Origin of the sequence: Streptomyces tibetensis (assembly GCF_007655005.1) — a bacterium.
Taxonomy (GTDB): domain Bacteria; phylum Actinomycetota; class Actinomycetes; order Streptomycetales; family Streptomycetaceae; genus Streptomyces; species Streptomyces tibetensis.
Genome location: NZ_SZVW01000023.1, coordinates 1 through 55,853 on the forward strand (window position 1 = coordinate 1; position 55,853 = coordinate 55,853).

The window sequence follows — 55,853 nt, forward strand, 5'->3', positions numbered from 1 at the left end:
TCTGCTTCAGACGCGGGCTGGTGGTGGTCGTCATCAGATGTCCTCACCCGTCCGCTTGGCAACGCGGATCTTGTTGCCTTCGTCGTCGAAGCGGTAACCGACGCGGGTCACGACCTTGTTGCCGTCCTTCTCCACGACCAGCTGGACGTTGGAGACGTGGATCGGCGCCTCGGTGGTGACGATGCCGCCGGCCTGCGAACCGCGAGCCGTCGGACCGGCCTTGGTGTGCTTCTTGACCCGGTTGACACCCTCGACCAGGACACGGTCCTCGCGGGGGAAGGCCGCGATGACCTTGCCCTGCTTGCCCTTGTCCTTACCCGTGATGACCTGGACCAGGTCGCCCTTCTTGATCTTCATGCTCACAGCACCTCCGGCGCGAGGGAGATGATCTTCATGAACTTCTTCTCGCGCAGCTCTCGGCCCACCGGGCCGAAGATACGGGTGCCACGAGGGTCGCCGTCGTTCTTGAGAATGACGGCGGCGTTCTCGTCGAAGCGGATGTACGAGCCGTCCGGACGGCGGCGCTCCTTGACGGTGCGAACGATGACCGCCTTGACGACGTCACCCTTCTTCACGTTGCCACCGGGGATCGCGTCCTTGACGGTGGCGACGATGACGTCACCGACACCCGCGTAGCGGCGACCGGAGCCACCGAGCACACGGATGCAAAGGATTTCCTTCGCACCAGTGTTGTCGGCGACACGCAGTCGCGACTCCTGCTGGATCACGTCTATCTCCTGATTGTCTGCCGGTTCCCGGGGCGGGCTGCGAAACCCGCACACCCGCCCCGAGCCTGGCGGAACGATTCCTAGGGAATCCCCCTAGGAGGGATTACTTGGCCTTCTCGAGGATCTCGACGACGCGCCAGCGCTTCGTCGCGGACAGCGGCCGGGTCTCCATGAGGAGGACGCGGTCGCCGACACCCGCGGCGTTCTGCTCGTCGTGGGCCTTGAGCTTGCTCGTACGGCGGATGACCTTGCCGTACAGCGCGTGCTTGACGCGGTCCTCGACGGCGACGACGACGGTCTTGTCCATCTTGTCGCTGACGACCAGACCCTCACGGGTCTTGCGGAAGCCGCGGTCCGTCTTGGTCTCTTCAGTCACGTTGCTCTCGCTCATCAGGCGCTCTCCACCGTCTCGATGCCCAGCTCGCGCTCACGCATCAGGGTGTAGATCCGCGCGATGTCCTTACGGACGGCCTTGAGCCGGCCGTGGTTCTCGAGCTGGCCCGTCGCCGCCTGGAAGCGGAGGTTGAACAGCTCTTCCTTGGCCTCGCGGAGCTTGTTGAGCAGCTCCTCGTTGCCCAGCTCGCGCAGCTCGGACGCCTTGGTACCGGCCGACATCACGCTTCACCTGCCTCGCGCTTGACGATCTTGCACTTCATCGGCAGCTTGTGAGCCGCACGGGTCAGGGCCTCGCGCGCGATCTTCTCGTTGGGGTACGACAGCTCGAACATCACACGTCCGGGCTTGACGTTGGCGATCCACCACTCAGGAGAACCCTTACCGGAACCCATGCGGGTCTCGGCGGGCTTCTTGGTGAGGGGGCGGTCCGGGTAGATGTTGATCCAGACCTTGCCGCCACGCTTGATGTGGCGGGTCATGGCGATACGAGCGGCCTCGATCTGGCGGTTCGTCACGTACGCCGGGGTCAGCGCCTGGATGCCGTACTCGCCGAACGCGACCTGCGTGCCACCCTTGGACATGCCGCTGCGCTTGGGGTGGTGCTGCTTGCGGTGCTTGACCCTACGGGGGATCAGCATGACGGTCAGGCCTCCGTTCCGGTGCTCTCAGCCGGAGCGGCGGACGCGGGAGCCTCGGCCTTGGGGGCCTCGGCGCCGGCAGCCTGCTGCGGCTTGCGACCGCGCCCGCCACGCTCGCCACCGCGGCCACCACGGGCCGGGCGGTCGGCGCCGCCACGGGCCGGGCGGTTACCCGCACGGGCAGCAGCGTTCTCGGCGCGGACCTCGGCGATGTTCTTGACGTCGCCCTTGTAGATCCAGACCTTCACGCCGATGCGGCCGAAGGTCGTCTTGGCCTCGAAGAAGCCGTAGTCCACGTTCGCGCGGAGCGTGTGCAGGGGCACGCGGCCCTCGCGGTAGAACTCCGAGCGGGACATCTCGGCGCCACCGAGGCGGCCACCGCACTGGATCTTGATGCCCTTGGCGCCGGCCTTCATCGTGCCCTGCATGCTCTTACGCATGGCGCGACGGAAGGAGACGCGGGAGGAGAGCTGCTCGGCGACGGCCTGGGCAACCAGCTGAGCGTCGGTCTCGGGGCTCTTGACCTCGAGGATGTTCAGCTGGACCTGCTTGCCCGTGAGCTTCTCGAGGTCACCGCGGATGCGGTCGGCCTCGGCGCCACGGCGGCCGATGACGATGCCCGGACGAGCGGTGTGGATGTCCACACGCACGCGGTCACGGGTGCGCTCGATCTCGACCTTGGAGATGCCGGCGCGCTCCATGCCGGACGTCATCATCCGACGGATGGCGACGTCTTCCTTGACGTAGTCCTTGTACAGCTTGTCGGCGTACCAACGCGACTTGAAGTCGGTCGTGACACCGAGCCGGAACCCGTGCGGGTTTACCTTCTGGCCCATTACCGGGTTCCTTCCTTGCTGCTGACGACCACGGTGATGTGGCTGGTCCGCTTGCGGATCCGGTAGGCACGGCCCTGGGCACGCGGACGGAACCGCTTCAGGGTCGGGCCCTCATCGACGTAGGCCTCGGAGACGAAGAGGCTGTCGACATCGGTGTGGTCGTAGTTGTGCGCGGCATTGGCGATGGCGCTGTCGAGCACCTTGCCGACCGGCTGGCTCGCGGCCTGCGGGGCGAAACGCAGGACCGCCTGAGCCTCCGTGGCGTTCATGCCACGGATGAGGTCCACCACGCGGCGGGCCTTCATGGGCGTGACGCGGATGTACCGCGCCTGGGCCCTGGCTTCCATGGTTGTCCTTCCAGTGTCTGTCATGGTCATTCCACCCCGCGCTTAGCGGCGCTTCGACTTCCGGTCGTCCTTGACGTGACCCCGGAAGGTGCGCGTCGGCGAGAACTCGCCGAGCTTGTGGCCGACCATCGACTCGGTGACGAACACCGGAATGTGGGTCTTGCCGTTGTGCACCGCGAGCGTGTGGCCGAGCATGGCCGGCACGATCATGGAGCGACGGGACCAGGTCTTGATGACGTTCTTGGTGCCGGCTTCGTTCTGTGCGTCCACCTTCTTGATCAGGTGGTCGTCGACGAAGGGCCCCTTCTTCAAGCTACGAGGCATCTCAACCCGTCCTTAGCGCTTCTTGTTCGTCTTGCGGCGGCGGACGATGTACTTGTTCGACGCCTTCTTGGGCGAACGAGTACGGCCTTCCTTCTTGCCCCAGGGGGACACCGGGTGGCGACCACCCGAGGTACGGCCTTCGCCACCACCGTGCGGGTGGTCCACCGGGTTCATGACCACACCACGCACGGTCGGGCGAACGCCCAGCCAGCGCTTACGGCCCGCCTTACCCCAGTTGATGTTGCTCTGCTCGGCGTTGCCCACCTCGCCGACCGTGGCGCGGCAGCGCTGGTCGACCAGGCGGATCTCACCGGACGGCATGCGGAGGTGGGCCATCGAGCCCTCCTTCGCGAGCAGCTGCACCGAGGCGCCGGCGGAGCGGGCGAACTTCGCGCCGCCGCCCGGACGCAGCTCGATGGCGTGCAGCGTGGTACCGACCGGGATGTTACGCAGGGCAAGGTTGTTGCCCGGCTTGATGTCGGCCCCGGGACCGTTCTCGACGCGGTCACCCTGCTGCAGGTTGCGCGGGGCGAGGATGTAGCGCTTCTCGCCGTCGGCGTAGTGCAGCAGCGCGATGCGCGCGGTGCGGTTGGGGTCGTACTCGATGTGCGCGACCTTCGCCGGCACGCCGTCCTTGTCGTGACGACGGAAGTCGATCACGCGGTAGGCGCGCTTGTGGCCACCACCCTGGTGGCGGACGGTCACACGACCGGAGTTGTTACGGCCACCCTTGCTGTGCAGGGGGCGGACCAACGACTTCTCCGGCGTGGACCGCGTGACCTCGACGAAGTCGGCGACGCTGGAGCCACGACGGCCCGGCGTAGTCGGCTTGTACTTGCGGATTCCCATTTCTCAGTCCTCGTCCGATATCGGACGATCCGGACCGCCCTTAGGCGGTCGGACCGCCGAAGATGTCGATACGGTCGCCCTCAGCGAGGGTCACGATCGCGCGCTTGGTGGACGCGCGCTGGCCGAAGCCGGTGCGGGTCCGCTTGCGCTTGCCCTGGCGGTTGATCGTGTTGACCCCGGTGACCTTGACCGAGAAGACCGCCTGGACGGCCTGCTTGATCTGGGTCTTGTTGGCGCTCGGGTCCACGACGAACGTGTACTTGCCCTCATCGAGAAGCGCGTAGCTCTTCTCGGAGACGACCGGCTTGAGCAGCACGTCACGGGGGTCCGTGAAGGACTTGCTCAGCGGGGTCTCGACGGTGTTCTTGCCCTCGGCGGCGTGGCGGCGCGCCTTGGCGACGCGCGCGGCCTTGGCCTTCTTCGCCGCCTTGGAGGCGATAGCGGGGTGACGGATAGCCATCAGACCTCGCTCCCTTCGGTGTCATTGGCCTTCGGGCCGGACACGAAGGACTCGAAGGCGGCCTGGGTGAAGACCACGTCGTCCGAGACGAGAACGTCGTACGTGTTCAGCTGGCCCGGCTCCAGGATGTGGATCTGGGGCAGGTTGCGGGCGGACAGCCACGCGGCCTCGTCGGCGCGGTCGACGACCAGGAGCAGGTTCTTGCGCTCCGAGATCTTGCCGAACAGCGACTTGGCGGCCTTCGTGGAGGGGGTCTCGCCCTCGACCACGCCGGAGACGACGTGGATGCGGTTGTGGCGGGCCCGGTCGGTGAGGGCGTGACGCAGCGCGGCAGCCTTCATCTTCTTCGGGGTCCGCTGCGAGTAGTCACGCGGCACGGGACCGTGCACGACGCCACCACCGGCGAACTGAGGCGCGCGGGTCGAACCCTGACGGGCGCGACCGGTGCCCTTCTGGCGGTACGGCTTCTTGCCGCCACCACGGACTTCACCGCGACGCTTGGTCTTGTGCGTGCCCTGACGGGCAGCGGCGTTCTGCGCGACGACGACCTGGTGGATCAGCGGGATGCTGATCTTCTCCACGCCGAAGATCTCCGCGGGGAGCTCGACGCTACCGGTCTTCTCGCCTGCAGGCGAAAGGATGTCAACAGTGCTCATCGGTACCTCAGGCCCCCTTGGCCGCGGTGCGGACCAGGACGAGGCCGCCGTTCGGACCGGGAACCGCGCCCTTGATGAGCAGGAGACCCTTCTCCGCGTCAACGGCGTGGACGGTCAGGTTCTGGGTGGTGACACGCTCGTTGCCCATGCGACCCGCCATGCGGAGGCCCTTGAACACGCGGCCCGGGGTGGCGCAGCCACCGATGGAACCGGGCGAGCGGTGCTTGCGCTGGGTGCCGTGTCCGGCGCCGAGGCCCTTGAAGTTGTGACGCTTCATGACACCGGCGAAGCCCTTGCCCTTGCTCTTGCCGGTCACGTCGACCTTGAGGCCGGCCTCGAACACCTCAGCGGTGATCTCCTGGCCGAGGGTGTACTCGCTGGCGTCAGCGGTACGGATCTCGACGAGGTGGCGGCGGGGAGTGACGTCGGCCTTGGCGAAGTGGCCCTTGAGGGGCTTGTTCACCTTGCGCGGGTCGATCTCGCCGAACGCGATCTGGACGGACTCGTAGCCGTCGACGTCGTTCGTACGGACCTGGGTGACGACGTTGGGGCCGGCCTTGACGACGGTGACCGGAACAACACGGTTGTTCGCGTCCCACACCTGCGTCATGCCGAGCTTCTCGCCCAGGATGCCCTTGATCTGCTTAGCCATTCTCAGATCACCGGCCTTCAGAGCTTGATCTCGATGTCGACACCGGCCGGGAGGTCGAGTCGCATCAGAGAGTCAACGGTCTTGGGGGTCGGGTCGAGGATGTCGATCAGGCGCTTGTGCGTGCGCATCTCGAAGTGCTCGCGCGAGTCCTTGTACTTGTGCGGCGACTTGATGACGCAGTACACGTTCTTCTCAGTGGGCAGCGGCACCGGGCCCGCGACCGACGCACCAGTGCGAGTCACCGTCTCGACGATCTTCTTCGCCGAAGAGTCGATGACCTCGTGGTCGTAGGCCTTGAGCCGGATGCGGATCTTCTGTCCCGCCATGGCTACTCAGTAGTCCTGTCTCTCAACGCTCTGGAACCCGGTGGATTCCTGTTGCTGCCTTTGCTCCTCCGACCCACGCGGTCGGGCGTGTCGCACTCTCGCTGACACAGATGTCCCTTGTTCGAACATCCCTGCGGGATTGCGCACGGCCCTGCCGGAACCGCGAGCCGGGGGCTGAAGGCCCACCGGGTGCCTGGCCGGTGCCGCACTGACACTTCCCGAAAGATTCCCGTACGTCCGCCCCAGTGCTGCCGTGTGGCAGTTAGGGCGACGAGTACTGTGGGACTCGCTTCCGGTCCCCCCGGCGGGAGGCGCGCAGCATCAACACTCGACCGAGCAACTCGGACAGTCTGCCATATGGGGCAGGGCCGACGCCAATCGAGCCGAGGAGAATACCCCGGGGGTGACGAAGGTCAAACCCGGGGGACACTCCGCGGCGTTCCGTGCACCAGCCTCTCCGGCAGGAGCCCCGAGACGCTCGATCAGATACCCCAGGGGTCTGGGTGGGGCTTGGCTGCCGGGTCCTGGGACCAGGTCAGACGCTTCTCGATCTGGTCCCCTGTGAGGTCGACGAGCCGGTCGGCCGCCCAGCCGTTCCACTGGACCGCACCGGGAAACTGCGGCAGCCGGAAGGCCGGAAGCTTCGTCGGCAGCGCCTCGACGTGGTACACGGGCTTCTTGACTTCCCCGTCCAGCCTCTTCGGTTTCGACGACCTGCGCAGGTCAAGACAGTCGACCACCTGTTCCACCAGATAGAGGAAGTACTCCTCGCGCTTGGCGCCCTTGATGTCAACCGGCACCAGACGACCGGCGGACAACAGCGCGTCCCCCAGGCCGTCGGCGAGGCGTCGGCTGAGGACGGGAGCGCCCGGCCTGCCGGAGGGGAACTCGCTCCTGGCCCAGCGCCGCTCGCCCATCCACTCCGCGCTCAAGAGGGCGGGCGGCTCCGCGCCGGCACCGGCACTCTGCCAGCGCATGAGCTGACGCACACCAACGCTGTCGAGGTGCAGCTGCTGGTACTCACCGAGGCTCGGCAGGAGCCGGTACACCGACAGCGTCTCACCAGGCAGGTCGGTCATCACGTCACCATCCTTGTCCGTCGTCGTATCGGCACGGTCCATCATGGTGCCGTCCACACGGCGTTCGCCGATGGTTGTCCGCTCGCCAGCTCCCGCTCGACCTGCTGGCCGATGGAGCGAAGTTCCGAGCGCAGAGCGCTGCGGATGGCACGAGCGCCGTATCCGGCCGCTGTCATCCGGTCCACCGTCGTCTCCAGATGCGTGTTCAGGCGCAGCAGGAACGGCTTGCGGTGCGTGAAGTTGTGCGGCCTCGGATGCCCCAGCGGGATCCCGTTCACCGCGTCGTTGATGTCGACGCCGTATCTCTCCAGCAGAGCCCGGCTCTCCGCCGCCCTGTTGCGCTTCATACCTGACGGCACGATGTGGGCGGCGGCTTCGCCCACCCCCTTGCCCCGTCCTTCCCGCGCCAGGTTCTTCGCCAGCAGGTCGGCGTTCTCGGCACAGGTCAGCAGCCCGAGGTAGTCGAGCCACGACAAGGGGTTGGGTACGTACGCCCGGGGGTTCGGGCCCGCGTCCAGCCCGAGCGGGTCCGAGCTGATGTAGGCCGCGTTGATCGGGTCGTAGTACCGGAAGAAGTTGTAATGGAGCTGCGACTCGGGGTCGAAGTACTGGCCGGGGAAGCGCAGCGGGGTGGAGGTGTCGTGCGCCCCGTCCGGCGCCGAGAGTCCCCAGAGCGTGGTGTCGGAGCGCCAGGCGATGTCACCGGCCTCCGAGACCAGCTCGGTCGGGGTGCCGACCAGATCGGTGACGATGGCGAAGAACCGCTCGTCGACGACTTCCTGGGGTTCGTCGGCGAGAGCGGTCCGCTCCGTCTGGGTGAGTGGGCGGGTGCCGTCTCGTTCCCAGGTCAGGGTCGACACCTCGGGCGAATCGGCGCGGACCGTGCTCTGCTCCACGAGATGTGGGCCGTCCCAGATGAAACGGGTCTCCTCGGCGACGCCCTGCCCGTCGGGGGTCAGGCGCTGCTTGGCGATCCGGCGTCCCAGCGGGTCGTGCAGATAGCGCCAGGCCGTTCCGTCGGGAGTGACGACCGAGGTGAGACGGTCGTCGGCGTCCCAGGTGTAGCGCCAGATGTCGGGCTTGCGCGACAGCCGTGTCCTGCGGCGCAGCACGACCCGCCCGGCGGCGTCGTACTCGTAGTGGACATCGCCCGCGCGCAGCGCGCGGTTGCCCTGGTAGAGGCGTTCACCGCGGCCCTCCGTGGCGCCGTAGCGGTCCGGCCAGGCTGCGCGTGTCAGGTTGCCCTGCCCGTCGTAGGCGTAGGACTCCGTCCACTCCCCCGCGCGAACGGCGAGAACGCGTCCCGCCGAGTCGAGGTCGAAAGTGCGGCGTCCGGTGGTGCGGTCTTCGCATGCGGTGACGTGACCGTCGGGGCGGTAGGTGAAGCTGCGCTGCGTGAGCGACGGCGTACTGCCCGTGGAGGTCAGCTGCTGTGCGCTGAGCCGGTCTCCCGCGTCCCAGACCTGGGTGAGTATGAGGGCCGAGTCAATGCTCCGGGTGGTCTCGCGGCCGAGGCCGTCGTGGGCGAAGGCCAAGGTGTGGCCGACGGTGGCGAGCCGGGTGCGGTGTCCAGCCGGGTCGTACGTGTATGTCGTGATGGCACCGCTCGGCGTGGTCCGGCGTGCCGGGCGGCCCACGGCGTCGTACGCCGTGGCGAGGACCTGCCCGTCGATGGTTTCGGCGGTGACCCGGCCCGCACGGTCGTAGTCGTACGCAAGCGCGGCGTGCGGCCCCTCGGCCCGCACGAGACGGCCGGAGCGGTCGTGGACGTACGTGGTCGCCCGGCCGTCCAGTACCGCCCGGATCCGGTTGCCGACCTCGTCGTAGAAAAACTCGGCTGTCTGCCCGACCGCATTGGTGCGGCTCAGCAGTTGGCGGGCGGGGTCGTAGGCGTACATGAGCGCGCGGCCGTCGAAATCCGTCTCCGCTATCAGGTTGCCGACCGCGTCGTAGCGGTAGTCCCAGGTCAGCCCCCGTGCGTCGGTGACGCGGAGGAGCCGCAGTTCCGTGTCGTGGGTGAACGTGTGACGGACACCGTCCGGCGTCGTACGCGAGGTGAGCAGATCGAATGCGCCATAGGTGCAGGAGGTGGTCCGGCCGAGTGCGTCCGTGTGGGTGAGCTGGTTGCCCTCGCCGTCGTATGTCCACCTCTGGACGCTGCCGTCGGGATCGGTCCGCGAGGTGAGAAGACCTTCCACCGACCACGTCCGCCGGGTCAGACCACCCAAGGGGTCGACGACGGTGGTGCACCGGCCGAACGGGTCGTACGTGTACGTGGAGACGGCACCGAGCGGGTCGGTGGCCGAAGTCGCCTGGCCGGCAGGGTTGTTGGTGAAGCGGTGGACCGCGCCCGTCGCATCCGTCAGGGAGGCCAGCGCTCCCGTCGGCTCGCGGGTGAACACGGTGGTGGCTCCGTCGGCGGTCGTCAGCGACGTGCAGTTGCCGCGTTCGTCCCACTCCTGACGGAGGACACCGCCGTCGTACTCGGTGATCTCCACCGGCAGCCCGAGCTCGTTGTAGCGGGTCGCCGAGGCGGAGCCGTCGGGCAACCTGACGGCCGTCAGGCGGCCCTGGCCGTCCCATTCCAAACGAAGCTCGCGGCCCAGTTGGTCGGTACGGCTGAGCAGCCGGTCCCGGTGGTCCCACTCCTGGGTGACCGTGTGGCCGAGCGCATCGGTCTCCGCGATCAGCTGGTAGGCGTCGTTGAACTGGTAGTGCGTGGCGTGTCCCAGCGAGTCGACGGCGACCGTGCGCCGGGACTCGTCGTCGTACGCGAAGGTGTAGGAGAGGAACCCGTCCTTGCCGTGACCGGCCACGCAGCGGCCCTGGTCGTCGTACTCGAAGCGGTACCCGATCGCGTTGCGGTCCTCCCATCCTGTGATGTGCCGGTTGTCGTCGTAGGCGAAGCGCAGGGGCAGACCGGAGGAGTTGCGGACGGCGGCGAGGTTGCCGCGTGTGTCGTAGCCATAGCGGACCAGGGTCGGCCGGTCGGGGTGGCTGCCCAGGGTCAGCTCCGTGATCCTGCCGTTCTCGCAGGTCACGCCGATGCGGTAGCCGCCGTGGTGGACGACCTCCTCGGGTGTGCCGTCCGACCGATAGGTCACGCCGATCGTGTTTCCGTTGCGGTCACGGATCTCGGCCAGCGGAAGTACGTCGGGCGACCGGTCGGGCAGCGGTCGGAACCGCAGGGTGTGATCGGTCTCGGGCCGGTGCACGACGAGCTCGCCCGCGGCGCTCCCGTCCCAGCTCAGCGGCCAGGCCGGGCCTGCCACCGGAAGTACCGGGGCATCCGCTTCGGGAACCGGATAGTGCAGCACCATGCCATCGGCCACGGTGAACCGCACCCCGCTCGCGTCGAGCAGGAGGCGCTGGTCGAGCGTGCAGGTCCAGCTCGGCCCCAGGAGCCGACCGCTGCGGACGCGGCTACGGTGATGCCGTTCCAGGACGAGCGGCAGCACCCCGTCCAGCGTCACGTCCGTGGCGGACATGACCATCTCTCCTGTCGCCAGATCGATGGGGTCGCCGCGGGTGATGAGCTTCTTCATCTGCCGGCCGAAGGCTCTTGCTCCCTTCCCCAGGCCCTTGACACCCATGGCCATGCCCTTGAGGCCGGTCTTACCGAGAGCCCTCATTCCCTTGGCGAGTCCGCCGAGGGTGGTGAGGCCCTTCATGCCGGGTATGCAATCCAGCGCTGCCAGCCCCACGTCCCATAGGGACGCTTGGCCTTTCGAGTATTTGTAGAGCGTGTCCGCGAGTACGACGGCAGCGGCGATCAGGACGATCGCGCCCAGGATCGGCCCGCCGATGATCATCGCCACGATGCCGACCACGGCGACGACGACCTTGCACACCGCGACGATGGTGTCCCAGTTGTCGGTGAACCAGTCGCCGACCTCCTCCCACCACGACCGGTTCTGGATACCCGCGTCCGAGGCCTCGTCGATCTTCGACTTCGCTTCCCGGGCGGCCTCCTCGCGCATCTTGCGCGCGTCCTCGGCCATCTTCTTCGCAGCGGCGAGGGCATCCTGCGCGTCGGAGACGTCCGACTGCGCCTTCGACTGAGCCGACTTGGCGTGCTGCACATCCCGGGTCGCGGCACGGACCTTGGCCTCGTCCGGCTTGTCCGCGTCGGACTTGCTGCCCGTCGGGTCGTCCTTGTACTTGTCCGCCTCCTTCGTCGCCCGCGTCATCCACGAGTCGGCCGAGGTGAGACGGGACTGGGCCGAGGAGAGGCTGTCCCGCGCCTCACGGCCCTTGACCAGGGCCTTGTCGGCCAGGGACTGCGCGCGCTCCAGCTTCGGCCAGAAGTCGGAGAGCGCGTCGCCGCACATCTCGTAGGACTTCTTCAGCTTCTTGAGGTTCTTCGGGACGTCGGCGAAGTCCTCCTTGAAGACGTCCGCGGACTTGCCCGCCCACTCCAGCAGGGTGCCCTCGCCTGCCATGCCCTTGACCAGACGCAGGGCGTCGGAGACGTCGTCGGCGAAGTCGTGCAGCTGCTTCGCGAGTGTGCGGACGCGTTGCGGGTCGCCCGGGGTCGGGTCCTTGTCCAAGTCCAGGACATGCCAATCAGCCGGCCTGTGCCCCGCCATACCGCAACCCCCGTCATGCGCACATCTGTCAACAACCGTATGCGCACGTGAACTTACAAGGCACAGTCGTTCGACGGGAAGACCGGGCTCGCAGCGTGAGCTGCGCGGACGCGTACCGCGTGGACATCATGAGCTGCGTCCGCGGACCGCCCGCCAGGCGTCCTCGACGGCGTACACCGACCGCAGCCACCAGGCTTCCACCTTGTTCCGCACCACCGCGTACACCCACCGTCGCTTGAACCATGGCGGCAGCTTCCGGAACGGTACGAAGGTGAGGGTGTCCCCGATGGCGTCCTCGGCCACGCCGCCGGAGCCTTCGGCGCGCAGGGCCGCGAACAGCTCCGGACTCAACTGCCCATGGAGCCGGGCCGCGTGACCCGCCGCCGTGACGGCGAATCCCCGCTGAGCGGGGTTCGGCAACTGCATCGCCCTGATGATCCGTGGAGACACGTCCGCCAGCGAGCAGTTGAGTGCCAAGCCGATCACTGCGGTCCCGAGATGCGCCTCTCCGCGCTCGAACGCGGCGTCCCACTCTTCGGGGTCATCGAGCCCCAGCAGGCCGTGGCCGCCCTCCCAGTCCCACCCCCGAGACACCGGCACATCAGTCCGTGAACCGGAACGTCGACGTGATCGCGTCGAAGATGTCGAAGAAGGAGTCCGCGAGGTCGAGGACCTGGCTGCTGCCGGCGACCAGGGCGACCTTGCCCTCCTGGCCCGGGACCGGGATGTAGGTCTGCATCAGGACGGCTCGGATGGTGCGGTTGAGCGCGTCACCGGGGACCTCGACGTCCTCGATGCCGTGGGTGCGGGCGGCCGGGCCGACTCCCGGGATGTCGACCGTCGTGACCTTGCGCCACGAGTCACCCTCACGCCTCGCTTCCTTCACGGCGAGCTGGCTCGCGATGACGGAAGGGTCGTTCGACAGCGGCTCGCCGCGCTCGTTGCGGCCGCCGACGAGGGAGACGGTCACCGAACCCGTGATCGGCGTGTCCCCGCCGAAGCTCTCCGCCATGCAGCCGCAGTACATCGCTCCCGACTTCCACGCGTCCGCGGCGGCCTTTTGGAGGAAGTCGACGTAGGTGTCCCGGTACTGCTCCAACTCCGGGCGCTGCCGCACCCGTTCGCTCACCATCCGGCGGATCGAGTCGACCCGCGACTCCGGCCGCACGTCGAACTCCCACCACGACTCCGGCACCTTGATCCGGAAACCGCCCCGCTCGACGGTGAGTGTCTCCATGTAGCGGGCCATGACGCCGGTCTCCCCGTTCGCTCGATCACCTGTGCGCACATCGTGCCACTACTCCTCCAGCGTCCAGAACGGTGAGTCCTTCGGAGGTGCCGGGCGGACGGGATGGGTGCCGAAGTCGATGTCCGCGTCGGCGGTCGGGTCTCCGATGGGAAGACGGTCCCGGTGGTCCGGGCTGTAGTAGGTCCCGTAGGCCCAGTACTCCGGGAGCTCGTGGCCCATCAGCCCCACACCGAAAGCAACCGACTCCCGCGTCCCGTACACCGCGTTGATCCTGGCGACCGCCTCGGCGCGGCAGATGCCGACGCGTTCCACCAGTACGTCCACCATCTCCCGGAAGTACCCGAGCATCTCGTCGTCGAGGGGCATCACAAACTCCGTGCCTGTCGTGCCGGCCGTGGGGCACGCCCCGAATTCCACGAGCCATCGCAGGCGCCTGACCTCTGCCACGAGCTGTGGTACCGCCTGCCTGGCCATGGCGATGAACGCGGTGTTCTGGTCCCAGAGTCCGTCGGCGCAGTCGACGTAGCGAGGGTGCTGGACGAGGGTGGCCGCGATCAGTTCCCGGTGGTCGAAGTCGGGCCATCGCTCGGCCCGGCCCGTGTCCGGCACCGTGCTGACCGCCACCAGGTTCATTGCGTGATCATCGTCGAGGTTCCTGACGTGCCAGGGCCCTGGGGTGGCGGACCCGCACAGTTCCTCGATCGCGTCCAGGTCGAGTTCGTCGCGCGCCGCATCTGAGGTCATGCTCCAGTGTTACGGCCCGGCAGTGGCGAACCTGCCGGGGGATGTCCCCACCCCCGCCCTCCGGCCCACCGGATGGCTCGCCCCCCGCTGCCCAAGGCACCGTAAGGGGACCGACCACACAGCAGGGGGAACCCATCCGTGCGCACCACCACCGTCACCGCCACCGCCCTCACCCTGGCCCTCGCCGCAGCCGCCACGGCGCCCGCCACGGCCGCCTCCATCTCCGGCAAGCCGGGCACCGACGGCCTCTGGCGCATGGACGGCTACGGCACCGTCCTCTCGCTCGACGGCGACACCCTTCAGGAGTTCCAGACGACATCCGTCAGCTGCCTCAAGGGTGACAGTGCCCGGCGGACCGGCCCCGGCACGTACGCGACGGCCGACGGCGCCACACTGACCGTCCGGCCCGGCCCCGGCGGGAACCGCGCCACCCTCGGCTACGACACCTCGGTCGGACACCGCTCGCTGCGGCGGATCCAGGAACTGCCGGCCGACTGCACCCGCCCCACCCCCAAGGACCCCCGCGCTGCCTTCGACGTCTTCTGGCGCTCCTTCGCCGAGAACTACCCCTTCTTCGCCGCGAAGGGCGTCGACTGGCAGGCGATGAGGGACCGATACCGGCCCGAGGTACACGCGGACACCACTCGCGAGGAACTCTTCGGCATCTTCAGCGACATGGTGCGGCCCCTCTACGACGCCCATGTCGCCGTTCGGGACGGGGATCAGGTCTTCGCCCAGGTCCGCCCGGGCACCCAACCACCCGGCGAGGCACTGGACACCAAGGTCAAGAAGTTCATCATCGAACGCGACCTCAAGAACGCCTCGTACCGCCAGGACTTCGCCAACGGCCGCATCACCTACGCCGACCTGGCCGGCCGCGGCGCCGGCCAGGGCTACCTCCGCATCTCCGGTTTCGGCGGATACGCCCGTGACGGCGCCCCCTATCCCGTCCACCTCGCCGAACTCGACAAGGCCTTGGACACGATCCTCACCACCGAGCGCACCCAGCGCCTCAAGGGCCTGATCATCGACCTGCGCATCAACGGCGGCGGGTCCGACGCCCTCGGCATCCACATCGCCGAGCGCCTCACGGACAAGCCCTACGTCGCCTACGCCAAGCGCGCCCGCAACCACCCCACCGACCCGGACCGGCACACCCGCCCCGAGCCCATACGGGTCGTACCGGCCGACGGGCCCCGCTACACCGGGCCCATCGCCGTACTGACCTCGGGCACGACCGTCAGCGCCGGTGAGACCTTCACGCAGGCCCTGATCGACCGTCCGGGCGGCACGGTCCGTGTCGGGCAGCCGACCCAGGGGGTGTTCTCCGACGTCATGCAGCGCAACCTGCCGAACGGGATGACGGCGATCCTCCCGAACGAGGAGTTCCTGAACCGGTCGGGCCGGACCTACGACGGCACCGGCATCCCGCCCCACCTGACCGAACCGGTGTTCACGAAGGAGGAGTTCGCCAAGAAGCGCGACTCGGCCTTCGACCGCGCGGTGAGCGCCCTTCGGAACGACAGCTAAACAGAGGCCACGAAGTCCGACCAGGCCTCCGGCGTGAGCGTGAGCCGGGGGCCCTGGGTGGCGTGCTTGGAGTCGCGGACGTGGATGGTGTGGGGTGCTATCGCGATCTCGACGCAGGAGTTGCCATCAGGGCCGTCGCTGTAACTGCTTTTGAACCAGCCCAGTTCAGAGACGTCCTCGGCGGAAGCCTTGCGGATCATGTTTCTCCCAGCACTTGCTCGATGAAGGCCAGCGACTCCCCCGGCGTAAGAGCCTGCGCCCGGATGGTGCCATATCGCAGCTCAAGGATCCGCAGGTGCTTCGGATCGGATGTGGGCCGCCCGCTGAACGCGCCGTCGGAGCGACCGACCGCAGCGCCGTCGGAGAACTTCAGCACCTCGATCCTGCCGTCCAGCCCAGGATGGGCTCCCGAGCTCATCCGCATCACCTGAAGCGTGACGTTACGCAAGCGGGCCACCCCCAGCAGGTGTTCGAGCTGCTGACGCCACACCATTGTGCCTCCAACCCGTCGGCGCAGCGTCGCCTCTTCCAGGACGAAGCTGAGCGCCGGAGCAGGAGAGCGCCCGAAGATCGCCTTCCTCGCCATGCGCGCGGCGACCAGGTGCTCCACCTCATCCTCCGAGTACGGCGGCTGCCACGCCTCGAACAACGCTCGGGCGTGCTCCGGCGTCTGCAACAGCCCATGGATGCTCAGCCCGACGTACACCCCCAGCTCAACTGCTTTGGCCTCCAACTGTGCGAGCGCCCGCACGCTCTTGGGGTACCGAACCCTCTTCACGTCCTCCCAAGCCGCCGCGATCAGCCCACCCGCCCCCAGCACCTCATCGGCCCTGACCAGATAGTCCTGCCGAGGGATCCGCTTCCCGCCCTCGATCTTGTAGACCATGTCCTCGCCGTACCCCACCGCCGCCCCGAACTCCGCGGCCCGCATCCCCACCGCCTCACGCCGCAGCTTCAACTGCCGCCCGACGGTCGCGATGACCGCGACACCCCACTCGTCGTCGGGATCGACCTCCCAACCCGGCTCGTCCGCCTCACCCTTGAGCCGCCCCGAGTCCGCCTCGACCGCCGTCATCCCGCACCCTTCCGCCGTCGTACGACCGTGCCCGGCGCCCTACCCGTACGCCCGGCCCCGACAGCCCGGACAACGCCGGACAAGCTCCGGACAGTCACCGTACGCACCCGCCGAGTCACTGTTCACGGTAAGCGCGGACAGCCACGCTGAGTGACGTGAAACAGAACTCCCCAGAACTCGGCACCTCCGTCCGCAACTTCGGCCTCCAGCTCTCCGCCACCCCGCGCGGCGCCCGGCTGGCCCGGCTCCTCGCCGCCGAACAACTGCGCTCGTGGGGACTGCCACTGGACCCGGCAAGGCAGGTCGTCGCGGAACTCTCGGCCAACGCGGCGACACACGGCCGAACCCCCGGCCGCGACTTTCGCCTGCTCCTTTACGTCGTCGCCGCCACCCTCCGCATCGAGGTGACGGACACCCGCGCAGACCGCCTGCCGACAGCCCGCCCCGGCCTGGGTCTCCTCCTGGTCGACGCTCTCGCCGATCGCTGGGGCGTCACCCGGGGACTGCCGCCCCGCAAGACCGTCTGGGCCGAAATCGACCTCGCGCCGGAACCCGAAAGTGCGTGCTCCGGCGGTACCGGCGCCTTCCCCCAAGGACCACAAGGGTGAAAGAACCCACCCAAACCCCACCCCTCCTCCCAGCCGCAGGGCTGCCTCACCCTCGCGGGTGAACATCAGCAACTCAGCTGGATTCGGGGGTCCTTGCCTGCCCTACGCTCAGCGCAACACGTCACGACACAACCGCAGACATGCGACGGCCCCCGCCGGGACGGGCAATCCCAAGGCGAGGGCCTGACCACCGAGGAAGAAGAGACCTTCCTGATGGATACGCAGAACCCTAACGTGCCCACGCACGCCCACACCCGGGTTGCCGGAAAGAAGCACCCGAACCGGCCCCCGCACGCCGGGGGCCTGACGCACGACAACACCCGCCACACCACCCGCTTCACGGTGATCGGCAACCACCTGGCCCAGCACCCGGAGCTGTCACTGCTCGCGATCGGGCTCTCGGTCCACATCCAGTCGCTCCCGGCAGGCTCCCGCATCGACATCAAGTCCCTGGCGGCCCGTTTCCCGGAGGGCACGACCCGCATCGCAGCCGCCCTACGGGAGCTGGAAGCCCACGGCTACCTGCGCCGCACGCGCGAACGCGTCCCGGACGGCCGGATCATCACCCGCACGACCTCCTGCAACCAGCCGGGCCACAGCCGTACGGACACCCCGCGCCCGGCCCCGGGAAAGCGGACGAGGCAGCCCGGCGGCAAACCCCTCCCCGCGGTACCGCGCCCGGCCTGCCCCGCCCCCGCCCTCCTTCAACAGGCCACGGACCTCCTCAGCCGGCTCCGCCGCGACGACCCCCGTCTCCTCCTCTCCACGAGCGACACCGCCCACCTCGCCCCGGGGGTCGCCGCCTGGCTCGAACGAGACGTCACCTCGGCCGCCGTACGGCACGCCCTGACGACGGACCTCCCGCCGGGGCCCCTGCACCGCCCGGCCGCCCTCCTCGCCCACCGCCTCACAGCCCAACTCCCGCCACCGCCGCCCTTCGGGGCACGGCAGGCGCCACCGCCGCCGACCCGGCACCCCCTCCAGACCTGCGACGGCTGCGACCGCGCCTTCCGCGCCCCGGAACCCGGCCACTGCCGCGACTGCCGCTCCGACCGTGCCAAGCTGCTGGAAACCGCATGAACGGAACAACTGCGCCCAGGTCTCCCCGCTCCTCTGCCGTCGGGGCGGGATAGCCTGGGTGGGGCACTTCCTGGAGGTGGACACGATGAGCACGCAGGCCGACCACGGACACGAGCTGATCCCCCGCCCCCAGCACACTCCTGATGCCCTGCGGACAGCTCTCGCTTCCGTGGATCCGGCTCGTCTGGAAGAGATGCAGGCCAGCAAGGACGACGCCTTCGCGAAGGCGGTCGAGTGGCAGTCCTTGAGCCCTGTGCAGAGTTGGGTGCTGGCCTGGGCCCGGGACATCGAGATCGCACGTCGTCCCGACCTGTCCACCCGGTACGCCCGCGCGAAGGACAACCTGGAACACGAGGACCCCGCCCTCGCCCAGGAGGCCTTGCGCGAGCTGAGCGCCGTCCTGGACGAAGCCATGAAGGCCGTCCGGGAGTGAGCTGGAAATGGGAGTACGCCTTCGGGGCCGAGCAAGCGGCCCGAACCGCTCCCATCAACTTCCTCGCTGAGGTGGAAAGCAAGGCGGAAGAGCTGGTCAGAGCAGCTGAAGCACTGCACATCCACGGACGCGCCTACGACGGCACCGACCCGAGCGGCGGCAACATCATCGTCCCCGGCGGCATGTTCACGTATCAGGTCGTCGTCCGCAGCGAGCGGATCTACGTCGTCCAGATCACGTACCTGGGCTTCTGACTCGCCACACGAAACGCAGCTCGCCGGCGCCCGTTGCAGGACAACGCAAAAGGGCCCGCACGACCGAAGTCGTGCGGGCCCCTTCGAGCCACTCAGGTCAGTGGACCCTCAAGCCAGTCCGAGGACTTACTTGTTGATCTTGGTGACCTGGCCGGCGCCCACGGTCCGGCCACCCTCACGGATGGCGAACTTCAGGCCCTCCTCCATGGCGACGGGCTGGATGAGCTCCACCTTCATCTCGGTGTTGTCACCCGGCATGACCATCTCGGTGCCCTCGGGGAGGGTCACCACGCCGGTCACGTCCGTCGTACGGAAGTAGAACTGCGGGCGGTAGTTGTTGAAGAACGGCGTGTGGCGGCCACCCTCGTCCTTGGACAGGATGTAGGCCTGCGCCTCGAACTCGGTGTGCGGGGTGACCGAGCCCGGCTTGATGATGACCTGGCCGCGCTCGACGTCCTCGCGCTTGATGCCACGGAGGAGCAGACCGACGTTCTCACCGGCCTGGCCCTCGTCGAGCAGCTTGCGGAACATCTCGATGCCGGTGACCGTGGTGGTGGTCTTCTCCTGCTTGATGCCCACGATGTCAACGGTCTCGTTGACCTTGAGGACACCACGCTCGATACGACCGGTGACGACGGTGCCACGACCGGTGATCGTGAAGACGTCCTCGATCGGCATCAGGAACGGCTTGTCGACGTCACGCTCGGGCTGCGGGATGTTCTCGTCGACGGCCTTCATCAGCTCGAGGACGGAGTTGCCCCACTCCTTGTCGCCCTCGAGGGCCTTGAGCGCCGAGACCTTGACGACCGGCAGGTCGTCGCCCGGGAACTCGTACTCGGAGAGGAGCTCACGGACCTCGAGCTCGACGAGCTCCAGGATCTCCTCGTCGTCCACCATGTCGGCCTTGTTCAGGGCGACGACGATGTACGGAACGCCGACCTGGCGGGCCAGGAGCACGTGCTCCTTGGTCTGCGGCATCGGGCCGTCGGTGGCGGCGACCACGAGGATGGCGCCGTCCATCTGCGCCGCACCCGTGATCATGTTCTTGATGTAGTCCGCGTGACCGGGGCAGTCGACGTGGGCGTAGTGACGCGTCTCGGTCTGGTACTCGACGTGCGCGATGGAGATGGTGATACCGCGCTGGCGCTCCTCAGGAGCCTTGTCGATCTGGTCGAAGGCCGAGGCCTCGTTCAGGTCCGGGTACGCGTCGTGCAGCACCTTGGTAATGGCGGCCGTGAGGGTCGTCTTACCGTGGTCGATGTGACCGATGGTGCCGATGTTGACGTGCGGCTTAGTCCGCTCGAACTTCGCCTTCGCCACGGGGTTCCTCCTGGGAGTGGTTCTGGTACGCCTTACTTCATCGGCGCCAGGTGATCTTTGCTGGAAAGCCCGGGCCTCGGGGCACTCTCACCACGATTGCGGCGGAATGCCCCTCGAGCACCGGAGTCAAGCCTACGGCGTGTAGACGCGGTGCGTTACTCGCCCTTGGCCTTCGCGATGATCTCCTCGGCGACGTTCCGGGGAACCTCGGCGTAGGAGTCGAACTGCATCGAGTAGCTTGCGCGACCCGACGTCTTGCTGCGGAGGTCTCCGACGTAGCCGAACATCTCCGAGAGGGGCACGAGGCCCTTCACGACGCGGGCACCGGCCCGCTCCTCCATGGCCTGGATCTGACCACGGCGGGAGTTGATGTCGCCGATGACCTCACCCATGTAGTCCTCGGGCGTGGTGACCTCGACGGCCATCATCGGCTCGAGCAGCACGGGGCTGGCCTTGCGCGCGGCCTCCTTGAAGGCCTGCGAACCGGCGATCTTGAACGCCAGCTCGGAGGAGTCGACCTCGTGGTAGCCACCGTCGATCAGGGTGACGCGCACGCCGGTCATCTCGTAGCCGGCGAGGATGCCGAACTGCATGGCCTCCTGCGCACCGGCGTCGACCGAAGGGATGTACTCCTTCGGGATACGACCACCGGTCACCTTGTTCACGAACTCGTACGAGGCGTCGCCGCCCTCGATCGGCTCGATCGCGATCTGCACCTTGGCGAACTGACCGGTACCACCGGTCTGCTTCTTGTGGGTGTAGTCCACGCGCTCGACGGCCTTGCGGATCGTCTCACGGTAGGCGACCTGCGGCTTGCCGACGTTGGCCTCGACCTTGAACTCACGGCGCATGCGGTCGACCAGCACCTCGAGGTGCAGCTCGCCCATACCGCCGATGATGGTCTGGCCCGTCTCCTCGTCCGAGTGGACCTGGAACGACGGGTCCTCCTCGGCGAGGCGCTGGATCGCGACGCCCAGCTTCTCCTGGTCGCCCTTCGACTTGGGCTCGATGGCGACCTGGATGACCGGCGCCGGGAAGTCCATGGACTCCAGGATGACCGGGTTCTTGTCGTCGGACAGCGTCTCACCCGTGGTGGTCTGCTTCAGACCCATCACGGCGACGATGTCGCCGGCGCCCACCGACTCGATCTCCTCACGCTTGTTCGCGTGCATGCGGTAGATCTTGCCGATGCGCTCCTTCTTGCCCTTCACCGAGTTCAGCACGGCGGTGCCGGACAGCAGGCGGCCGGAGTACACGCGGACGAAGGTGAGCTTGCCGAGGTGCGGGTCGCTCATGATCTTGAACGCCAGCGCGGCGAGGGGCTCGTCCTCCGACGGCTTGCGCGCGATGACCTGCTCCGGGTCCTTGACGTCGTGGCCCTCGATGGCCTCGACGTCGAGCGGAGTGGGCAGGTAGCGCACGACCGCGTCGAGCAGAGGCTGAACGCCCTTGTTCTTGAACGCGGTGCCGCAGAACACGGGAGTGACGGTGGTGCCGCCGCTCTTGCCGGACGCGATGGTGATACGACGGATCGCGGCGTAGAGCTGCTCCACGGTGGGCTCGGTGCCCTCCAGGTACAGCTCCATCAGCTCTTCGTCGTTCTCGGCGACGGCCTCGAGCAGCTTGCCGCGGTACTCCTCGGCAGCCTCGGCGTGGGTGTCCGGGATGTCGACGGTGTCGTACATCTCGCCCTTAGTCGCCTCGGCCGACCAGACCAGGGCCTTCATCGTCACGAGGTCGATGACGCCCTTGAAGTCCGCCTCGGCACCGATCGGCAGCTGCATGACCAGCGGCTGGGCGCCCAGGCGGTCCGAGATCATGTCCACGCAGCGGTGGAACTCGGCGCCGGTACGGTCCAGCTTGTTCACGAAGCAGATGCGGGGCACGCCGTAACGGTCGGCCTGACGCCACACCGTCTCGGACTGCGGCTCGACACCGGCGACGCCGTCGAACACCGTCACGGCACCGTCGAGCACGCGCAGGGAGCGCTCCACCTCGACGGTGAAGTCGACGTGACCCGGGGTGTCGATGATGTTGATGGTGTAGTCGTCGTCCTCGAGCGGCCAGTGACAGGTGGTCGCAGCAGACGTGATCGTGATGCCACGCTCCTGCTCCTGCTCCATCCAGTCCATGGTGGCAGCGCCGTCGTGGACCTCACCGATCTTGTAAGACACACCGGTGTAGAACAGGATCCGCTCGGTGGTGGTCGTCTTGCCCGCGTCGATGTGGGCCATGATCCCGATGTTGCGGACCTTGGCCAGGTCAAGTGAAGTGGTAGCCATAAGGCTTCAGTCTTCTCTCGGTCTCGATGTGGGTAGCGACTACCAGCGGTAGTGCGCGAAGGCCTTGTTGGACTCGGCCATCTTGTGGGTGTCCTCGCGCTTCTTCACAGCGGCACCGAGGCCGTTGGAGGCGTCGAGAAGCTCGTTGAGCAGGCGCTCGGTCATCGTCTTCTCACGGCGGGCGCGGGAGTAGCCGACCAGCCAGCGCAGCGCGAGCGTGTTGGCGCGACCGGGCTTGACCTCGATCGGAACCTGGTACGTCGCACCACCGACACGGCGGGACTTGACCTCGAGGGTCGGCTTGATGTTCTCCAGCGCGCGCTTCAGCGTGATGATCGGGTCGTTGCCCGTCTTCTCACGCAGACCCTCCATGGCGCCGTAGACGATGCGCTCGGCGGTGGAGCGCTTGCCGTTCAGCAGCACCTTGTTGATGAGCGACGTCACCAGAGGAGAACCGTAGACCGGGTCGATGATGACCGGGCGCTTCGGGGCGGGGCCCTTACGAGGCATTCTTACTTCTCCTTCTTGGCGCCGTAGCGGGAACGGGCCTGCTTGCGGTTCTTGACACCCTGGGTGTCGAGGGAGCCACGGATGATCTTGTAACGAACACCCGGCAGGTCCTTCACACGGCCGCCGCGCACGAGCACGATGGAGTGCTCCTGCAGGTTGTGTCCCTCACCCGGAATGTAAGCGGTGACCTCGATCCCGCTGGTCAGACGCACACGCGCGACCTTACGCAGGGCCGAGTTCGGCTTCTTCGGGGTGGTCGTGAACACACGCGTGCAGACGCCCCGGCGCTGAGGGGAACCCTCGAGTGCGGGCGTCTTGTTCTTCTCGACCTTGTCCTGCCGGCCCTTCCGGACCAGCTGCTGGATCGTAGGCACTACTTCTCCGGTTTCTGTGTGCCGAATGGTGAAGCTAACCTGGAACATCTCCGACCCACGCGGTCGGGTGTGTCGAACCCGCGGACTTCCGCCGCGAGGCAGAAACAGCGCAGATTACGGTGGCCGGTGTCGGCTCGCCGTGCGGTTCATGGCACACACGCGAGCCAGGGCACACCCCAGGCACAAGGTCTGAGCGTACCTATCGCATTCGCTGCGGTCAAAACAAATGGGCACCGCCCGCACCGCCATGCGGGACATGTCAAGCCCCCGGGCCGTTGTCGATCTTCAATTCGACGGCGACTGTCCGTTTTGCATACCTTCACGATGCTACGACGGACACCACCGTGAGCAACACCAGAACGAGTGCCCAGCCGGCCGTGGACAACCACCCGAGCACCAGACCGGTCAGCGCGAGCCCGTCCCCCAGCTCGCCCCGGCTGCGGATCTCCGCCCGGGCCACATGCCCCAGCACGACCGCCGGGATGCCGGTGAGCCCCATGGTCGGCACGCACAGCAGCCCGCACACCCCGGCCGCGACGGCCTTCCCATTCGTCCGCGCCCGCGGCACCGGCATGAACGTCGTCGGCACGGGCACGACCGAGGCCGGCTGCGGCAGCGGCCCCTGCGGCAGATCCGCGACGAGCAGCGCCAGCTCCCCCACGGTCCGCGCCGCATACGCCCGCCCGCCCCGCTTCTCGAACTCGTCCCGCTCCATCCGCCCCTCGCCGTACCCGGCTCTGAGCACGTCCACGGCCCGCTCCCGATCGGCGTGCGACGCGAGCATCGAGGGCGCACCAGAACCCTGCCAGGGCTGCCAGGGATGCCAGGACGGATAGTGCGGCTGCGACACGGAGCACCTCCCCGGGTGCCGGAGTCCTTCCATGATGCGCCGAAGCGGAGGTTCCGGCACCGGTGCGTGGAGGCGGGGCGCCGCGTGTCGGCCAGAAAGCCGACAGAGGCGCTCCCGCCCGCAGACGCGACTCGGCTCCGCCGCCGCGTCCGCACGCCCGCAGAGGCCCGGTGAGACGGTTTCGAGGCCCTACCGGCCAGGGTCCCCCGGCACCGGGAACGCCGAAGGGCGGCCACCCCGCAGGATGACCGCCCTTCGGCTCAAGCGACTCGCTTACTGGTTGTACGGACCGTAGTCGTAGTCCTCCAGCGGAACGGCCTGGCCGGAGCCCGTGCCGAACGGCGAGTAGTCGATGTCGTCGTAGCCGACGGCCGAGTACATCGCGGCCTTGGCCTCCTCGGTCGGCTCGACCCGGATGTTGCGGTAGCGGGACAGACCCGTACCGGCCGGGATGAGCTTACCGATGATGACGTTCTCCTTCAGGCCGATGAGGCTGTCGGACTTGGCGTTGATCGCCGCGTCCGTCAGCACTCGGGTCGTCTCCTGGAAGGAGGCGGCCGACAGCCAGGATTCCGTCGCCAGCGAGGCCTTGGTGATACCCATGAGCTGCGGACGACCCGAAGCCGGGTGACCACCCTCCTGGACCACACGACGGTTCTCGGTCTCGAACTTCGAGCGCTCGACCAGCTCGCCGGGCAGCAGCTCGGCGTCGCCCGACTCGATGATCGTCACCCGGCGCAGCATCTGCCGGATGATGATCTCGATGTGCTTGTCGTGGATCGACACACCCTGCGAGTTGTAGACCTTCTGGACCTCGCCGACCAGGTGGACCTGGACGGCACGCTGACCCAGGATGCGCAGCACGTCGTGCGGGTTGGTGGCACCCACGGTGAGCTTCTGGCCCACCTCGACGTGCTCGCCCTCGCTGACCAGGAGACGGGCACGCTTCGAGATCGGGAACGCCGTCTCGTCGCTGCCGTCGTCCGGGGTGACGACGAGCTTCTTGGTCTTCTCGGTCTCCTCGATCCGCACGCGGCCCTGGGCCTCGGAGATCGGGGCGACACCCTTCGGGGTACGGGCCTCGAAGAGCTCGACGACACGCGGCAGACCCTGGGTAATGTCGTCACCGGCCACACCACCGGTGTGGAAGGTACGCATCGTCAGCTGGGTGCCGGGCTCACCGATGGACTGGGCGGCGATGATGCCGACCGCCTCACCGATGTCGACCAGCTTGCCGGTGGCGAGCGAACGGCCGTAGCACATCGCGCAGGTGCCGACGGCGGACTCGCAGGTCAGGACCGAGCGGGTCTTGACCTCCTCGACGCCGCGCCGCACGAGCTCCTCGATGAGGACGTCGCCGAGGTCGGTACCGGCCGGGGCCAGCACCTGTCCGTCGACCACGATGTCCTCGGCGAGGCAGCGCGCGTACACGGAGGTCTCGACGTCCTCCGTCTTGATCAGCGCGCCCTCGGCGTTCCGGTCGGCGATCTTCAGACGCAGACCGCGCTCGGTGCCACAGTCCTCCTCGCGAATGATGACGTCCTGGGAGACGTCGACCAGACGACGCGTGAGGTAACCCGAGTCGGCGGTACGCAGAGCGGTGTCCGCCAGACCCTTACGGGCACCGTGCGTGGAGATGAAGTACTCCAGCACGGACAGGCCCTCACGGAAGGAGGCCTTGATGGGACGCGGGATCGTCTCGTTCTTCGCGTTCGACACCAGACCACGCATACCGGCGATCTGACGCATCTGCATCATGTTGCCTCGTGCACCCGAGTTCACCATCATGAAGATCGGGTTGGTCTTCGGGAAGTTGTCGTTCATCGCCTCGGCGACCTCGTTGGTCGCCTTGGTCCAGATCGCGATGAGCTCCTGCGTGCGCTCGTCCTTGGTGATCAGACCGCGCTCGTACTGCTTCTGGACCTTCTCGTCCTGCGCCTCGTAGCCCTTGACGATCTCCTTCTTCGCCTCGGGAACGACGACGTCGGAGATGGCCACGGTCACGCCGGAGCGGGTAGCCCAGAAGAAGCCGGACGCCTTCAGGTTGTCGAGCGTCGCCGCCACGATGACCTTGGGGTAGCGCTCGGCGAGGTCGTTGACGATCTCGGAGAGCTGCTTCTTGCCGACTTCGTAGTCGACGAACGGGTAGTCCTCGGGCAGCAGCTCGTTGAAGAGCGCACGGCCCAGGGTGGTGTTCAGCCGGAAGCTGTCACCCTGCTGCCACTCGGGCTCGCCCTCCTCACGCGCCGGCGGGGTCCAGCCACGCGGCGGGATGGTGCCGACCGGGAAGCGGACGTCGATCCTCGACTGGAGCGACAGCTCGCCCGCGTCGAAGGCCATGATCGCCTCGGCGACCGAGGCGAAGGAACGGCCCTCGCCCTTGAGGTCGCGCATCTCGCCGTCGGTGGTGAGGAAGAACAGACCGAGGACCATGTCCTGGGTCGGCATCGTCACCGGGCGGCCGTCGGCCGGCTTGAGGATGTTGTTCGAGGACAGCATCAGGATGCGGGCCTCGGCCTGCGCCTCCGCGGAGAGCGGCAGGTGGACGGCCATCTGGTCACCGTCGAAGTCCGCGTTGAACGCGGTGCAGACGAGCGGGTGGATCTGGATGGCCTTGCCCTCGACCAGCTGCGGCTCGAAGGCCTGGATGCCCAGGCGGTGCAGCGTGGGCGCACGGTTCAGCAGAACCGGGTGCTCCGCGATGACCTCTTCCAGCACGTCGTACACGACCGTGCGGCCGCGCTCGACCATGCGCTTGGCGCTCTTGATGTTCTGCGCGTGGTTCAGGTCGACCAGACGCTTCATCACGAACGGCTTGAAGAGCTCCAGCGCCATCGCCTTCGGCAGACCGCACTGGTGCAGCTTCAGCTGCGGACCGACGACGATCACGGAACGCGCGGAGTAGTCCACACGCTTACCGAGCAGGTTCTGACGGAAGCGGCCCTGCTTACCCTTCAGCATGTCGCTGAGGGACTTCAGCGGGCGGTTACCGGGACCGGTGACCGGACGACCACGGCGGCCGTTGTCGAACAGCGCGTCCACGGCCTCCTGGAGCATGCGCTTCTCGTTGTTCACGATGATCTCGGGCGCGCCGAGGTCGAGAAGCCGCTTCAGGCGGTTGTTCCGGTTGATCACACGGCGGTACAGGTCGTTCAGGTCGGAGGTCGCGAAGCGGCCACCGTCCAGCTGCACCATCGGGCGGAGGTCCGGCGGGATGACCGGCACGCAGTCGAGCACCATGCCCTTGGGGCTGTTGCTGGTCTGCAGGAACGCGGAGACGACCTTCAGGCGCTTGAGCGCACGGGTCTTCTTCTGGCCCTTGCCGGTACGGATGATCTCGCGGAGGCGCTCGGCCTCCTCGTCGAGGTCGAAGGACTCCAGGCGCTTCTGCAGCGCCGCGGCACCCATCGAGCCGTCGAAGTACGTGCCGAAGCGGTCACGCAGCTCGCGGTAGAGCAGCTCGTCGCCCTCCAGGTCCTGGACCTTGAGGTTCTTGAAGCGGTTCCACACCTCGTCGAGGCGGTCGATCTCGCGCTGCGCACGGTCACGCAGCTGCTTCATCTCGCGCTCGGCACCCTCGCGCACCTTGCGGCGCACGTCGGCCTTGGCGCCCTCGGCCTCCAGCTCGGCCAGGTCGGTCTCGCGCTGCGCACGGTCACGCAGCTGCTTCATCTCGCGCTCGGCACCCTCGCGCACCTTGCGGCGCACGTCGGCCTTGGCGCCCTCGGCCTCCAGCTCGGCCAGGTCGGTCTCGAGCTTCTTGGCGCGGGCCTCCAGGTCGGCGTCGCGACGCTGCTCGATCTGCTGGCGCTCGACGGAGACGTGGGCCTCCAGGGAGGGCAGGTCGCGCGTACGGCGCTCCTCGTCGACGTACGTGATCATGTACGCCGCGAAGTAGATGACCTTCTCGAGGTCCTTGGGGGCCAGGTCGAGCAGGTAGCCCAGACGCGACGGGACGCCCTTGAAGTACCAGATGTGGGTGACCGGCGCGGCGAGCTCGATGTGGCCCATCCGCTCACGGCGCACCTTGGCGCGGGTGACCTCGACGCCACACCGCTCACAGATGATGCCCTTGAAGCGGACACGCTTGTACTTGCCGCAGTAGCACTCCCAGTCCCGGGTCGGACCGAAGATCTTCTCGCAGAAGAGTCCGTCCTTTTCGGGCTTGAGCGTGCGGTAGTTGATCGTCTCGGGCTTCTTGACCTCGCCGTGGCTCCACTGACGGATGTCGTCAGCGGTGGCCAGACCGATCCGGAGCTCGTCGAAGAAGTTGACGTCGAGCACTATGCGTCAATCCCTCTCAGGGTTGTAAGTCATGGGGTCTGATACGGGGGTCCTGGGGCCGGCGGCCTTCATGACGAAGGCCGCCGAACTCCCGTCAGACCTCTTCGACGCTGCTCGGCTCACGCCGGGACAGGTCGATGCCAAGCTCCTCCGCAGCGCGGAAGACGTCCTCGTCGGTGTCGCGCATCTCGATGGACATGCCGTCCGAGGACAGCACCTCCACGTTGAGGCACAGGGACTGCATCTCCTTGATGAGCACCTTGAAGGACTCGGGGATGCCGGGCTCGGGGATGTTCTCGCCCTTGACGATGGCCTCGTAGACCTTCACGCGGCCGGTCACGTCGTCGGACTTGATGGTCAGCAGCTCCTGGAGGGCGTACGCGGCGCCGTAAGCCTCCAGCGCCCACACCTCCATCTCACCGAAGCGCTGGCCACCGAACTGGGCCTTACCACCCAGCGGCTGCTGGGTGATCATCGAGTACGGACCGGTCGACCGGGCGTGCAGCTTGTCGTCGACCAGGTGGTGCAGCTTGAGGATGTACATGTAGCCGACCGAGATCGGCTCCGGGAACGGCTCGCCGGAGCGGCCGTCGAACAGCGGCGCCTTACCGGTCGGGAGCACCATGCGCTCGCCGTCCCGGTTCGGGATGGTGTGGTTCAGCAGACCGGCCAGCTCGTCCTCACGCGCACCGTCGAAGACGGGGGTGGCGACGTTGGTGCCCGGCGCGACCTGGTCGGCCTCGATGGCCTGCAGGCGCTGCGCCCAGTCGTCCGCGAGGCCGGAGACGTCCCAGCCGCGGCTGGCGAGCCAGCCGAGGTGGATCTCCAGGACCTGTCCCGGGTTCATTCGGGACGGCACACCGAGCGGGTTGAGGATGATGTCGACCGGGGTGCCGTCCTCCAGGAACGGCATGTCCTCGATCGGCAGGATCTTCGAGATGACGCCCTTGTTGCCGTGGCGGCCGGCGAGCTTGTCACCGTCGGTGATCTTGCGCTTCTGCGCGACGTAGACGCGCACCAGCTGGTTCACACCGGGGGGAAGCTCGTCGCCCTCTTCACGGTCGAAGACGCGGACGCCGATGACCTTGCCGATCTCGCCGTGCGGCACCTTCAGCGAGGTGTCGCGCACCTCGCGCGCCTTCTCACCGAAGATCGCGCGGAGCAGGCGCTCCTCGGGCGTCAGCTCGGTCTCACCCTTGGGCGTGACCTTGCCGACGAGGATGTCGCCGGCGACGACCTCGGCACCGATGCGGATGATGCCGCGCTCGTCGAGGTCGGCGAGGACCTCCTCGGAGACGTTCGGGATGTCCCGGGTGATCTCCTCGGGGCCGAGCTTGGTGTCACGGGCGTCGACCTCGTGCTCCTCGATGTGGATCGAGGAGAGGACGTCGTCCTGCACGAGGCGCTGCGACAGGATGATCGCGTCCTCGTAGTTGTGACCCTCCCACGGCATGAACGCCACGAGCAGGTTCTTGCCCAGCGCCATCTCGCCGTTCTCGGTGGCCGGACCGTCGGCCAGGACCTGGCCCTCGATGATCCGGTCGCCCTCGTTGACGATGACCTTCTGGTTGACCGAGGTGCCCTGGTTGGAGCGGGCGAACTTGGCCAGGCGGTACGTGATGTACGTGCCGTCGTCGTTGGCGGTGGTGATGTAGTCCGCGGAGACCTCCTGGACCACACCGGGCTTCTCGGCCTTGACCACGTCGCCGGCGTCGACCGCGGAGCGGTACTCCATGCCGGTGCCGACGAGCGGGGCCTCGGACTTAATCAGCGGCACGGCCTGACGCATCATGTTCGCGCCCATGAGGGCACGGTTGGCGTCGTCGTGCTCGAGGAAGGGGATCATGGCGGTCGCGACCGACACCATCTGGCGCGGCGAGACGTCCATGTAGTCCACGTCCTCGCCGGTGACGTAGTCGACCTCGCCGCCCTTACGGCGGACCAGCACCCGGGCCTCGGCGAAGCGGAGGTCGTCCGTCAGCTGCGCGTTGGCCTGCGCGATGACGAAGCGGTCCTCCTCGTCGGCGGTCAGGTAGTCGACCTCGTCGGTGACCTGGCCCTCGAACACCTTGCGGTACGGGGTCTCCACGAAACCGAACGCGTTGACCCGGCCGTAGGAGGCGAGCGAGCCGATCAGACCGATGTTCGGGCCTTCGGGCGTCTCGATCGGGCACATGCGGCCGTAGTGCGAGGGGTGCACGTCACGGACCTCGAAGCCGGCCCGCTCACGGGACAGACCACCCGGGCCAAGAGCCGACAGACGGCGCTTGTGGGTGAGACCCGACAGCGGGTTGTTCTGGTCCATGAACTGCGACAGCTGGCTGGTGCCGAAGAACTCCTTGATGGAGGCGACGACCGGCCGGATGTTGATCAGGGTCTGCGGCGTGATCGCCTCGACGTCCTGGGTCGTCATCCGCTCGCGGACGACACGCTCCATACGCGCCAGACCCGTACGGACCTGGTTCTGGATGAGCTCGCCGACGCTGCGCAGGCGGCGGTTGCCGAAGTGGTCGATGTCGTCGGTCTCGACGACGATGTTCGTACCGCTGTCGCCGACCGTCTCGGTCTCGCCCGCGTGCAGCTTCACCAGGTACTTGATCGTCGAGATGATGTCCTCGACGGTCAGGATGCCCGCGTCCAGCGGAGCGTCCGCACCCAGCTTCTTGTTGACCTTGTAGCGGCCGACCTTGGCCAGGTCGTAGCGCTTGGGGTTGAAGTAGAGGTTCTCGAGCAGCGTCTGCGCGGCCTCACGGGTGGGGGGCTCGCCCGGACGCAGCTTGCGGTAGATGTCGAGCAGCGCGTCGTCCTGGCCCTGGGTGTGGTCCTTCTCCAGGGTGGCACGCATCGACTCGTACTCGCCGAACTCCTCAAGAATCTGCTCGGTGGTCCAGCCGAGCGCCTTGAGCAGGACGGTGACGGACTGCTTGCGCTTGCGGTCGATGCGGACACCGACCATGTCGCGCTTGTCGATCTCCATCTCCAGCCAGGCACCCCGGGACGGGATGATCTTGGCGGAGAAGATGTCCTTGTCGGACGTCTTGTCGATGGAGGAGTCGAAGTAGACACCGGGCGAACGGACGAGCTGCGACACCACGACACGCTCGGTGCCGTTGATGACGAAGGTGCCCTTGTTCGTCATGAGCGGGAAGTCGCCCATGAAGACCGTCTGGGACTTGATCTCGCCGGTCTCGTTGTTCGTGAACTCGGCGGTGACGAAGAGGGGGGCCGCGTACGTGAAGTCGCGGTCCTTGCACTCGTCGATGGAGTTCTTCGGCGGCTCGAAGCGGTGGTCGCGGAAGGTCAGCGACATCGACCCGCTGAAGTCCTCGATCGGGGAGATCTCCTCGAAGATCTCCTCGAGCCCGGACTTGGTGGGGACGTCCTGACCGTTCTCGAGAGCCTCCTCGACCCGACTCTGCCAGGCGGTGTTGCCGAGGAGCCAGTCGAAGCTCTCGGTCTGCAGCGCGAGCAGGTTCGGAACCTCAAGAGGCTCCTTGATCTTTGCAAAAGAGATGCGCAGCGGGGCAGTGCTGGCGGCGTTGTTCGTATTCGCGGTCGAGGCGTTGCGCGAGGCGGCCAAGAGGGGGTCCTTCCGAGGGCTCGGACTCACTACGCGCGTACCGGCCCCTCTCCCGTACACAGAGACAAGCTGTGTCGGTCCGGCCAAAAGGCCAGGTCAGACAGTCTTGTCGTCGATGCTCGGGCGAGGGCAGACCCCTGGTGACGGGCAGGGGACAGCTAACAGGCAGCGCAAAGGGTCAGTGTAGCCACTTGGCACACTGATGTCCAGTGCGGGTTCTGGAACCCGTGTTCACCCTCGTTGTTCCACTCCTGCGACAAGGCGCTGCCCTCAACGCACGTAAGTACTGCCCTCTTCGTCGCCGATCCATGCCTCGGATTCGGATCCTGTGACGACGCGTCCTGAGAATTGCGCGCTGCGTGCGGTTCGTCAAGGCCCCCCTGCCCGATCCGGAGCCGCCCGGTGATACGACGAAGATCACCCTACCCCCCGTCACAAAGGGTTCAAGGCAACCGTGGCCGGCCCCCGATAACGCCGAAGAGCGACCACCCGGATGGATGATCGCTCTTCCGCGCTTACGCGTTACACGTCCAGCGGGACGTGTCGTGGATCCTGGCGGATCCGGAAGGTCTTACTTGACCTCGACGGAGGCGCCGGCGCCCTTGAGGGACTCGGCGGCCTTCTCGGCGGCGTCCTTGGCGACCTTCTCGAGAACGGGCTTCGGGGCGCCGTCCACGAGGTCCTTGGCCTCCTTCAGACCCAGGGAGGTCAGCTCACGCACGACCTTGATGACCTGGATCTTCTTGTCGCCGGCACCGGTGAGGATGACGTCGAACTCGTCCTGCTCGGCCTCGGCCTCGGCCGGGGCAGCCGGACCGGCCGGGCCGGCGACGGCGACGGCCGCGGCGGCGGTGACGTCGAACTTCTCCTCGAACGCCTTCACGAACTCGGAGAGCTCGATGAGGGTCATCTCTTCGAACTGCGCGAGCAGGTCGTCCTGGCTGAGCTTCGCCATGATGGCGGTCCTTCCACTAAATCGGCAGGTGCCGGATGTACATGTGAGGCGGGCGTACGTTTGGCCCGCTACGGTCGCCGCGTTCAGGCAGCGGCGGCCGGGATGCGAGCCGAGTTACTCGGCACCGCCCTGCTCGTCCTGCTTGGCACGGAGCGCGTCCACGGTGCGGACGAGCTTCGAGGGAAGCGCCTGGAAGAGCTGAGCAGCCTGGGACTGCTTGCCCTTGAAGGCACCCGCCAGCTTGGAGAGCAGAACCTCGCGGGACTCGAGGTCCGCAAGCTTCTTGATCTCATCGGCGGACATCGCCTTGCCGTCAAGGACGCCGCCCTTGATGACGAGGTTGGGGTTGTCCTTGGCGAAGTCACGGAGACCCTTCGCCGCCTCGACCGGGTCACCGGTCACGAAGGCGACGGCCGACGAACCCGCAAAGAGGTCGTCCAGCGTCGTGATCCCGGCCTCGTTGGCCGCAATCTTGGTCAGCGTGTTCTTCGCCACACGGTACTGAGCGTTCTCACCGAGTGAACGACGCAGCTTCTGGAGCTGCGCGACGGTGAGACCGGTGTACGCGGTAACGACAGCAGCGTTGGAGTTGCGGAACTTGTCCCGCATCTCCTCGACGGCATCGACCTTGTCAGGCCTCGCCATGAGCCTCGGCCTCCTTCCGGGTGATTCGGACCGCGCGGACCCGAAGGAGGACTGGGGAAAACGAAACGCCCCGGCGCAAGCGCACGGGGCGTAGCTCGACCGGTTTCACGCGCGCACTAGGCGGCGGACTCCGGGAGCTTCTCCAGTGTCACCTGCGCGGGTCGTCCGCCGTTCAGCGGATCCTTCGGCCACCGCGCCCTCTGATGAGCGCGCGGTAACGACCAGCGGTCTTTGGCTTCTGTAGGAGAGTACGGGAACGGTTCACCGTGAGGCAAATCCGCCCGTACGGCGGATCGGGGCGGGACGGTTCAGCCCTGCCCCAGCTCCTTGAACATCTCGCTCAGATCCGCGACGTCCTTGGCCGGCGGGGCCGTGACGGTGACGGGCTTGTTGTAGTCGAGGAAGGTGATGGTCATGTCCATCGGGCCCTTGTCGGCCTCGCCCTTCATGCGGAACTGCTTGGTGTGGTCCTCGCCGTCGACCCACATGTCCATCGTGAACTTGTCGACGCCCAGCTTCTCGTACTGCTTGATGCTCTTCTCGCGCTGCTTGCGGGTCTGCGCCTTCCCGTCCTTGAGCGAGGCGCGCAGGTCGGCGAGGGTGACGGTGCCCGTGTAGTGGGTGGTCTCGACGCCTTCGACCTTCTCGCTGCCGACCTTCTTCACGTCCTTGGCGCCCGTGAGGAAGGTGGACTCCGCCGCCGGGTTCTGCTCGGCCTGGCTCGGGGACCCCATCTTGTCCAGGTCCTTGGCGGCGTCGGAGCCGGACAGGTCGAACTTCAGCCAGCGCTTGCCGTCCATCTCCTTGGCCATCTCGGCTCCCCCACCGAGGTACATGGCCTTGTCGACGAGACGGATCTCCATGCTCTCGCCGGCGGCCCGGTCGAGCGCCGTCATCTTCATGCTCATGGCGATCGTGGGCTTCAGACGCATGGACGCCTCACCCTCGACGCGGCCCGACTCCGGGACCGTGCCCTTCAAGCGGTACTGGAGGGACGTGATGTCCTCCGTGTTCTTCGCCGCCTTGGCGACGGCCGCGGCGGGCGTCATCTCCGGCGACTGCTCGGATCCGCAGCCGACGGCGCCGACGGCGAGAAGCAGGGCACACAGCCCGGCGGCAGGTAAGGATGTCCTCATCGATTCCCCCCAAGGAATACACGCTTGCTTCACAGCAAGGCCGTGAGCCTATCCCAGAGGCGCACAAGTGATCTATCGGAAATAGGCGGAGGCCTCAGGACGTGCCCGGCTGCTCGCGCATCAGATCCTGGAAGTCCCCGGTGTCGGACCGCGGGGGCCGTTCGGCCCGGACCGCGACGCCGTAGTCGGCGTAGTGCGCGGTCTGGGTCATCAAGCCGGTGGCCATCCGCGCCTTCTCGACCTTCTTGACCAGCAGGTTCCGCTTGTCGATCCAGATGTCGACGGTCTCGGTGGTGACACCGGCCTCGGTGAGCTGCTTCCGCAGGCCGTCATCGGCGACGTCGGCCGCTGTCACCGTGCCGGACCAGTGCGCCGCGGACCGGCCGCCGACTCTCTCCTCGCCGACCTTCCTGACGTCGCCGGAGGACAGCAGGAGCTTCACGGACTGGTTCGGCGTGGTACTGCGCATCTGGTCGCCGAGGTGGGCACCGGAGCCGCCGGCGAGGGCTTCGAGGTCCTCGTACGCGTACCGGATCCAGCGCCTGCCGCCGGTCTGCTCGGCGAACTTCTCGCCCATGCGCGCGTAGTACGCCTCGGGCAGGTAGCGGGCCTCCATCGAGGTGGTTCCCAGCCGCCGCATGGTGTCGGCGATGGTGCCGCCGGTGTACTCGATGGTGAGGGTGCCGGTGATGCCGTCGCTCCAGCCGAGGGTGCCGTCGGCGGTCATGGACATCAGCGCGCCCATGGTCGTCGTGGACTCCACCCGGGCCGACTCGGCGTGCTCGGTGGCGCGCTCGGCGGCGCGCAGGGCGTCGGGGGCCCGGCCGCGTGCGGCGCGGTCGAGGCCGGGGGTGTCGGAGGACTCCTGGGACGTGCAGGCGGCCACCCCCGTCAGCGCTGTCGCCGCGAGCACCAAACCCACGCGGCGCACGGTCGTGCCCTGCATACGTCCCCCCGTTCGTATCCGGTTCCCGCACGTTAACCCAGGCCACCGGCGTACGTACCGGAAAAGGGAACGGGCCCCGCACCTGTAAGAGGTGCGGGGCCCGTGACCGGTTGGGTGAGCCTGAAGGCTCAGACCGCAGCCGGGTCCTCCTCGACGAGGAGGTTGCGGGTGCGGTTCGGGTCGACCGGAATGCCGGGGCCCATCGTGGTGCTGATGGCGGCCTTCTTGATGTAGCGACCCTTGGCGGCCGACGGCTTCAGACGGAGGATCTCCTCCAGCGCGGCGCCGTAGTTCTCCACCAGCTTGGTGTCGTCGAAGGACGACTTGCCGATGATGAAGTGCAGGTTCGAGTGCTTGTCGACGCGGAACTCGATCTTGCCGCCCTTGATCTCGGTGACGGCCTTGGCCACGTCGGGGGTGACGGTGCCGGTCTTCGGGTTCGGCATCAGACCACGCGGACCGAGCACGCGGCCGAGGCGGCCGACCTTGCCCATGAGGTCCGGGGTGGCGACGACGGCGTCGAAGTCCAGACGGCCCTTCGACACCTCGTCGATCAGTTCGTCGGAGCCGACGATGTCGGCGCCCGCGGCCTCCGCGGCCGCAGCACGGTCACCGGTCGCGAAGACCAGGACCCGGGCGGTCTTGCCGGTGCCGTGCGGAAGGTTCACGGTGCCACGGACCATCTGGTCGGCCTTGCGCGGGTCGACACCCAGGCGGAAGGCGACCTCGACGGTGCCGTCGAACTTGGTCGTGGAGGTGTCCTTGGCGAGACGGACGGCCTCGAGCGGGGCGTAGAGCTTCTCCCGGTCGACCTTGGCGTCCGCAGCGCGAAGGGACTTGCTGCGCTTGCTCACTACTGCTCCTGTGGATTCTTAGGAGTCGTGGTCCGGGCCGAGCAGGCCCCGCCACTTCTGCTGATGGAGGTTGGGGCTCAGCCCTCGACCGTGACGCCCATGGAACGGGCGGTGCCGGCGATGATCTTCTCGGCGGCGTCCAGGTCGTTGGCGTTGAGGTCGGGCATCTTGGTCGTGGCGATCTCACGGACCTGGTCACGCGTGATCTTCGCGACCTTGGTCTTGTGCGGCTCGCCGGAGCCCTTGTCGATGCCCGCGGCCTTCAGGATCATCTTCGCGGCCGGCGGCGTCTTGGTGATGAAGGTGAAGGAACGGTCCTCGTAGACCGTGATCTCCACCGGGATCACCCAGCCACGCTGCGACTCGGTCGCGGCGTTGTAGGCCTTGCAGAACTCCATGATGTTCACGCCGTGCTGACCCAGCGCGGGGCCGACCGGCGGGGCCGGGTTGGCGGCACCGGCCTGGATCTGGAGCTTGATGAGCCCCGTGACCTTCTTCTTCTTGGGAGGCATAGCTCTCCGGGTCCTTTCGATTCGGGTCCTGCCCACGCCCGGGGACCACCCGGATGCAGGCATACCGCACAACGATAACGGGTATGGATGCGCGGCTGAAAACCGAGCAGGTCAGGCAAGCGCCGGAGCGATCGCCTGACCTGCGCGGAAGCGGTGTGTCCGGAAGTCAGTTCTTCTGGATCTGGTCGAAGGAGAGCTCGACCGGCGTCTCGCGGCCGAAGATCTCGACAAGGCCCTTGACCTTCTTCGAGTCCGGGTTGATCTCGTTGATCGTCGCCTGCAGCGTGGCGAACGGGCCGTCGGTGACGGTGACCGAGTCGCCGACTTCGAAGTCCAGCACCTGGACCTCGACCTTGCGCTGCGGAGCCGGCTTGCCCTCGGCCTCGGCGGCCTCGCGGGCGGCCTTCTCCTCGGCCTCGGGGGCGAGCATCTTGACGATCTCGTCCAGGGTCAGCGGGTACGGGTCGTAGGCGTTGCCCACGAAGCCGGTGACGCCGGGGGTGTTGCGGACGACGCCCCAGGACTCGTTCGTCAGGTCCATGCGGACCAGGACGTAGCCCGGGAGCTTGTTCTGCTTGATCGTCTTGCGGTCGCCGTTCTTGATCTGGACGACCTCTTCCTGCGGCACCTCGGCCTGGAAGATGTAGTCCTCGACGTTGAGCGAGACGGCGCGCTGCTCGAGGTTGGTCTTCACGCGGTTCTCGTAGCCGGCGTAGGTGTGGATGACGTACCACTCGCCGGGCAGGACCCGCAGTTCCTCGCGGAGCTTCTCGATCGGGTCGCGGTCGTCCTCGGGCTCTTCCTCGAGTTCTTCCGCGGCCTCTTCGAGTTCTTCCACGGCCTCTTCGCCGTCCTCGGTCTCCGCCTCGGCGGCGTCGTCCGCGACGGCGTCGGCAGCCTCGACCTCGGAGGAGGCCTCGGTGTCCTCGTTGTCCGCGCCCTCGACGATGTCGAGCTCGTCCTCGACGGACTCGACCGGCTCGATGGCGTCGTTCACGTTCGGGTCAGACACGGTGGCTGCTTCTTCCTGGATACATAGGGGTGGAACATGCGAAAGGAGCGCCGGGTACCTCGGCGCTCTTCGCGGACTGCTCAGCCGAACACGTATTTCGCGGCGTTGCTGAGCCCATAGTCAATCACGGTGACCAGGCCGATCATGATGACGACGAAGATGATCACCACGGTCGTGTAGGTCGTCAGCTGGTTGCGGGTCGGCCAGACGACCTTGCGCAGCTCCGCGACGATCTGGCGGTAGAAGAGGGCGAGCCGCTTCAGCGGGCCCTTCTTTCCGCGCTTGCCGCCCTTGCGGGCCTTCTTGGACTCCGGCGCCTCGTCCTGGGCATCAGGCATGTCGATGGAGCCCACGGCGTCCGTCACTCGTCCTCACCTGATTCCGGGTCGTGGCCGTGCCGCGCCCGGTCTGAGCCGCACGGCGGTGCATTGCTGTACGTACATGCGCACACATCCTGGCGATGGAGTGTGTAGCAGGGCCGGAGGGACTTGAACCCCCAACCGCTGGTTTTGGAGACCAGTGCTCTACCAATTGAGCTACGACCCTTTGTGTGTCCCCCAACGTACCGCATCCATCCGGATGCTTGGTGTGCACCGAACGGGCGCGGCCTGCCGAAGGCCAACGAGGTGAGAGTGTACGTGCTCCGCGGCCGGTCGTCGAACAGAAAGGGCCCGCGGAGGGCTCGTTGACGGAAGATCGCCTGCGGAACGGGGGCCGGGCTGACGCGAATCCGCTGAAGATCGCCCAGGCCGAGCGGGCGATCCGCACTGTTGTTCAAGGGTTTGCCCGACGTTGTTCAGTCTGTGAAACCCCCGTGCCGCGCGCGTTTCCAGTCTGAAACGATGGGGCCCATGAGCGCTGCAACCCCTCCCACCGAGCGCCGGGTCTCCGCCCGAGTCGGCGCGATCTCCGAGTCCGCCACCCTCGCCGTGGACGCCAAGGCCAAGGCCCTCAAGGCCGCCGGGCGTCCGGTGATCGGCTTCGGCGCCGGCGAGCCGGACTTCCCGACCCCGGACTACATCGTCCAGGCCGCGATCGAGGCCTGCTCGAACCCGAAGTTCCACCGCTACACGCCGGCCGGCGGCCTCCCCGAGCTGAAGGCCGCGATCGCCGCGAAGACCCTGCGTGACTCGGGCTACGAGCCGGACGTCTCGGAGATCCTGGTCACCAACGGTGGCAAGCAGGCCATCTACGAGGCCTTCGCCGCGATCCTCGACCCGGGCGACGAGGTCATCGTGCCCGCGCCCTACTGGACGACGTACCCGGAGTCGATCCGGCTGGCCGGGGGTGTCCCGGTGGAGGTCGTCGCCGACGAGACGACCGGCTACCGGGTGACCGTCGAGCAGCTGGAGGCAGCCCGCACGGAGAAGACGAAGGTCGTCCTCTTCGTCTCTCCGTCGAACCCGACCGGCGCGGTCTACAGCGAGACCGAGACCGAGGCCATCGGCCGCTGGGCCGTGGAGCACGGCCTGTGGGTGATGACCGACGAGATCTACGAGCACCTCGTCTACGGCGACGCCTCCGCCGTGTCGCTGCCGGCGGTGCTGCCCGAGCTGCGCGACAAGTGCGTCGTGGTGAACGGCGTCGCGAAGACGTACGCGATGACCGGCTGGCGCGTCGGGTGGATCATCGGCCCGAAGGACGTCGTCAAGGCCGCGACGAACCTGCAGTCGCACGCCACGTCCAACGTGTCCAACGTCGCCCAGGCGGCCGCGCTGGCCGCCGTCTCCGGCGACCTGGACGCCGTGGCGAAGATGCGGGAGGCCTTCGACCGGCGCCGCAAGACCATCGTGCGGATGCTGAACGAGATCGACGGCGTGGTGTGCCCGGAGCCGGAGGGGGCGTTCTACGCGTACCCGTCGGTGAAGGCGCTGGTCGGCAAGGAGATCCGGGGCCGGCGCCCCAAGGACACCGTCGAGCTGGCCGCGCTGATCCTGGAGGAGTCCGAGGTCGCGGTGGTGCCGGGTGAGGCGTTCGGTACGCCCGGGTACCTGCGGCTGTCCTACGCGCTGGGTGACGAGGACCTGGTCGAGGGCGTGAGCCGGATCCAGAAGCTGCTGGCGGAGGCGCGGGACTGACGTCCGCTTCGCCGCTCCCGAGGGGCAGGCATGGGGCACATACCGGGTCCGGTATGTGCCCCATTTGTTTGTGCGAGCAAGACCACGAAAGGGGAAACGGCTACCGGGACGGCTGGGGCGTACGGCAGGATCTTTGGATGGAGCGTGTACGTGATGTCTCTGAGCTGCCGAAAGCCCATCTGCACCTGCACTTCACCGGGTCGATGCGGCCCTCGACCGTGCTGGAACTGGCCGAAAAGTACGGCGTCCGGCTGCCCGACGCGCTGAGTGAGGCGCTGACCAGCGGGGAACCGCCGAGCCTGCGGGCGACGGACGAACGGGGCTGGTTCCGCTTCCAGCGGCTGTACGACGCGGCGCGCTCGTGTCTGCGGGAGCCGGAGGACATCCAGCGGCTGGTGCGGGAGGCCGCGGAGGAGGACGTGCGGGACGGGTCGGGCTGGCTGGAGATCCAGGTCGACCCTACGTCGTACGCGCCGCGGCTGGGCGGACTGATCCCGGCGCTGGAGATCATCCTGGACGCGGTGGAGACGACGTCGCGGGACACGGGACTCGGGATGCGGGTGCTGGTCGCGGCCAACCGGATGAAACACCCGCTGGACGCCCGGACGCTGGCACGGCTGGCGACGCGGTACGCGGACCAGGGCGTCGTCGGGTTCGGGCTGTCCAACGACGAGCGGCGGGGGATGGCGCGCGACTTCGACCGGGCGTTCGGGATCGCGCGCGAGGCCGGGTTGCTGTCGGCTCCGCACGGGGGTGAGCTGGCCGGGCCGTCGTCGGTGCGGGACTGTCTGGACGACCTCGGGGCGAACCGGGTGGGGCACGGGGTGCGGGCGGCGGAGGATCCGCGGCTGATGAAGCGGCTGGCGGACCGGCAGGTGACGTGCGAGGTGTGCCCGGCGTCGAACGTGGCGCTGGGGGTGTACGAGAAGCCGGAGGACGTGCCGCTGCGGACGTTGTTCGAGGCTGGTGTGCCGTTGGCGCTGGGCGCGGACGACCCGTTGCTATTCGGGTCGCGTCTCGCCGCGCAGTACGAGATCGCGCGGCGGTATCACGGGTTCACGGACGCGGAGCTGGCGGAGGTGGCGCGGCAGTCGGTGCGGGGGTCGGCGGCACCGGAGGACGTGAAGACGAAGCTGCTGTCGGGGGTGGACGACTGGCTGGCGTCGTAGCGGCCTGTTCACCGGCGATGTGACGGCCCGCGCCGAGTCCTCTCGCGTGCGGTGGCCGCGGGCGCGCCGTGACCGGCGTCCCGGCGGCATCCCGCCCCGCCGGGCCCGGAAGCGGCGGTCGCGGCGGTCGCGTCGGTCGCGTCGGTCAGACGCCGATACCGGCCAGGAGCGTACGGGCCAGTCTCGCGGCGAACGTGTGCGCCGAGGGCCGATCGGCCGTCACGTCGTAGGCGAAGGCCCGCTGCGCGCACGCCCCCATCAGGAGCGAGGCGGCGGCGAAGGTGTCCGTGTCGGCCCGGATCCGCCCGGCGGCCTGCTCGGCCCGCAGGTACGCGTCCAGCCCCTCGATCGGCAGATGCGGCCCAGTTCCCCTCTCCCGCATCGCCTCGTCATGACGCCGCTTGAGCTGTGTCTCGGCGTACAGCGACGCCGCGATCGGAAAGCTCTGCTCGTAGAACAGGGCCGCCCGGTGGGCGATCTCGGTGAGGTTCTCCTCGACCGTGCCGCCGCCGTGCTCGGTGGCCAGGCCGTCCAGGAACGGGGTCAGCTGTGGCAGCCGTTCCATGAGGACCCGGATGAACAGGTCCTCCTTGCTCGTGAAGTGTTTGTAGAGCGCGGCCTCGGAACAACCCGCGGCTCGAGCGATCTCCTTCGTCGTGGCGCGGGCCAGTCCGACCGTGAGCATCAACTGGTGGGCGGCGTCCAGGACGCGCTCCCGGGCCGGCCTGAGTGCCGGTGGCTGCATGACCATCCCCTGGGTTGACGAGTGGGTGAGTACTTACTCACTGTAGGAGGACACAGGGGTGAGTGAACACTCACCCACCAGGTTGGGGGAGCTCATGAAACTGACTGTGTTCGGGGCCACCGGTGGGGTCGGACAGGAGATCGTGCGCCAGGCGCTGACGGCCGGCCACCGGGTCACGGCCGTCGTGCGGGAGCCCGGACGGCTGGAGGTGACCGGCCCGGGGCTGGACGTGGTCCGTGCCGATCTGACGGACGAAGGGGCGGTGCGTCCGGCCGTGGCGGGGCGTGATGCCGTGCTGTCGGGGCTCGGTGCGCGCAGCCGCAAGGACGCCGGGATCGCGACCCGTCTGACGCGTACGGTGCTGGGCGCGATGGAGGCGGAGGGGGTGAGGCGACTGCTCGTCGTCAGCGCCGCGCCGCTCGGGCCCGCGCCGGAGCGGGACGGGCCGCTCGACCGGGCCGTGCGCGGCGTCGTCTCCGCCGTGCTCAAGGACGTCTACGCCGATCTGCGCGCGATGGAAGAGCAGATCGCCCGTAGTGCGACCGACTGGACGGTGGTGCGGCCGCCGCGGTTGCAGGACCGGCCCGTCACCGGGAAGTACCGGGTGGTCGTCGGCGGGTCCCCGGCCAGGGGCCGCTTCCTGGGGAGGGCCGACGTCGCACACGCGATGCTGGCGATGACCGGCGACCCGGCCACCGTGAAGCAGGGCGTCGGCATCGCCTACTAGGTCACTCTCAGAGGCTGACCCCGACCGTCACCGGCTCGTTGACCAGCGTGATGCCGAACGTCTCGTGGACTCCGGCCACGACCTCGCGGGCGAGGGCGAGGAGGTCCTCCGTCGTCGCGCTCCCCCGGTTCGTCAGCGCCAGGGTGTGCTTCGTGGAGATACGGGCCGGACCCTCGCCGTACCCCTTCGTGAAGCCCGCCTTGTCGATCAGCCAGGCCGCGGAGGTCTTGGTACGGCCCTCGCCGGCCGGGTACGCCGGGGGCTCCACCCCGTCACCGAGCCGGTCGCGGACGCGAGCGCGGAACGTCTCGAAGTCCGTGTCCGTCAGGATCGGGTTGGTGAAGAAGGAGCCCGCCGACCAGGTGTCGTGGTCCTCGGGGTCAAGGACCATGCCCTTGCCGGCGCGCAGCTTCAGCACCGTCTCGCGGGCCTGCGCGAGGGGGACGCGGTCGCCCGGCTCCACACCGAGGGCACGGGCCGTCTCGGCGTACCGGAGGGGGGCGGACAGGCCCTCGGCGTCCTCCAGGCAGAAGCGGACGCGCAGGACGACGTAGCGCTCGGGGTCGGACTTGAAGCGGCTGTGGCGGTAGGAGAAGGCGCAGTCCTCGTTGGCCAGCGTGACCGTGTCGCCGGTGCGGCGGTCGTAGGCGACGACCTCGGTGATCGTGGAGGAGACCTCCTGGCCGTACGCCCCGACGTTCTGAATGGGGGTCGCACCGGCCGAGCCGGGGATGCCGGCCAGGCATTCGATGCCGGCCAGGCCCGCCTCGACCGTGCGGGCGACGGCGTCGGTCCATACCTCGCCGGCGGCCAGCTCCAGCGTCGTGCCGTCGAGGGAGAAGCCCCGGGTGGCGATGACGAGGGCGGTGCCGTCGAAGCCCTTGTCGCCGATGACCAGGTTCGAGCCGCCGCCGATGAGCAGCAGCGGGGTGCCCGTCTCGTCGGCTTCGCGGACGGCGGCGATCACCTCGTCGTCCGTGGTCGCGGTGAGCAGCCGGGTCGCGGGGCCGCCCAGCCGGAAGGTCGTCAGCGGGGCGAGGGGGGCGTCGTGGAGTTCCTGCACGGGCTCAAGAGTACGAGACGGCACTGACGGCGCCGGGCACGCGTGCGTGCGGCCCCGTTCCGCGGGGGAAGGGGCCGCACGCGCGCGTGGTGGCTGTCAGGGCAGCCGGCGCAGCGCCTCGGACCAGGGCAGCGGGAGGTCGTCGCTGCTCGCCTGCCAGGTGATGAAGGCCGAGTCCTTCATCTGCGGGGCCAGGCCCCTGGAGGCCGGACCGTGCGCGCCCGCGCGGACGAAGGCGTGCAGGGCGTCCTTGGACTCCCAGGCCGACAGGGTCCAGAAGGTCCGCTTCAGGGGCTTCGCCTTCAGGGTCGCTCCGTAGACGCCGGGGCTGCGGCGGACCTGCCGCCAGACGGCGGGCGTCCCGGCGAGGAACTTCAGCGCTCCCCACAGCGTGCGGGTCTCGAAGCGGGAGGCGAAGACGTGCACCTCGGTGTCGGGCGGGGTGTTCGGGACGGTCCAGGGAAGGGTGGGCATGCCACTTCTCCTTGTTCGGTTCCGACGGGGGTCAGTGGGCGGCCGTCTCCAGGACCGGTGCCGGTTCGGCCGGGGCGGGCTGCCCTTCGGTGCGCCGCCGGGTCGGTATCAGCAGGGCGGCGATGCCCGCGAGGGCGACCACCGCGGAGCCCGTCACCAGGGCGGGCCGCATGCCGTCGACGAAGGTCCGGCCGGTCTCGTAGCCGCCCTGGGCCGCGAAGATCGACGCCATGACGGCGATGCCGAGCGCCCCGCCCACCTCGCGCAGGGCGTTGTTGGCGCCGGAGGCGATGCCCTGCTCCGACGGCCGCACGCTGGACATCACCAGGTGCGAGGCGGGGGCGAAGAACAGCGCCATGCCGATGCCGCTGATGATCAGGGCGGGCAGCTGGGCCGCGTAGGAGGCGTCGGCCGTGGCCACCACCGCCATGTAGCCGAGGCCCAGGGCCTGCAGGAAGAGGCCCGCGGCGACGACCGGGCGGCCGCCGATGCGGTCGGCCAGGATGCCGGCGATCGGGGCGATCAGCATCGGCATTCCGGTCCAGGGCAGCATCCGCAGGCCCGCCTCGGTGGGCGAGTAGCCGAGAACGCCCTGCATGTACTGGCTGAGCAGGAAGATCGAGCCGAACATGCCGAGGAACATCAGCAGGCTGGCCGCGTTGATGCCTGCGAAGGCCCGGGAGCGGAACAGCCGCATCGGGAGCATGGGGTTCTTGGCGCGGATGCTGTAGAGGACGAAGCCGGTCAGCAGCGCGGTGCCCGCGAAGAGACCCGTGAGGACCAGGCCGCCGGTCCAGCCGTCGGCGGGGCCGCGGACCAGGCCGTAGACGATGCCGAAGAGGCCGCCGCTGGCAAGCAGGGTGCCGGGGACGTCGAGCGGCGCTCCGGTGCCGTGGGACTCGGCGAGGCGCAGCCGGGCGAGCGGCAGCAGGGCCAGGCCCAGCGGGACGTTCAGCCAGAAGATCCACTGCCAGGAGATGTGTTCGGTGAGGCTGCCGCCGACCAGCGGCCCGGAGGCGACGGCGAGTCCGTTGACGGCACCCCATATGCCGTACGCCATGCCGCGCTTGGCGGCGGGCACGGCTGCGGTCAGCAGGGTGAGCGTCAGCGGCATCATCACCGCGGCGCCCGCGCCCTGGACCGCCCGGGCGGCGATGAGGGAGTCGATGCCGGGCGCCATGGCCGCCGCGGCGGAGGCGCCGGTGAAGACGGTGAGGCCGGCAATGAAGAGCCGGCGGCGGCCGAAGCGGTCGCCGAGGGCCGCGCCGAACATCAGCAGGACGGCGAAGGTGAGCGTGTAGGCGCTCACGGTCCATTCCAGGTCGTGCAGGCCGCCGCCGAGGTCCTCGCGGATGGAGGGCAGGGCGGTGGTGACGACGAGGTTGTCGAGAGCCGCCATGAACCCGGCGACGCTGGTGATGACGAGGGCCCAGGCGGCTCCCCCGCGACGTGCGGTCGGCTGTGACATCGCTCCCCCATGGAGTGTGTGCCGTGATCGATTAGTTATTGATTACTAACTTTCGAGGTCATGAAAAGGCCCGGCCTCCTCGTCTGTCGTGTCAGCCGTCGGACTCCGACGGGCCCAGCCCCGCCCAGACCCGGTGATCGGCCGGAAAGCCCATGGCCACCAGGCAGTTGATGAGCATGCCCTGCGCGAGGAAGGTCGTCGTGTCGTGGGCGTCGGCGCCCAGCGGCAGATGGATGGTGTCCCACAACCGCATCCACCCCGCGCGCACGGCCTCACCGAACTCGCGGTCCCCCTCCTCCTCGGCGGCCGCCACGGCGAGGTACATCTGCATCTGCATCATCAGCCGCTCCGGCTGCTCGGAGATGGCCTCGATGTACGCCTCACCCATGGCATGGCGGGCCTCTTCGCCTTCCAGCCCCTCGGCCGCCTCCGCGAACATCCGGATGGTGTCCTCGACACACCGCTCGGCCGCCGCCAGGAAGATCGCCTTCTTGCCCGGGAACAGCCGGAAGAGATAGGGCTGCGAGACGCCGACCCGGCGGGCGATCGCCTCGGTCGAGGTGCCGTGGTAGCCACCGCGGGCGAACTCGGTCGTCGCCGCCCGGATGACGCTCTCGCGCCGCTCTTCCGCACTCATCCTGGCCATGAAAGTGAAGTTAGTGCTCAATCACTAACTCTGTCAAGCGGTGCTCTGCCCGCGCCATGCGTAAGGGGCGCCCCGCCATGGCGAGCGCCCCTTACGTCGTGTCGCCAACCGTCTCAGGCGAGTCGTACGACCGCCCTGGACATGCCCAGCACCTTCTGCCCGGCGCAGGTCGCGGTCAGGTCCACGCGCACCGTGTTGTCGTCGAGCTTGGCGGCGACCTTGCCGGCCACCTCGATCACGGCACCCTGGTCGTCGTTCGGGACGACGACCGGCTTGGTGAAGCGGACGCCGTACTCGACGACCGCGCCCGGGTCGCCGGTCCAGTCGGTGACCACCCGGATCGCTTCGGCCATGGTGAACATGCCGTGCGCGATGACGTCCGGCAGGCCGACCTCCTTGGCGAACTTCTCGTTCCAGTGGATCGGGTTGAAGTCACCGGAGGCGCCCGCGTACCGGACGAGGGTCGCGCGGGTCACCGGGAAGGTCTGCGGCGGCAGTTCGGTGCCGACTTCGACGTCGACGTAGGAGATCTTGGCGGTCATGGTGTCGCTCACGCCTCCTCGGCCGCACGGGCCACGAGCTTGGTCCAGGCCGTCACCACGTGCTCGCCGGCCTCGTCGTGCACCTCACCGCGGATGTCCACGATGTCGTTGCCCGCGAGGGACTTGATCGCCTCGATGGTGGAGGTGACCGAGAGCCGGTCGCCGGAGCGGACCGGGCGGCGGTAGGAGAACTTCTGGTCACCGTGCACGACGCGGCTGTAGTCGAGGCCCAGCTGCGGGTCCTGGATGACCTGACCGGCGGCCTGGAAGGTGATCGCGAAGACGAAGGTCGGCGGGGCGATCACGTCCGGGTGACCGAGTGCCTTGGCGGCCTCCGCGTCCGTGTACGCCGGGTTGTCGTCCCCGACCGCCTCGGCGAACTCACGGATCTTCTCCCGGCCCACCTCGTAGGGCGCGGTGGGCGGGTACGTCCGCCCCACGAAGGACTGGTCGAGCGCCATGGCTCGGCACCTCCTGGTAGCTCTACTGACCGGTACGGGTACCTCAACGACGCGAGGCCGTCCCCGATCACTCGGGAACGGCCTCGCGTACGAGCCTGATTTATCGCGTTTCGCGGTGCGCGGTGTGCGCGTTGCAACGCGGGCAGTGCTTCTTCATCTCAAGACGATCCGGGTTGTTACGCCGGTTCTTCTTGGTGATGTAGTTCCGCTCCTTGCACTCCACGCAGGCCAGCGTGATCTTCGGGCGGACGTCGGTGGCAGCCACGTGAGTGCTCCTAAGACGAACGGATGGACATGTTCAACGCAAGCAAGAGTAGCCGATCGAAGGACCGACCCCGCAATCGGCTACTGTCAGTAGCGGTGACCGGACTTGAACCGGTGACACAGCGATTATGAGCCGCTTGCTCTACCGACTGAGCTACACCGCTTTGATGTGGTCCGGACCCCGTCTCGCGACGGGAGCCAGTCACACCAGAGCCCCAAAACGGAATCGAACCGTTGACCTTCTCCTTACCATGGAGACGCTCTGCCGACTGAGCTATTGGGGCGAGCGATGAAGACATTACACGCTCGGCCGCCGTTCGCCCAAATCCGTTTCGAGGCACCCTCCCCGGGCGCTCGGACCGTCCTCCCGGCAGCCTCGAGAACGCCTCCCGCCCCATGAGCGGACCTTCAGCGGAGCATGGCGGGACCCGGGGCGGACCACCGGCAGACCACGCCGGTACGACTATTGCGCTCCTCCCCGCCAGGGGCTTGAGGCCGCCCTAGGCTCGTCTCACTCTGCGTGATCACGCGTCCTCCCGTGCGCAGCCCGAGCCCCTGGAGTGCGATGCCCGACAGCCGGCCGCAGCCACCACCGCCCCCGTCGTCCTCGCCGGGTCCGGCCGACCCGTCGTCGCTGCTGCTGTGCGGGGCGCGGCTCACCGACGGCCGGACCGTGGACGTACGACTGTGCGGCGGGCGCATCGAGGCGGTCGGCACGGCCGGCAGCCTGGGAGCGGGCGACAAGCGCGCGTGCGGGGCACGTGTGAACCTCAGCGGCTATCTGCTGCTGCCGGCCCCGGCCGAGCCGCACGCCCACGCCGACACGGCCCTGTCGGCCGACACCGCAGGGCCGGTCTCGTACGAGCCGCAGGACGTGCAGCGCCGGGCGACGGAGGCCGCGCTGCTCCAGCTCGGGCACGGGGCGACGGCGCTGCGGGCGCACGTGCGCGTGGGGGACGTCCAGGGCCTCGGCGCGCTGACGGCCGTGCTGCAGGCGCGGCGGGCGCTGCGAGGGCTTGCGGAGCTGACGACGGTGGCGATGCCCCGGGTGCTGACCGGGGTGGCCGGCGCGGACGGGCTGGCGATGCTGCGGGACGCGGTGAAGATGGGCGCCTCGGTGGTGGGCGGCAGGCCGGACCTCGACCCGGATCCGGCGGGGTACGTGGAGGCGGTCCTGGAGATGGCCTCCGAGCACGGCTGCCCTGTCGACCTGCACACGGACGCCGGGGACCCGGCCCGGCTGGCCCGGCTCGCCGCGATGGCGGGCGGACTGCGCCCCGGGGTGACCCTCAGCCCGTGCGGCGACCTGGGCCGGCTGCCCTCCGAGGTGGCCTCGCGGACGGCCGACCAACTCGCGGCGGCCGGGGTGGCCGTGGCGTGCCTGCCGCAGGGCGGCTGCGGCGGTGTCGACCGGCGCGGGGCGGCTCCGGTACGGCTGCTGCGCGCGGCCGGGGTGCGGGTGGCCGCCGGGAGCGGGGCGCTGCGGGACGTGTCCAACCCGGTGGGGCGCGGCGATCCCCTGGAGGCGGCCTTCCTGCTGGCCTCGCGCTACGGGTTGCCGCCCGAGGAGGCGTACGACGCGGTGAGCTCCTCGGCGCGGGCGGTACTGGGGCTGCCGGAGGTGCGGGTGGAGGCGGGTTTCCCGGCCGAGCTGCTCGCGGTGCGCGGGGAAGGGCTCGCGGGGGTGCTGTCCCTGGCGTACAGCCGGATCGTCGTACACCAGGGGCGCGTGGTGGCACGGACCAGCGCGGTGCGCGAGTACTGCAGTTCGGCGGCCTCGGTCGAACTGGGGCTGCCCCGGCAGGGGCGGGGCGAAGTGCCGTAGGCCTGCGGCGGGGCGAAGGGCGTGAGCCCGCGGCAGGACCGGGGCCAGGGGCCACGGATCTGCGGCGGGGCGAGGGGGCGTAAGCCCGCGGCAAGACCCGGGGGCCAGGGGCCGCAGGTCTGCGGCGGGGCGAGGGAGCGTAAGCCCCGGCAGGGCAGGGTGCCGTAGGCCTTCGGCGGGGCGAGGGGCCGTAAGCCCGCGGCAAGACCGGGGCCAGGGGCCGCAGGTCTGCGGCGGGGCGAGGGAGCGTAAGCCCCGGCAGGGCAGGGTGCCGTAGGCCTTCGGCGGGGCGAGGGGCCGTAAGCCCGCGGCAAGACCGGGGCCAGGGGCCGCAGGTCTGCGGCGGGGCGAGGGAGCGTAAGCCCCGGCAGGGCAGGGTGCCGTAGGCCTTCGGCGGGGCGAGGGGCCGTAAGCCCGCGGCAAGACCGGGGCCAGGGGCCGCAGGTCTGCGGCGGGGCGAGGGAGCGTAAGCCCCGGCAGGGCAGGGTGCCGTAGGCCTTCGGCGGGGCGAGGGGCCGTAAGCCCGCGGCAAGACCGGGGCCAGGGGCCGCAGGTCTGCGGCGGGGCGAGGGAGCGTAAGCCCCGGCAGGGCAGGGTGCCGTAGGCCTTCGGCGGGGCGAGGGGCCGTAAGCCCGCGGCAAGACCGGGGCCAGGGGCCGCAGGTCTGCGGCGGGGCGAGGGAGCGTAAGCCCCGGCAGGGCAGGGTGCCGTAGGCCTTCGGCGGGGCGAGGGGCCGTAAGCCCGCGGCAAGACCGGGGGCCAGGGGCCACAGGCCTGCGGCCGGGCGAGGGGGCGTAACCCCCGGCAGCAGGGTGCCGTAGGCCTTCGGCGGGGCGTGGTCCAAGTCGTGCGGCGGAGGGGGCTGTCGAGGCGTACGGTCGAAGGCATGCGCATTGTCATCGCTGGTGGTCATGGTCAGATCGCGTTGCGGCTGGAGCGGCTGCTCGCCGCGCGCGGGGACGAAGTAGCGGGGATCATCCGGAAGGCCGAACAGGCCGACGAGCTGCGGCAGGCCGGTGCCGACCCGGTCGTGCTCGACCTCGAGTCGGCGTCGGTCGACGAGGTCGCGGAGCGGCTCAGGGGCGCCGACGCCGCGGTCTTCGCGGCGGGCGCGGGGCCGGGCAGCGGGGCGGCCCGCAAGGACACGGTGGACAAGGCCGCGGCGGTCCTCTTCGCGGACGCGGCGGTGAGGGCGGGCGTGCGGCGCTTCGTGGTCGTGTCGTCCATGGGCGCCGACCCGCGTCACCAGGGTGACGAGATCTTCGACGTGTATCTGCGGGCCAAGGGCGAGGCGGACGCGTACGTGCGCGGCCTGGACGCCCTGGACTGGACGATCCTGCGCCCCGGCCAGCTCACCGACGACGCCGGGACCGGTCTCGTACGGCTGGAGGCGCGCACGGGCCGCGGTCCGATCCCGCGCGACGACGTGGCCGCCGTGCTGGCGGAGCTGGTGGACACCTCGGCGACGGCCGGCCTCACTCTGGAGCTGATCGGCGGGCCGGTGCCGGTGTCCGTGGCGGTGAAGTCGGTGGCCGGGAACTGAGGTTTCGCGGCCGGCGACTCGTCGGGGCCTAGAACAGAGGCAGTTGGCCGGGAAAGTCCGGGACCGTGTAGCCGTCCAGGGACGGCTGCTCAGGGCCGGGGCGGGCCTGGCGGCGGGATCCCGGGCACGAGGTGAGTTCGCCGTGCTCGCGGGCGCCGGGCGGGTCGTGGCGTGCGTACCGCCCGGCGACCACGGCGATCTCGCGGCGGCACTCGGGGCAGAGTCTGCGGCGGGAGGGCATGGGGCCAGTGTGCCGCGCGGGTCGGACAGTCATGCCCCTCCCCCGCGGCGGCCGGCCCTTTTCACGTGCCCCCTGTCAGGTCCCTTGCGGCGACTGGCTCCCTTTCACGTGCCCCCTGTCAGGCCCCTTGCGGCGACCGGCCCCCTTTCACGTGCCCCCTGCGCACGCGTTTCCGCGCCGATACGATTGCTTAAGTCAACCCCGGGTACGGGTGTGGACGACCACGACATCGAACTGGCCCACGCCGTCGGCGAGTAGCCGCCCTGGGCCGGGGTGGGCGTGGGCGCGGGTGAGCATGGGCGCCGGTGGTGGGCGCGCCGGTGGGCATGGGCGCCGGTTGCGGTGGGGCGCCGGTTGGGGTGGGGCGTCCGGCCCGCCCGCACACCCCACCCCCACCGGCCGCACGAAGCCACTTCAGCCGGTTGCCGATCCGAACCACCCGGGCAGCCGGTCGAGCAGGTCCTGCTGGTCGTCGCCGACCCATGCCACGTGTCCGTCCGGTCGCAGCAGCACGGCGGGCACGTCGAGTTCCTCGCTGACGTCGACGACGTGGCCGACCCGGTCCGACCAACCCGCCACCGACAGCCGGCCGCCGGTCTGGTCGAGCAGCAGTCCGCGGCCGTCACGCATCCGCTCGTAGAGGCGGCCCCGCTGCAAGCGCACGTCCCGCAGCCTCCGGCCGAGCAGTTCGTGGCCCTCGCCGCAGTCGTAGCGGACGGCGATCGCGGTGACCTTCTCGATCAGGAGCCGGTTCACGTCCTCGAAGTCCATCAGCTCCGCCAGGAGCCGGCGCACGGCCTGCGGTCCCGGTTCGGGCGCCAGCAAGTGCATCTGCGCGCGGGTGTTGTCCAGCACTGCGGCGGCCACCGGATGGCGCTCGGTGTGGTAGCTGTCCAGCAGCCCTTCCGGTGCCCAGCCGAGCAGTTCGGCGGCCAGCTTCCAGCCGAGGTTGAAGGCGTCCTGGAGGCCGAGGTTGAGCCCCTGCCCACCGGTCGGCGGGTGAACGTGCGCGGCGTCGCCGGCCAGCAGGACCCGGCCCGTGCGGTAGCGCTCGGCCTGCCGAGTGGCGTCGCCGAAGCGGGAGAGCCAGCGCGGTGAGTGCACACCGAGGTCGGTGCCGGCGAACTTGTGCAGCTGCTGCCTGAACTCCTCGAAGGTCGGCGGGACCGAGCGGTCCTCGGCCACGCCCTCGGCGGGCACGATGACGCGGTGGACCCCGTCTCTGATCGGCATGGCCCCGAACCGGAAGTGGGTCTTGCGGACTTCGGCCATCACGGTCGCCAGTTCCTCCGGCGACGCGGCCACCTCCATCTCGCCCAGCAGCGTCTCGACCCTGGAGGGCTCGCCGGGAAAACCGACGCCGAGCAGCTTGCGCACCGTGCTGCGACCGCCGTCGCACCCGACGAGGTAGCGGGAGCGCAGCCGCGTGCCGTCGGCCAGTTCGGCGGTCACACCGTCGTCGTCCTGGCTGAGCCCGACCAGTTCGCAGCCGCGCCGGACCTCGGCGCCGAGCTCGGCCGCGTGCTCGGCCAGCAGGCGGTCGGTGACGGGCTGCGGGATGCCGAGGACGTACCCGTGCGCGGTGTCCAGCCGGTCGGGTGCCGGCTTGGCGAGTCCGGCGAAGAAGCCGCCGAGCGGGTGCTTGCTGCCCTCGGCGAGGAAGCGTTCCAACAACCCGCGTTGGTCGAGCATCTCGATGCTGCGCACATGGAGGCCGAGCGCGCGAACATACGGGGTCGGCTCCGCCTCCTTTTCCAGCACGAGCACACGCACGCCGTGCAGCCGCAGCTCCCCGGCCAGCATCATTCCGGTCGGACCACCGCCGGCAACGACCACATCGATCAAGGCAGACCCCAATTTTCGCCCGTTTCTGACTTCAGGCCGAAGATTGTGCGGCACCACGGGGGCCTTGCCGCAAGGCCCCCCATGCGCTATACGTTGAGAGTGGCAAGGAGCAGGTGACTCCTTGCCTTTCTCATGTGCGCCGACCCCTCTCTCCTCTCTGCGTAACGGCAGGTCAGATGCCTTCCTGCAGGCCGCTGTGCATGGCCGTTGACGTGAGGGAGTCGATTTGAGGAAACGTCGTTTGATGGAACGAGGAAAGCCCCCTCTCATCTGCTTCTGTGGAGATGAGAGGGGGCTTCCCGGTTTTACGGGGCCAATGGCCGGGCCGGGGAAGGGTGAACTCGAGATCCCGGCCCGGTTGCCGAGGGCGTCAGCGCACGTCGACGTAGTCGGCCGCGCCGGTGGCGACGCCGGTCGTGGAGTTGCCGTAGTACACCCAGCGGAAGGAGCCGTCGACCGAGGCGGTGACTGTGGTCTTCAGCCCCCCGGTGCTGCTGGTGGTGGCCTTCTTGAGCGTCTTGTAACTGTCGGTGCCCTTGGCGCGGAACTGGAGGCTGACCGTACGGCCGCTGTAGGCGTCGTACTTCTTCGTGCTCCAGTTCGCCCGGGTCAGCTTGCCCGTGACGGTGATCGTCTTGCCCTTGGTGACCGGCTCCGGCGAGGCGTCGGTGGTGGCCTTGGCCGCGCGCTTGAGCTGAGCGGTCGTGGACCGCGTCTCCAGTTCCCCGGTCTTGAGGCCGCCGTCGGCTTTCCACAGCTTCAGCGAGACGCCGACCTTCCAGGTCGTGGCGTCGCTGTTGGAATCGACGTGTTCCTGGCTCGGGTGCGGGTCGATGTAGAGGTCGCCCTCACAGCGAGCGTGCTTGGAGTCGATCTCGTAGCAGGTGTAGCTGCCCGGCTGGATGAAGTTCTCGCCCGAGTCGGCCGCCGTCTTGATGCTGCCGCGGTAGAGGAAGGGGTACGCGTCGTAGCGGGAGGGGTCTGCGGTGCTGTACCCGGAGGGCAGCGCGATGTTGAAGCTGATGGGCGGCTCCACCACCTTCGACGTGCCGACGACGATCGGCTTGCCGTTGTTGATGACGATGTCCGACACGGTGATGCCGGTGTCCGCCGCCTGAGCCGCCGGCGCATTCAGCACCGAAAGTCCCAGCGCCCCCGCGAGCGTGGCCACCGCGACGGTTCGTCTGCCTGTTTTCATTACACCTCTTCAGAAGGGTGCCGTTACGAGAGGCGGCAGCCTATCTCTGACGCGTTCATGCCCTCCGGCCTGGGGAGTGGAAGTGATCATGCTCACGCCTCGGCGGACATCTGCGGCACCCTGGGTGGACCGGAGGCTGGGGCCGAGGGCCGGGGCGACCAGGAGGGAAGACGAGGTGGGTGATGCTGACCGTAGACAGCGAAAACCCCCTCCGACCAAGTGAGTAACCTGATGAGAGGGGGTCTTCCCCAGTGTGGCGGCGCCAGGATTCGAACCTGGGAAGGCTGAGCCGGCAGATTTACAGCGAGCTCAGGTTGTGGCGGCTGACCTGCGGTTTTGCACAGTTCGCCCACTGCCGGGGGACACGTGGGGGAATCCGGGCACGGCAGGCTGGTGAGCACGTCGACCCCATCGGCCTGCGTCGGCACTGTCCAGGCTGCGCGTGTTGCTCTCGTATGCCGTCGTTGCCGTCAGCGCTGCCGGACGCTTCGTGCCGGCTAGAGACAGCCCAAGCGGGCGTGCCGCGGGTGAGTAGGCGTCGACCATGGAGCGCCTCCTGACCAGACCGTCAGCCAACTGCAACAACTTGTCGAACGGGACGTCTCGCTGACCTCAACTATGGCAATCTTTCTCGTGCGCCAGAGTGAAGGGGTAGCCCATGGCATACCAGGCCACAACGCTGCACTTGCTGATCTCCTGCCCGGGAGACGTCACCAAAGAAGACCGAGAGGTAATCCATCGGTCAGTAAACCGATGGAACGTCAACTATGGGCAGCATTTCCAGCTGACAATTCTCCCTATCTGGTGGGGGGAGCATGCTTCTGGAGGATTTGGCGAGCACCCTCAGGACACCATCAATCGACAACTCGTCGACGGTGCAGATATGGCCCTTGCTATCTTTTGGACGCGTTTGGGAACAGGATCGGACCGGGCAGTCTCGGGCACAGCCGAAGAAATTGAGCGTATGGCTCGCGCTGGCAAATCAGTGACTATTTTGCACTGCACCCGACCGGTGTCCAACAGCGACCTTGATCAGCAAATTGCCTTGCGTGACTACCTCAGAAGCCTGGAACCGAACGCCTTGGTGATGACCTATGCTGACGAGGCCGAACTGGCGAGCAGGATCGATAATCTTTTGAGCAGGCAGGCAACGCTGTTTATGGCGAGGGCTTCCGGCGCAAGAACCCATACACCAGAGGAAGACCCCGGAGTATGGCCGAGTGTGGACTTCAGGGAAAGGGTAGAAACAGACTCAAAAGGAAGGGTCCGCACTCGCAGGTCTCACTTCATCGTACTCACAAACAAGGGGCGCACTCCAGCAAGGAATGTGACTTTTTCCATCGAGCCGGACGATGACATGGTCCTACGCGACGACGACCAAGCGATCGATGTGATCGCCCCCGACTCGGAGATTCGGTTCCCACTCGCACTAACCATGGGCAGCCCTAGCC

Annotated in this window: 57 protein-coding genes and 4 tRNA genes (1 of these 61 running past the window's edge); 11 read left to right on the top strand and 50 right to left on the bottom strand. The window is 68.3% G+C overall.

Annotated features, from left to right (window positions below; genetic code table 11):
• Positions 1-33: 33 nt before the first annotated feature.
• The 18 genes from rplX to FDO69_RS42420 all read right to left on the bottom strand — a co-directional run bounded on the left by rplX (position 34) and on the right by FDO69_RS42420 (position 13,873).
• Complete coding sequence (gene rplX, locus FDO69_RS32775) at positions 34-357, bottom strand: 50S ribosomal protein L24 (protein ID WP_003992365.1); 324 nt, start codon at positions 355-357, stop codon at positions 34-36.
• A gap of 2 nt (positions 358-359) precedes the next feature.
• Positions 360-728, bottom strand: coding sequence for a 50S ribosomal protein L14 (gene rplN / locus FDO69_RS32780; RefSeq protein WP_041985720.1), 369 nt, complete (start codon positions 726-728; stop codon positions 360-362).
• Positions 729-831: 103 nt separating this feature from the next.
• On the bottom strand, positions 832-1,119 hold the full coding sequence (gene rpsQ / locus FDO69_RS32785) for a 30S ribosomal protein S17 (protein ID WP_030839660.1): 288 nt from the start codon (positions 1,117-1,119) through the stop codon (positions 832-834).
• Positions 1,119-1,343, bottom strand: a complete 225-nt coding sequence (gene rpmC, locus FDO69_RS32790) for a 50S ribosomal protein L29 (protein WP_010036720.1) — start codon at positions 1,341-1,343, stop codon at positions 1,119-1,121. Before rpmC ends, rpsQ begins: the two co-directional genes overlap by 1 nt.
• A complete protein-coding gene (rplP, locus tag FDO69_RS32795) occupies positions 1,343-1,762 on the bottom strand; it encodes a 50S ribosomal protein L16 (protein ID WP_055553500.1) in 420 nt (139 codons plus the stop codon). The genes rpmC and rplP overlap by 1 nt, the downstream gene beginning before the upstream one ends.
• 5 nt (positions 1,763-1,767) lie before the next feature.
• A complete protein-coding gene (rpsC, locus tag FDO69_RS32800; RefSeq protein ID WP_104785485.1) occupies positions 1,768-2,598 on the bottom strand; it encodes a 30S ribosomal protein S3 in 831 nt (276 codons plus the stop codon).
• Positions 2,598-2,945, bottom strand: coding sequence for a 50S ribosomal protein L22 (gene rplV / locus FDO69_RS32805; protein WP_031141295.1), 348 nt, complete (start codon positions 2,943-2,945; stop codon positions 2,598-2,600). The genes rpsC and rplV overlap by 1 nt, the downstream gene beginning before the upstream one ends.
• 42 nt (positions 2,946-2,987) lie before the next feature.
• Positions 2,988-3,269: a 30S ribosomal protein S19 gene (gene rpsS, locus FDO69_RS32810; protein ID WP_003992359.1), complete on the bottom strand. Its 282-nt coding sequence runs from the start codon at positions 3,267-3,269 to the stop codon at positions 2,988-2,990.
• Positions 3,270-3,281: 12 nt separating this feature from the next.
• Complete coding sequence (gene rplB / locus FDO69_RS32815; RefSeq protein ID WP_030839671.1) at positions 3,282-4,118, bottom strand: 50S ribosomal protein L2; 837 nt, start codon at positions 4,116-4,118, stop codon at positions 3,282-3,284.
• 40 nt (positions 4,119-4,158) lie between these two features.
• Positions 4,159-4,578: a 50S ribosomal protein L23 gene (gene rplW, locus FDO69_RS32820; RefSeq protein WP_031105224.1), complete on the bottom strand. Its 420-nt coding sequence runs from the start codon at positions 4,576-4,578 to the stop codon at positions 4,159-4,161.
• Positions 4,578-5,234 (bottom strand): 50S ribosomal protein L4, encoded by a 657-nt coding sequence (rplD, locus tag FDO69_RS32825; protein ID WP_104785488.1) that lies wholly within the window; start codon positions 5,232-5,234, stop codon positions 4,578-4,580. Before rplD ends, rplW begins: the two co-directional genes overlap by 1 nt.
• 7 nt (positions 5,235-5,241) lie before the next feature.
• The gene (gene rplC / locus FDO69_RS32830) at positions 5,242-5,886 is read right to left on the bottom strand and encodes a 50S ribosomal protein L3 (RefSeq protein ID WP_030839681.1); all 645 of its coding nucleotides are present in this window, start codon (positions 5,884-5,886) and stop codon (positions 5,242-5,244) included.
• A gap of 17 nt (positions 5,887-5,903) precedes the next feature.
• Positions 5,904-6,212 (bottom strand): 30S ribosomal protein S10, encoded by a 309-nt coding sequence (gene rpsJ, locus FDO69_RS32835; protein WP_003948644.1) that lies wholly within the window; start codon positions 6,210-6,212, stop codon positions 5,904-5,906.
• Between the two features lie 482 nt (positions 6,213-6,694).
• Complete coding sequence (locus tag FDO69_RS32840) at positions 6,695-7,291, bottom strand: hypothetical protein (RefSeq protein ID WP_104785766.1); 597 nt, start codon at positions 7,289-7,291, stop codon at positions 6,695-6,697.
• Positions 7,292-7,332: 41 nt separating this feature from the next.
• Complete coding sequence (locus FDO69_RS32845; RefSeq protein ID WP_420878562.1) at positions 7,333-11,880, bottom strand: DUF6531 domain-containing protein; 4,548 nt, start codon at positions 11,878-11,880, stop codon at positions 7,333-7,335.
• 126 nt (positions 11,881-12,006) lie between these two features.
• Complete coding sequence (locus tag FDO69_RS42415; protein ID WP_234388196.1) at positions 12,007-12,306, bottom strand: hypothetical protein; 300 nt, start codon at positions 12,304-12,306, stop codon at positions 12,007-12,009.
• A gap of 175 nt (positions 12,307-12,481) precedes the next feature.
• Positions 12,482-13,129, bottom strand: a complete 648-nt coding sequence (locus tag FDO69_RS32855; RefSeq protein WP_104785493.1) for a hypothetical protein — start codon at positions 13,127-13,129, stop codon at positions 12,482-12,484.
• Positions 13,130-13,177: 48 nt separating this feature from the next.
• A complete protein-coding gene (locus FDO69_RS42420; protein WP_234388197.1) occupies positions 13,178-13,873 on the bottom strand; it encodes a hypothetical protein in 696 nt (231 codons plus the stop codon).
• A gap of 138 nt (positions 13,874-14,011) precedes the next feature.
• Here FDO69_RS42420 and FDO69_RS32870 point away from each other — a divergent pair, with 138 nt between their 5' ends.
• Positions 14,012-15,403 (top strand): S41 family peptidase, encoded by a 1,392-nt coding sequence (locus FDO69_RS32870; protein WP_104785496.1) that lies wholly within the window; start codon positions 14,012-14,014, stop codon positions 15,401-15,403.
• Here the strand turns inward: FDO69_RS32870 and FDO69_RS32875 are convergent.
• Both FDO69_RS32875 and FDO69_RS32880 read right to left on the bottom strand, forming a co-directional pair.
• Entirely contained in the window at positions 15,400-15,603 is a 204-nt protein-coding gene (locus FDO69_RS32875; RefSeq protein WP_104785499.1) for a DUF397 domain-containing protein, read from the bottom strand. The two genes, FDO69_RS32870 and FDO69_RS32875, sit on opposite strands and share 4 nt — an antisense overlap.
• Positions 15,600-16,478: a helix-turn-helix domain-containing protein gene (locus FDO69_RS32880; protein WP_104785502.1), complete on the bottom strand. Its 879-nt coding sequence runs from the start codon at positions 16,476-16,478 to the stop codon at positions 15,600-15,602. The genes FDO69_RS32875 and FDO69_RS32880 overlap by 4 nt, the downstream gene beginning before the upstream one ends.
• A 155-nt stretch (positions 16,479-16,633) precedes the next feature.
• On the opposite strand from FDO69_RS32880, the gene FDO69_RS32885 reads away from it, so the two are divergent.
• The 4 genes from FDO69_RS32885 (at position 16,634) to FDO69_RS32900 (ending at position 18,853) form a co-directional block, all read left to right on the top strand.
• Positions 16,634-17,086: an ATP-binding protein gene (locus tag FDO69_RS32885; RefSeq protein WP_104785505.1), complete on the top strand. Its 453-nt coding sequence runs from the start codon at positions 16,634-16,636 to the stop codon at positions 17,084-17,086.
• A 213-nt stretch (positions 17,087-17,299) separates the two neighbouring features.
• Positions 17,300-18,166 carry a helix-turn-helix domain-containing protein gene (locus FDO69_RS32890; protein ID WP_170320976.1) on the top strand — a complete coding sequence of 289 codons (867 nt, stop codon included), beginning with the start codon at positions 17,300-17,302 and terminating at the stop codon, positions 18,164-18,166.
• 85 nt (positions 18,167-18,251) lie between these two features.
• The gene (locus FDO69_RS32895) at positions 18,252-18,599 is read left to right on the top strand and encodes a hypothetical protein (protein ID WP_104785771.1); all 348 of its coding nucleotides are present in this window, start codon (positions 18,252-18,254) and stop codon (positions 18,597-18,599) included.
• On the top strand, positions 18,596-18,853 hold the full coding sequence (locus FDO69_RS32900; protein WP_104785511.1) for a hypothetical protein: 258 nt from the start codon (positions 18,596-18,598) through the stop codon (positions 18,851-18,853). The genes FDO69_RS32895 and FDO69_RS32900 overlap by 4 nt, the downstream gene beginning before the upstream one ends.
• Before the next feature lie 126 nt (positions 18,854-18,979).
• Here the strand turns inward: FDO69_RS32900 and tuf are convergent, their stop codons facing one another.
• The 16 genes from tuf to FDO69_RS32985 all read right to left on the bottom strand — a co-directional run bounded on the left by tuf (position 18,980) and on the right by FDO69_RS32985 (position 38,659).
• Positions 18,980-20,173 carry an elongation factor Tu gene (gene tuf, locus FDO69_RS32905; RefSeq protein WP_030839706.1) on the bottom strand — a complete coding sequence of 398 codons (1,194 nt, stop codon included), beginning with the start codon at positions 20,171-20,173 and terminating at the stop codon, positions 18,980-18,982.
• A gap of 155 nt (positions 20,174-20,328) precedes the next feature.
• Entirely contained in the window at positions 20,329-22,455 is a 2,127-nt protein-coding gene (gene fusA / locus FDO69_RS32910) for an elongation factor G (RefSeq protein ID WP_104785513.1), read from the bottom strand.
• A 39-nt stretch (positions 22,456-22,494) separates the two neighbouring features.
• Positions 22,495-22,965: a 30S ribosomal protein S7 gene (rpsG, locus tag FDO69_RS32915; RefSeq protein ID WP_003992340.1), complete on the bottom strand. Its 471-nt coding sequence runs from the start codon at positions 22,963-22,965 to the stop codon at positions 22,495-22,497.
• A 2-nt stretch (positions 22,966-22,967) separates the two neighbouring features.
• Positions 22,968-23,339: a 30S ribosomal protein S12 gene (rpsL, locus tag FDO69_RS32920; RefSeq protein WP_003948652.1), complete on the bottom strand. Its 372-nt coding sequence runs from the start codon at positions 23,337-23,339 to the stop codon at positions 22,968-22,970.
• A 319-nt stretch (positions 23,340-23,658) separates the two neighbouring features.
• Positions 23,659-24,189 (bottom strand): DUF1707 and DUF4190 domain-containing protein, encoded by a 531-nt coding sequence (locus tag FDO69_RS32925; protein WP_104785515.1) that lies wholly within the window; start codon positions 24,187-24,189, stop codon positions 23,659-23,661.
• A gap of 273 nt (positions 24,190-24,462) precedes the next feature.
• A complete protein-coding gene (locus FDO69_RS32930; protein WP_104785518.1) occupies positions 24,463-28,473 on the bottom strand; it encodes a DNA-directed RNA polymerase subunit beta' in 4,011 nt (1,336 codons plus the stop codon).
• Positions 28,474-28,567: 94 nt separating this feature from the next.
• Positions 28,568-32,053 carry a DNA-directed RNA polymerase subunit beta gene (gene rpoB, locus FDO69_RS32935; protein ID WP_104785520.1) on the bottom strand — a complete coding sequence of 1,162 codons (3,486 nt, stop codon included), beginning with the start codon at positions 32,051-32,053 and terminating at the stop codon, positions 28,568-28,570.
• Between the two features lie 571 nt (positions 32,054-32,624).
• Positions 32,625-33,008 (bottom strand): 50S ribosomal protein L7/L12, encoded by a 384-nt coding sequence (rplL, locus tag FDO69_RS32945; RefSeq protein ID WP_104785523.1) that lies wholly within the window; start codon positions 33,006-33,008, stop codon positions 32,625-32,627.
• 114 nt (positions 33,009-33,122) lie between these two features.
• Positions 33,123-33,653 carry a 50S ribosomal protein L10 gene (gene rplJ, locus FDO69_RS32950; RefSeq protein WP_104785526.1) on the bottom strand — a complete coding sequence of 177 codons (531 nt, stop codon included), beginning with the start codon at positions 33,651-33,653 and terminating at the stop codon, positions 33,123-33,125.
• Positions 33,654-33,961: 308 nt separating this feature from the next.
• Entirely contained in the window at positions 33,962-34,789 is an 828-nt protein-coding gene (locus FDO69_RS32955; protein ID WP_104785529.1) for an SCO4651 family lipoprotein, read from the bottom strand.
• 94 nt (positions 34,790-34,883) lie between these two features.
• Complete coding sequence (locus FDO69_RS32960; protein WP_104785531.1) at positions 34,884-35,735, bottom strand: SCO4651 family lipoprotein; 852 nt, start codon at positions 35,733-35,735, stop codon at positions 34,884-34,886.
• A gap of 128 nt (positions 35,736-35,863) precedes the next feature.
• Positions 35,864-36,589, bottom strand: a complete 726-nt coding sequence (gene rplA, locus FDO69_RS32965) for a 50S ribosomal protein L1 (protein ID WP_033308987.1) — start codon at positions 36,587-36,589, stop codon at positions 35,864-35,866.
• A 77-nt stretch (positions 36,590-36,666) separates the two neighbouring features.
• Entirely contained in the window at positions 36,667-37,101 is a 435-nt protein-coding gene (gene rplK / locus FDO69_RS32970) for a 50S ribosomal protein L11 (RefSeq protein WP_104785534.1), read from the bottom strand.
• Positions 37,102-37,267: 166 nt separating this feature from the next.
• Positions 37,268-38,113: a transcription termination/antitermination protein NusG gene (gene nusG, locus FDO69_RS32975; protein WP_104785537.1), complete on the bottom strand. Its 846-nt coding sequence runs from the start codon at positions 38,111-38,113 to the stop codon at positions 37,268-37,270.
• An 80-nt stretch (positions 38,114-38,193) separates the two neighbouring features.
• Positions 38,194-38,478: a preprotein translocase subunit SecE gene (gene secE / locus FDO69_RS32980; protein WP_104785540.1), complete on the bottom strand. Its 285-nt coding sequence runs from the start codon at positions 38,476-38,478 to the stop codon at positions 38,194-38,196.
• A gap of 108 nt (positions 38,479-38,586) precedes the next feature.
• Positions 38,587-38,659: transfer RNA gene (locus FDO69_RS32985), tRNA-Trp, on the bottom strand.
• Between the two features lie 305 nt (positions 38,660-38,964).
• On the opposite strand from FDO69_RS32985, the gene FDO69_RS32990 reads away from it, so the two are divergent.
• Both FDO69_RS32990 and FDO69_RS32995 read left to right on the top strand, forming a co-directional pair.
• Positions 38,965-40,191, top strand: coding sequence for a pyridoxal phosphate-dependent aminotransferase (locus FDO69_RS32990; protein WP_104785543.1), 1,227 nt, complete (start codon positions 38,965-38,967; stop codon positions 40,189-40,191).
• A 137-nt stretch (positions 40,192-40,328) separates the two neighbouring features.
• A complete protein-coding gene (locus tag FDO69_RS32995; protein WP_104785546.1) occupies positions 40,329-41,360 on the top strand; it encodes an adenosine deaminase in 1,032 nt (343 codons plus the stop codon).
• A 145-nt stretch (positions 41,361-41,505) separates the two neighbouring features.
• Here FDO69_RS32995 and FDO69_RS33000 read toward each other — a convergent pair whose 3' ends face one another.
• Entirely contained in the window at positions 41,506-42,105 is a 600-nt protein-coding gene (locus tag FDO69_RS33000; protein ID WP_104785774.1) for a TetR/AcrR family transcriptional regulator, read from the bottom strand.
• 94 nt (positions 42,106-42,199) lie between these two features.
• Between FDO69_RS33000 and FDO69_RS33005 the strand changes: the two genes are divergently transcribed.
• Positions 42,200-42,832 (top strand): NAD(P)-dependent oxidoreductase, encoded by a 633-nt coding sequence (locus FDO69_RS33005; RefSeq protein ID WP_104785549.1) that lies wholly within the window; start codon positions 42,200-42,202, stop codon positions 42,830-42,832.
• A 7-nt stretch (positions 42,833-42,839) separates the two neighbouring features.
• Here the strand turns inward: FDO69_RS33005 and FDO69_RS33010 are convergent, their stop codons facing one another.
• The 9 genes from FDO69_RS33010 to FDO69_RS33050 form a co-directional block, all read right to left on the bottom strand.
• Positions 42,840-43,895 (bottom strand): UDP-N-acetylmuramate dehydrogenase, encoded by a 1,056-nt coding sequence (locus FDO69_RS33010; RefSeq protein WP_104785552.1) that lies wholly within the window; start codon positions 43,893-43,895, stop codon positions 42,840-42,842.
• 96 nt (positions 43,896-43,991) lie between these two features.
• Positions 43,992-44,369, bottom strand: a complete 378-nt coding sequence (locus tag FDO69_RS33015; protein ID WP_104785555.1) for a DUF3291 domain-containing protein — start codon at positions 44,367-44,369, stop codon at positions 43,992-43,994.
• A gap of 31 nt (positions 44,370-44,400) precedes the next feature.
• Entirely contained in the window at positions 44,401-45,837 is a 1,437-nt protein-coding gene (locus FDO69_RS33020) for an MFS transporter (RefSeq protein ID WP_104785558.1), read from the bottom strand.
• 91 nt (positions 45,838-45,928) lie between these two features.
• On the bottom strand, positions 45,929-46,483 hold the full coding sequence (locus tag FDO69_RS33025) for a TetR/AcrR family transcriptional regulator (RefSeq protein ID WP_170320977.1): 555 nt from the start codon (positions 46,481-46,483) through the stop codon (positions 45,929-45,931).
• A gap of 113 nt (positions 46,484-46,596) precedes the next feature.
• Positions 46,597-47,025, bottom strand: coding sequence for a MaoC family dehydratase (locus FDO69_RS33030; protein ID WP_104785777.1), 429 nt, complete (start codon positions 47,023-47,025; stop codon positions 46,597-46,599).
• An 8-nt stretch (positions 47,026-47,033) separates the two neighbouring features.
• Positions 47,034-47,486 carry a MaoC family dehydratase N-terminal domain-containing protein gene (locus FDO69_RS33035; protein WP_104785564.1) on the bottom strand — a complete coding sequence of 151 codons (453 nt, stop codon included), beginning with the start codon at positions 47,484-47,486 and terminating at the stop codon, positions 47,034-47,036.
• Positions 47,487-47,586: 100 nt separating this feature from the next.
• Positions 47,587-47,751 carry a 50S ribosomal protein L33 gene (gene rpmG / locus FDO69_RS33040; RefSeq protein ID WP_003948671.1) on the bottom strand — a complete coding sequence of 55 codons (165 nt, stop codon included), beginning with the start codon at positions 47,749-47,751 and terminating at the stop codon, positions 47,587-47,589.
• Positions 47,752-47,841: 90 nt separating this feature from the next.
• Positions 47,842-47,914: transfer RNA gene (locus FDO69_RS33045), tRNA-Met, on the bottom strand.
• A gap of 47 nt (positions 47,915-47,961) precedes the next feature.
• A tRNA-Thr gene (locus FDO69_RS33050) sits at positions 47,962-48,034 on the bottom strand.
• Between the two features lie 281 nt (positions 48,035-48,315).
• On the opposite strand from FDO69_RS33050, the gene FDO69_RS33055 reads away from it, so the two are divergent.
• Positions 48,316-49,575, top strand: coding sequence for an amidohydrolase family protein (locus FDO69_RS33055; RefSeq protein ID WP_104785567.1), 1,260 nt, complete (start codon positions 48,316-48,318; stop codon positions 49,573-49,575).
• An 886-nt stretch (positions 49,576-50,461) separates the two neighbouring features.
• The gene (locus FDO69_RS33060; protein ID WP_104785570.1) at positions 50,462-51,118 is read left to right on the top strand and encodes an NAD(P)H-binding protein; all 657 of its coding nucleotides are present in this window, start codon (positions 50,462-50,464) and stop codon (positions 51,116-51,118) included.
• Positions 51,119-51,146: 28 nt separating this feature from the next.
• Here FDO69_RS33060 and FDO69_RS33065 read toward each other — a convergent pair whose 3' ends face one another.
• The 4 genes from FDO69_RS33065 to FDO69_RS41025 form a co-directional block, all read right to left on the bottom strand.
• Positions 51,147-51,359 carry a hypothetical protein gene (locus FDO69_RS33065; protein ID WP_104785573.1) on the bottom strand — a complete coding sequence of 71 codons (213 nt, stop codon included), beginning with the start codon at positions 51,357-51,359 and terminating at the stop codon, positions 51,147-51,149.
• Between the two features lie 414 nt (positions 51,360-51,773).
• Positions 51,774-53,204, bottom strand: a complete 1,431-nt coding sequence (gene rox / locus FDO69_RS33070) for a rifampin monooxygenase (RefSeq protein WP_104785576.1) — start codon at positions 53,202-53,204, stop codon at positions 51,774-51,776.
• Positions 53,205-53,574: 370 nt separating this feature from the next.
• Positions 53,575-54,402 (bottom strand): hypothetical protein, encoded by an 828-nt coding sequence (locus FDO69_RS33075; protein WP_104785579.1) that lies wholly within the window; start codon positions 54,400-54,402, stop codon positions 53,575-53,577.
• A gap of 254 nt (positions 54,403-54,656) precedes the next feature.
• Positions 54,657-54,759 (bottom strand) — tRNA-OTHER (locus FDO69_RS41025).
• Positions 54,760-55,060: 301 nt separating this feature from the next.
• Here FDO69_RS41025 and FDO69_RS33080 point away from each other — a divergent pair.
• Positions 55,061-55,853 carry the 5' portion of a hypothetical protein gene (locus tag FDO69_RS33080; RefSeq protein ID WP_138430245.1) on the top strand. 77 nt of this gene lie beyond the right edge of the window, so 793 of the gene's 870 nt are visible here — the first part of the coding sequence; it begins with the start codon at positions 55,061-55,063; its stop codon lies off the right edge, out of view.

Coding starts and splice junctions, on each gene's coding strand:
- FDO69_RS33015 (WP_104785555.1), bottom strand. CDS start 44,369: ATGCCCACCCTTCCCTGGACCGTCCCGAACACCCCGCCCGACACCGAG.
- rplP (WP_055553500.1), bottom strand. CDS start 1,762: ATGCTGATCCCCCGTAGGGTCAAGCACCGCAAGCAGCACCACCCCAAG.
- FDO69_RS32875 (WP_104785499.1), bottom strand. CDS start 15,603: ATGATCCGCAAGGCTTCCGCCGAGGACGTCTCTGAACTGGGCTGGTTC.
- FDO69_RS33055 (WP_104785567.1), top strand. CDS start 48,316: ATGCCCGACAGCCGGCCGCAGCCACCACCGCCCCCGTCGTCCTCGCCG.
- FDO69_RS32955 (WP_104785529.1), bottom strand. CDS start 34,789: ATGAGGACATCCTTACCTGCCGCCGGGCTGTGTGCCCTGCTTCTCGCC.
- FDO69_RS32880 (WP_104785502.1), bottom strand. CDS start 16,478: ATGACGGCGGTCGAGGCGGACTCGGGGCGGCTCAAGGGTGAGGCGGAC.
- FDO69_RS32890 (WP_170320976.1), top strand. CDS start 17,300: ATGGATACGCAGAACCCTAACGTGCCCACGCACGCCCACACCCGGGTT.
- rpsS (WP_003992359.1), bottom strand. CDS start 3,269: ATGCCTCGTAGCTTGAAGAAGGGGCCCTTCGTCGACGACCACCTGATC.
- FDO69_RS32895 (WP_104785771.1), top strand. CDS start 18,252: ATGAGCACGCAGGCCGACCACGGACACGAGCTGATCCCCCGCCCCCAG.
- FDO69_RS32840 (WP_104785766.1), bottom strand. CDS start 7,291: ATGACCGACCTGCCTGGTGAGACGCTGTCGGTGTACCGGCTCCTGCCG.
- rplC (WP_030839681.1), bottom strand. CDS start 5,886: ATGGCTAAGCAGATCAAGGGCATCCTGGGCGAGAAGCTCGGCATGACG.
- rpmC (WP_010036720.1), bottom strand. CDS start 1,343: ATGTCGGCCGGTACCAAGGCGTCCGAGCTGCGCGAGCTGGGCAACGAG.
- rplJ (WP_104785526.1), bottom strand. CDS start 33,653: ATGGCGAGGCCTGACAAGGTCGATGCCGTCGAGGAGATGCGGGACAAG.
- fusA (WP_104785513.1), bottom strand. CDS start 22,455: ATGGCTACCACTTCACTTGACCTGGCCAAGGTCCGCAACATCGGGATC.
- FDO69_RS33060 (WP_104785570.1), top strand. CDS start 50,462: ATGCGCATTGTCATCGCTGGTGGTCATGGTCAGATCGCGTTGCGGCTG.
- FDO69_RS33000 (WP_104785774.1), bottom strand. CDS start 42,105: ATGCAGCCACCGGCACTCAGGCCGGCCCGGGAGCGCGTCCTGGACGCC.
- FDO69_RS33030 (WP_104785777.1), bottom strand. CDS start 47,025: ATGACCGCCAAGATCTCCTACGTCGACGTCGAAGTCGGCACCGAACTG.
- rpsJ (WP_003948644.1), bottom strand. CDS start 6,212: ATGGCGGGACAGAAGATCCGCATCCGGCTCAAGGCCTACGACCACGAG.
- rpsG (WP_003992340.1), bottom strand. CDS start 22,965: ATGCCTCGTAAGGGCCCCGCCCCGAAGCGCCCGGTCATCATCGACCCG.
- FDO69_RS42420 (WP_234388197.1), bottom strand. CDS start 13,873: ATGACCTCAGATGCGGCGCGCGACGAACTCGACCTGGACGCGATCGAG.
- FDO69_RS33025 (WP_170320977.1), bottom strand. CDS start 46,483: ATGGCCAGGATGAGTGCGGAAGAGCGGCGCGAGAGCGTCATCCGGGCG.
- FDO69_RS33005 (WP_104785549.1), top strand. CDS start 42,200: ATGAAACTGACTGTGTTCGGGGCCACCGGTGGGGTCGGACAGGAGATC.
- FDO69_RS33065 (WP_104785573.1), bottom strand. CDS start 51,359: ATGCCCTCCCGCCGCAGACTCTGCCCCGAGTGCCGCCGCGAGATCGCC.
- FDO69_RS32995 (WP_104785546.1), top strand. CDS start 40,329: ATGGAGCGTGTACGTGATGTCTCTGAGCTGCCGAAAGCCCATCTGCAC.
- FDO69_RS42415 (WP_234388196.1), bottom strand. CDS start 12,306: ATGCAGTTGCCGAACCCCGCTCAGCGGGGATTCGCCGTCACGGCGGCG.
- FDO69_RS32960 (WP_104785531.1), bottom strand. CDS start 35,735: ATGCAGGGCACGACCGTGCGCCGCGTGGGTTTGGTGCTCGCGGCGACA.
- FDO69_RS33020 (WP_104785558.1), bottom strand. CDS start 45,837: ATGTCACAGCCGACCGCACGTCGCGGGGGAGCCGCCTGGGCCCTCGTC.
- FDO69_RS32855 (WP_104785493.1), bottom strand. CDS start 13,129: ATGGCCCGCTACATGGAGACACTCACCGTCGAGCGGGGCGGTTTCCGG.
- rplK (WP_104785534.1), bottom strand. CDS start 37,101: ATGCCTCCCAAGAAGAAGAAGGTCACGGGGCTCATCAAGCTCCAGATC.
- rpsQ (WP_030839660.1), bottom strand. CDS start 1,119: ATGAGCGAGAGCAACGTGACTGAAGAGACCAAGACGGACCGCGGCTTC.
- rplV (WP_031141295.1), bottom strand. CDS start 2,945: ATGGAAGCCAGGGCCCAGGCGCGGTACATCCGCGTCACGCCCATGAAG.
- rplW (WP_031105224.1), bottom strand. CDS start 4,578: ATGGCTATCCGTCACCCCGCTATCGCCTCCAAGGCGGCGAAGAAGGCC.
- FDO69_RS32990 (WP_104785543.1), top strand. CDS start 38,965: ATGAGCGCTGCAACCCCTCCCACCGAGCGCCGGGTCTCCGCCCGAGTC.
- rplD (WP_104785488.1), bottom strand. CDS start 5,234: ATGAGCACTGTTGACATCCTTTCGCCTGCAGGCGAGAAGACCGGTAGC.
- FDO69_RS32845 (WP_420878562.1), bottom strand. CDS start 11,880: ATGGCGGGGCACAGGCCGGCTGATTGGCATGTCCTGGACTTGGACAAG.
- FDO69_RS33035 (WP_104785564.1), bottom strand. CDS start 47,486: ATGGCGCTCGACCAGTCCTTCGTGGGGCGGACGTACCCGCCCACCGCG.
- FDO69_RS33075 (WP_104785579.1), bottom strand. CDS start 54,402: ATGAAAACAGGCAGACGAACCGTCGCGGTGGCCACGCTCGCGGGGGCG.
- rplB (WP_030839671.1), bottom strand. CDS start 4,118: ATGGGAATCCGCAAGTACAAGCCGACTACGCCGGGCCGTCGTGGCTCC.
- rplX (WP_003992365.1), bottom strand. CDS start 357: ATGAAGATCAAGAAGGGCGACCTGGTCCAGGTCATCACGGGTAAGGAC.
- rpsC (WP_104785485.1), bottom strand. CDS start 2,598: ATGGGCCAGAAGGTAAACCCGCACGGGTTCCGGCTCGGTGTCACGACC.
- rplL (WP_104785523.1), bottom strand. CDS start 33,008: ATGGCGAAGCTCAGCCAGGACGACCTGCTCGCGCAGTTCGAAGAGATG.